At 47.5% G+C, this 42,514-nt stretch carries 41 protein-coding genes and 1 pseudogene; 24 read left to right on the top strand and 18 right to left on the bottom strand.

What is annotated here, in order from left to right; all coding sequences use genetic code 11:
* Window positions 1-89: 89 nt before the first annotated feature.
* On the bottom strand, window positions 90-1,487 hold the full coding sequence (locus ADIS_RS01235; RefSeq protein WP_010852436.1) for a UDP-glucose 6-dehydrogenase: 1,398 nt from the start codon (window positions 1,485-1,487) through the stop codon (window positions 90-92).
* A 472-nt stretch (window positions 1,488-1,959) separates the two neighbouring features.
* Between ADIS_RS01235 and ADIS_RS01240 the strand changes: the two genes are divergently transcribed.
* The gene (locus ADIS_RS01240) at window positions 1,960-2,655 is read left to right on the top strand and encodes a sugar transferase (RefSeq protein WP_010852437.1); all 696 of its coding nucleotides are present in this window, start codon (window positions 1,960-1,962) and stop codon (window positions 2,653-2,655) included.
* 38 nt (window positions 2,656-2,693) lie between these two features.
* Here ADIS_RS01240 and cysQ read toward each other — a convergent pair whose 3' ends face one another.
* The 5 genes from cysQ to ADIS_RS01265 all read right to left on the bottom strand — a co-directional run bounded on the left by cysQ (window position 2,694) and on the right by ADIS_RS01265 (window position 8,147).
* The gene (gene cysQ, locus ADIS_RS01245) at window positions 2,694-3,473 is read right to left on the bottom strand and encodes a 3'(2'),5'-bisphosphate nucleotidase CysQ (RefSeq protein WP_010852438.1); all 780 of its coding nucleotides are present in this window, start codon (window positions 3,471-3,473) and stop codon (window positions 2,694-2,696) included.
* A 13-nt stretch (window positions 3,474-3,486) separates the two neighbouring features.
* Window positions 3,487-4,746, bottom strand: coding sequence for a sulfate adenylyltransferase subunit CysN (gene cysN, locus ADIS_RS01250; RefSeq protein WP_010852439.1), 1,260 nt, complete (start codon window positions 4,744-4,746; stop codon window positions 3,487-3,489).
* 98 nt (window positions 4,747-4,844) lie between these two features.
* Window positions 4,845-5,750 carry a sulfate adenylyltransferase subunit CysD gene (gene cysD / locus ADIS_RS01255; protein WP_010852440.1) on the bottom strand — a complete coding sequence of 302 codons (906 nt, stop codon included), beginning with the start codon at window positions 5,748-5,750 and terminating at the stop codon, window positions 4,845-4,847.
* A 1-nt stretch (window position 5,751) separates the two neighbouring features.
* Window positions 5,752-6,345 carry an adenylyl-sulfate kinase gene (cysC, locus tag ADIS_RS01260; RefSeq protein ID WP_010852441.1) on the bottom strand — a complete coding sequence of 198 codons (594 nt, stop codon included), beginning with the start codon at window positions 6,343-6,345 and terminating at the stop codon, window positions 5,752-5,754.
* Window positions 6,346-6,383: 38 nt separating this feature from the next.
* Window positions 6,384-8,147, bottom strand: coding sequence for an SLC13 family permease (locus ADIS_RS01265; RefSeq protein ID WP_010852442.1), 1,764 nt, complete (start codon window positions 8,145-8,147; stop codon window positions 6,384-6,386).
* A gap of 241 nt (window positions 8,148-8,388) precedes the next feature.
* On the opposite strand from ADIS_RS01265, the gene ADIS_RS01270 reads away from it, so the two are divergent.
* The 3 genes from ADIS_RS01270 to ADIS_RS01280 all read left to right on the top strand — a co-directional run bounded on the left by ADIS_RS01270 (window position 8,389) and on the right by ADIS_RS01280 (window position 11,334).
* Window positions 8,389-9,330 carry a metallophosphoesterase family protein gene (locus ADIS_RS01270; RefSeq protein ID WP_010852444.1) on the top strand — a complete coding sequence of 314 codons (942 nt, stop codon included), beginning with the start codon at window positions 8,389-8,391 and terminating at the stop codon, window positions 9,328-9,330.
* Window positions 9,331-9,478: 148 nt separating this feature from the next.
* Window positions 9,479-10,441, top strand: coding sequence for an AraD1 family protein (gene araD1, locus ADIS_RS01275; RefSeq protein WP_010852445.1), 963 nt, complete (start codon window positions 9,479-9,481; stop codon window positions 10,439-10,441).
* Between the two features lie 137 nt (window positions 10,442-10,578).
* A complete protein-coding gene (locus ADIS_RS01280; protein ID WP_010852446.1) occupies window positions 10,579-11,334 on the top strand; it encodes a polyprenol monophosphomannose synthase in 756 nt (251 codons plus the stop codon).
* Window positions 11,335-11,358: 24 nt separating this feature from the next.
* Here ADIS_RS01280 and ADIS_RS01285 read toward each other — a convergent pair whose 3' ends face one another.
* Complete coding sequence (locus tag ADIS_RS01285) at window positions 11,359-12,579, bottom strand: ABC transporter permease (protein WP_010852447.1); 1,221 nt, start codon at window positions 12,577-12,579, stop codon at window positions 11,359-11,361.
* 38 nt (window positions 12,580-12,617) lie between these two features.
* Here ADIS_RS01285 and ADIS_RS01290 point away from each other — a divergent pair, with 38 nt between their 5' ends.
* From ADIS_RS01290 to ADIS_RS01360, 15 genes are all read left to right on the top strand, one after another.
* On the top strand, window positions 12,618-13,832 hold the full coding sequence (locus ADIS_RS01290; protein WP_010852448.1) for an exo-beta-N-acetylmuramidase NamZ family protein: 1,215 nt from the start codon (window positions 12,618-12,620) through the stop codon (window positions 13,830-13,832).
* Window positions 13,833-13,836: 4 nt separating this feature from the next.
* The gene (fmt, locus tag ADIS_RS01295) at window positions 13,837-14,760 is read left to right on the top strand and encodes a methionyl-tRNA formyltransferase (RefSeq protein ID WP_010852449.1); all 924 of its coding nucleotides are present in this window, start codon (window positions 13,837-13,839) and stop codon (window positions 14,758-14,760) included.
* Window positions 14,761-14,843: 83 nt separating this feature from the next.
* Window positions 14,844-15,401 carry an RNA polymerase sigma factor gene (locus tag ADIS_RS01300; RefSeq protein ID WP_010852450.1) on the top strand — a complete coding sequence of 186 codons (558 nt, stop codon included), beginning with the start codon at window positions 14,844-14,846 and terminating at the stop codon, window positions 15,399-15,401.
* A gap of 24 nt (window positions 15,402-15,425) precedes the next feature.
* Entirely contained in the window at window positions 15,426-15,806 is a 381-nt protein-coding gene (locus ADIS_RS01305; RefSeq protein WP_010852451.1) for a hypothetical protein, read from the top strand.
* Window positions 15,807-16,256, top strand: coding sequence for a hypothetical protein (locus ADIS_RS01310; RefSeq protein WP_035804246.1), 450 nt, complete (start codon window positions 15,807-15,809; stop codon window positions 16,254-16,256). It begins immediately after the preceding gene.
* Between the two features lie 108 nt (window positions 16,257-16,364).
* Complete coding sequence (gene xseA / locus ADIS_RS01315; RefSeq protein WP_010852453.1) at window positions 16,365-17,693, top strand: exodeoxyribonuclease VII large subunit; 1,329 nt, start codon at window positions 16,365-16,367, stop codon at window positions 17,691-17,693.
* Window positions 17,671-17,868, top strand: coding sequence for an exodeoxyribonuclease VII small subunit (gene xseB / locus ADIS_RS01320; RefSeq protein WP_010852454.1), 198 nt, complete (start codon window positions 17,671-17,673; stop codon window positions 17,866-17,868). The genes xseA and xseB overlap by 23 nt, the downstream gene beginning before the upstream one ends.
* A 50-nt stretch (window positions 17,869-17,918) precedes the next feature.
* On the top strand, window positions 17,919-20,396 hold the full coding sequence (gene ligA / locus ADIS_RS01325; protein ID WP_010852455.1) for an NAD-dependent DNA ligase LigA: 2,478 nt from the start codon (window positions 17,919-17,921) through the stop codon (window positions 20,394-20,396).
* A 114-nt stretch (window positions 20,397-20,510) separates the two neighbouring features.
* Entirely contained in the window at window positions 20,511-21,002 is a 492-nt protein-coding gene (locus ADIS_RS01330) for a DUF6913 domain-containing protein (protein ID WP_010852456.1), read from the top strand.
* A gap of 4 nt (window positions 21,003-21,006) precedes the next feature.
* Window positions 21,007-21,906 (top strand): 4-hydroxy-tetrahydrodipicolinate synthase, encoded by a 900-nt coding sequence (gene dapA, locus ADIS_RS01335; protein ID WP_010852457.1) that lies wholly within the window; start codon window positions 21,007-21,009, stop codon window positions 21,904-21,906.
* 139 nt (window positions 21,907-22,045) lie between these two features.
* Window positions 22,046-22,240 carry a hypothetical protein gene (locus tag ADIS_RS01340; RefSeq protein WP_010852458.1) on the top strand — a complete coding sequence of 65 codons (195 nt, stop codon included), beginning with the start codon at window positions 22,046-22,048 and terminating at the stop codon, window positions 22,238-22,240.
* A 136-nt stretch (window positions 22,241-22,376) separates the two neighbouring features.
* Window positions 22,377-23,624, top strand: coding sequence for an NRAMP family divalent metal transporter (locus ADIS_RS01345; protein ID WP_010852459.1), 1,248 nt, complete (start codon window positions 22,377-22,379; stop codon window positions 23,622-23,624).
* A gap of 84 nt (window positions 23,625-23,708) precedes the next feature.
* Window positions 23,709-24,176 (top strand): GbsR/MarR family transcriptional regulator, encoded by a 468-nt coding sequence (locus ADIS_RS01350; protein ID WP_035804248.1) that lies wholly within the window; start codon window positions 23,709-23,711, stop codon window positions 24,174-24,176.
* Window positions 24,177-24,328: 152 nt separating this feature from the next.
* Window positions 24,329-24,565, top strand: coding sequence for a hypothetical protein (locus tag ADIS_RS01355; RefSeq protein WP_010852461.1), 237 nt, complete (start codon window positions 24,329-24,331; stop codon window positions 24,563-24,565).
* A gap of 131 nt (window positions 24,566-24,696) precedes the next feature.
* Window positions 24,697-25,833 carry a BamA/TamA family outer membrane protein gene (locus tag ADIS_RS01360; protein WP_010852462.1) on the top strand — a complete coding sequence of 379 codons (1,137 nt, stop codon included), beginning with the start codon at window positions 24,697-24,699 and terminating at the stop codon, window positions 25,831-25,833.
* Window positions 25,834-26,215: 382 nt separating this feature from the next.
* Here ADIS_RS01360 and ADIS_RS01365 read toward each other — a convergent pair whose 3' ends face one another.
* The 3 genes from ADIS_RS01365 to ADIS_RS01380 all read right to left on the bottom strand — a co-directional run bounded on the left by ADIS_RS01365 (window position 26,216) and on the right by ADIS_RS01380 (window position 28,520).
* Entirely contained in the window at window positions 26,216-26,905 is a 690-nt protein-coding gene (locus tag ADIS_RS01365; protein WP_010852464.1) for an ATP-binding cassette domain-containing protein, read from the bottom strand.
* 19 nt (window positions 26,906-26,924) lie between these two features.
* Window positions 26,925-27,521 (bottom strand): hypothetical protein, encoded by a 597-nt coding sequence (locus tag ADIS_RS23095; RefSeq protein ID WP_010852465.1) that lies wholly within the window; start codon window positions 27,519-27,521, stop codon window positions 26,925-26,927.
* 783 nt (window positions 27,522-28,304) lie between these two features.
* Window positions 28,305-28,520, bottom strand: a complete 216-nt coding sequence (locus ADIS_RS01380) for a hypothetical protein (RefSeq protein ID WP_035804250.1) — start codon at window positions 28,518-28,520, stop codon at window positions 28,305-28,307.
* Window positions 28,521-28,952: 432 nt separating this feature from the next.
* Between ADIS_RS01380 and ADIS_RS01385 the strand changes: the two genes are divergently transcribed.
* Window positions 28,953-29,513, top strand: coding sequence for a YdeI/OmpD-associated family protein (locus ADIS_RS01385; RefSeq protein ID WP_010852468.1), 561 nt, complete (start codon window positions 28,953-28,955; stop codon window positions 29,511-29,513).
* Window positions 29,514-29,737: 224 nt separating this feature from the next.
* Here the strand turns inward: ADIS_RS01385 and ADIS_RS01390 are convergent, their stop codons facing one another.
* The 4 genes from ADIS_RS01390 to ADIS_RS01405 form a co-directional block, all read right to left on the bottom strand.
* On the bottom strand, window positions 29,738-30,208 hold the full coding sequence (locus ADIS_RS01390; protein ID WP_010852469.1) for a hypothetical protein: 471 nt from the start codon (window positions 30,206-30,208) through the stop codon (window positions 29,738-29,740).
* A gap of 13 nt (window positions 30,209-30,221) precedes the next feature.
* Complete coding sequence (locus ADIS_RS01395; RefSeq protein WP_010852470.1) at window positions 30,222-31,337, bottom strand: lipase family protein; 1,116 nt, start codon at window positions 31,335-31,337, stop codon at window positions 30,222-30,224.
* A gap of 6 nt (window positions 31,338-31,343) precedes the next feature.
* Entirely contained in the window at window positions 31,344-31,628 is a 285-nt protein-coding gene (locus ADIS_RS01400; RefSeq protein WP_010852471.1) for a GNAT family N-acetyltransferase, read from the bottom strand.
* Window positions 31,629-31,823: 195 nt separating this feature from the next.
* Window positions 31,824-32,261: a hypothetical protein gene (locus ADIS_RS01405; protein WP_010852472.1), complete on the bottom strand. Its 438-nt coding sequence runs from the start codon at window positions 32,259-32,261 to the stop codon at window positions 31,824-31,826.
* A 166-nt stretch (window positions 32,262-32,427) separates the two neighbouring features.
* Between ADIS_RS01405 and ADIS_RS01410 the strand changes: the two genes are divergently transcribed.
* The 4 genes from ADIS_RS01410 (at window position 32,428) to ADIS_RS01425 (ending at window position 37,808) form a co-directional block, all read left to right on the top strand.
* Window positions 32,428-33,696: a dipeptidase gene (locus ADIS_RS01410; protein ID WP_010852473.1), complete on the top strand. Its 1,269-nt coding sequence runs from the start codon at window positions 32,428-32,430 to the stop codon at window positions 33,694-33,696.
* A 351-nt stretch (window positions 33,697-34,047) separates the two neighbouring features.
* Window positions 34,048-35,031, top strand: coding sequence for a glycosyltransferase family 2 protein (locus tag ADIS_RS01415; RefSeq protein WP_010852474.1), 984 nt, complete (start codon window positions 34,048-34,050; stop codon window positions 35,029-35,031).
* A gap of 15 nt (window positions 35,032-35,046) precedes the next feature.
* The gene (locus tag ADIS_RS01420) at window positions 35,047-36,867 is read left to right on the top strand and encodes an ABC transporter ATP-binding protein (protein ID WP_010852475.1); all 1,821 of its coding nucleotides are present in this window, start codon (window positions 35,047-35,049) and stop codon (window positions 36,865-36,867) included.
* Window positions 36,864-37,808 (top strand): glycosyltransferase family 2 protein, encoded by a 945-nt coding sequence (locus ADIS_RS01425; protein ID WP_010852476.1) that lies wholly within the window; start codon window positions 36,864-36,866, stop codon window positions 37,806-37,808. Before ADIS_RS01420 ends, ADIS_RS01425 begins: the two co-directional genes overlap by 4 nt.
* On the opposite strand, the gene ADIS_RS01430 is transcribed toward ADIS_RS01425, so the two are convergent.
* The 4 genes and pseudogenes from ADIS_RS01430 to ADIS_RS23100 all read right to left on the bottom strand — a co-directional run.
* A complete protein-coding gene (locus ADIS_RS01430) occupies window positions 37,795-38,682 on the bottom strand; it encodes a glycosyltransferase (protein WP_010852477.1) in 888 nt (295 codons plus the stop codon). The genes ADIS_RS01425 and ADIS_RS01430 overlap by 14 nt on opposite strands.
* A gap of 387 nt (window positions 38,683-39,069) precedes the next feature.
* Window positions 39,070-40,791 carry a hypothetical protein gene (locus ADIS_RS01435; RefSeq protein ID WP_035804253.1) on the bottom strand — a complete coding sequence of 574 codons (1,722 nt, stop codon included), beginning with the start codon at window positions 40,789-40,791 and terminating at the stop codon, window positions 39,070-39,072.
* A 154-nt stretch (window positions 40,792-40,945) separates the two neighbouring features.
* On the bottom strand, window positions 40,946-42,175 hold the full coding sequence (locus ADIS_RS01440; RefSeq protein ID WP_010852480.1) for an aminotransferase class V-fold PLP-dependent enzyme: 1,230 nt from the start codon (window positions 42,173-42,175) through the stop codon (window positions 40,946-40,948).
* A gap of 103 nt (window positions 42,176-42,278) precedes the next feature.
* A pseudogene (locus ADIS_RS23100) lies at window positions 42,279-42,514 on the bottom strand (arylsulfatase); the annotation flags it as partial.

The following is a 42,514-nucleotide window of genomic DNA, read 5'->3' on the forward strand; positions in this document are numbered from 1 at the left end:
CACCACCTAGTTAGTTAACATGCACGGCACACCAAAAAAAGCTGCCCCAAACGAGGCAGCTTCTTCTATTCACAGATCGAATCCAATTATCAACTCGGTGTCCCGATCGAATACACCTGAAAGCCTATTTTCCGTAGCTTTTCGGCATCAAGCACGTTCCTTCCGTCGAATACATGCGCCGGCTTCAGCATATTGTCATATATTTTGGACCAATCATATTGCTTAAACACATCCCATTCCGTCAATACGGCGATTGCATGCGCTCCCTTGCATGCTTCATAGGGATCCTCTACCACATCGATGTATTTTCGGTTCTCCTCGGATGACCTTGTGTTCAGGTAGTCCATATCAACAAAAACCTGCTCTTCCTTTACCTTTGGATCGTAAACGGCTACATGTGCCTGCTCGAACAACAGATGATCCGCCACGTAGATCGCTGCAGACTCGCGGGTATCGTTCGTGTCCTTTTTGAACGCCCAGCCCAAAAACGCAATCTTCTTACCGTTTACCGTATTGTACAAGCTGCGGATGATTTTTTTGGCAAATCTTCTTTTTTGGTGATCATTCATCTGAATGACCTGCTCCCAATAGTCGGCCACTTCGTTCAAACCATAAGATCGGGAAATGTACACGAGGTTTAGAATATCCTTTTGAAAGCAGGAACCACCAAAGCCGACCGATGCTTTAAGGAACTTAGGCCCGATACGGCTATCGGAGCCAATCGCCCTTGCCACCTCATTGATATCCGCCTCGGTGTGCTCACAAAGCTCCGAGAGTGAGTTGATGGAAGAAACCCGCTGTGCAAGAAACGCATTTGCCGTCAACTTCGAGAGCTCTGAAGACCATACGTTGGTGGTCAGGATACGCTCCCTAGGTACCCACTGTGCGTAGACGTCGACCAGTGCCTGAATGGCCTTCAATCCTTCTTCGGTTTGGTCGCCCCCTATCAGCACGCGGTCTGGATCCATCAAATCCTCTACGGCCGTTCCTTCTGCCAGAAACTCTGGATTCGAAAGAATCTGAAAGCTCACCCCGCTTCCCGTATGATCCAAAATTGATTTGATCGTACTTGCCGTACGAACCGGCAAGGTGGATTTCTCCACAACAATCTTATCACTTTTCGCTACCCTTGCAATCTGCCGGGCACACAGTTCTATCCATTTCAGGTCCGCAGCCAAGCCCTTCCCCTCCCCATAGGTTTTGGTAGGCGTGTTTACGGAGATGAATATCATATCCGACTCGTCAATAGCCCCATCCACGTCTGTGGAAAAAAACAAATTCCTGCCTCTCGACTCAGCCACCACTTCACCCAACCCCGGTTCATAAACAGGAATATTATTTACGTCCGGATCATTCCAGGCCGCAATCCTGGCCTCGTTGATATCTACAACCGTAACTTTGATACCTGGGCATTTCTTCGCGATGACAGCCATAGTAGGCCCGCCAACGTACCCTGCGCCAATACAACAAATTGATTTTACTTTCATTCCCTCTGCCTTATTCTGATTAAAATATATGTAGCTGTAGTTAAACTCATCAAGGACAAAAAACGCTTAATTGAAAAGCATGCTGCTGTTTACTCGATGTAAAATTAATTTTTTTACTCAGTATAAAAAACACTTTTTTTCAAGCAACCTATTATTTTTAAAAACGTTTTAACTGAAAAATACACAAATCCGGGCTATTCCAAAATTTGCTTTTACCACTCTGGCCTTGTGAGTTAACCAACGATCAAAGGAGAGACATTGAATTTATTTTGAAAACCTTCGCTTAAACGAACACATATACCACCCCATGAACATCTCTTTAATCAGTATCCTAGGTATTTTAGAAACAAAATTTTCAGAAATCCCAAAAATCCACGTATCTTTAAATTCAGTTTTAGAAAAGTCAAAAAAACACCGCATAATTTAACAATTTTGAATCTTTAGGGGTTTAACTAGGAAATTTTAACGTTTTATGCAGAAAGTCTTTGCCAGGGTAGAAGAGGTAGAATATTGTAGAGACCTAGAGGACCAATTTTTCAGCGACAACACAGCTTTACTGTTATCCCCACGAGTCAGTGAAAGCCTCTCAAAACGGGTAATGGACGTATCCATTTCCATTACATTGTTGGTCGGTGTGCTTTCGTGGCTATATCCCATTGTATGGCTGTTGATCAGGGGAACTTCCAGGGGGCCCGTCATCTATAAACAGCTACGACACGGTAAAGACAACATCCCGTTTTATTGCTATAAGTTCAGAACCCTTCGGGAAGTGCCCGATTCGGACTTCCGGCAGACATCGATCAACGATCCACGAATCACCACGATAGGTAAAATCCTTCGAAGGACAAGTATCGACGAGCTCCCCCAAATTTTTAATGTATTGAAGGGAGAAATGTCAATCGTTGGGCCCAGGCCCCATCCCATCTTTCTAAATGACGTGTTCTCCAAAGAACACAGGAACCTGATGAGAAGGCATGTGGTAAAACCTGGAATTACGGGGTTGGCACAGGCGAAGGGATACCGTGGTGCCATCCGCGAAAGCCGCCAGATGGCATCCAGGCTCAAGCTCGACTTTTTTTATATTCGAAAAGGTACGGTTTGGATGGATTTGATCATTATCTTCTGGACCGCAAAGCTTATCTTGCTGAAAAATGAAAATGCCTGCTAAGCAGGCATTTTCATTTAATGAACCGGCCCGGCATTCACTCAGAATGGCAGATCTGTGGTATTGTAACAGATAAAATGGGGGTTCAACAGATTCTGCTTGTTGTAGGTCAATGGCCTGCTTCCGTCCACCAATACTACCTCTGCACCCAACGCGCGTAGCACCCCATGGGCAGCAGCGGTATCCCACTCCATCGTCGGCGCAAAGCGAGGATAGACTTGTGCCTTGTTTTCTGCCACAAGCATAAACTTAAGTGACGAGCCCATACTCACAATTTCTGCCTCTGAATACTTATCCAGAAATGCCTGCGTTTCCTCGTTCAAATGAGACCTGCTGGCCACAATGGTCTTAACCTGCCTCTCAGATGGTAACTGAAGGCGTTGCGGAGCATAGGAACTCACCTGTTTCCAAGCTCCCCCCTCCTCAAAACCCCAGTACATCCAATCCAGCACCGGCGCATAAACAACGCCTAAAACCGGCACTCCCTGATGAATCAGGGCTATATTGACGGTAAACTCCCCGTTCTTACGAATAAATTCCTTTGTGCCATCGAGTGGATCAACCATCCAGAAATAATCCCATTCCGACCGCTCTCCATAGGGGGTTTCCATGCCCTCTTCAGAAAGTACTGGGATTTTTGTTTCAGCAAGATACCCCGCAATCACTTGATGTGCAGCCCGATCTGCCAGCGTAAGGGGAGAACTGTCCTGCTTATATTCCACGCCAAATTCCGCGGTATCATAAATCTTCAATATTTCCTGGCCGGCATCTCTCGCCGCTTTTTTTGCCACTTCCGTGAGTGATGAAAGAACGATTTCCATATACTATCTAGTCTTAAATGATCATGCCGGCAGCTACTGTTTCATTTGTGTTGGGATCAACCAGTATCAGGCTGCCTGTCTGTCTGTTCCGCCTGTAAGCGTCGAAGAAAAGAGGATTGGCCGCACGAATGCTGACCCGACCGATTTCGTTAAGCCCCAACTCTACAATCTGATCTTCCCTATGAAGGGTGTTCACATTAACCCGGTACTGGATCTCCTTCACCATTGCCTGGCACTCCTGAGTGGTATGTCTAAGCATGAATTTCGTTCTAGCTTGCAGGGGACGTTGGTTCATCCAGCACAGCATAACTTCGAGATCCTGGCCGACTTGGGGCACATTATTGGGTCGGACGATCATATCCCCTCGACTGATATCAATCTCGTCGGCCAAGGTAATGGTAACGGACATAGGCGCAAAGGCCTCCTGAACCTGCTCCCCATTCAATTCGATGGTTTTGATGGTAGAGGTAAATCCAGACGGCAACACCTTTACTTCATCACCTGGCTTAAATATCCCGCCTTCAATCCTCCCCGCATAACCACGAAAATCCTGGTGCTCCAACGTATGCGGTCGAATGACCATCTGCACCGGAAAACGACAGTCTATATGATTGAGATCCGATGCGATATGAACGTGTTCAAGTAAGTATAACAGGGTGGACCCTTCGTACCACGGCATGTTCTTAGACCGTTCGACTACGTTGTCACCATTTAGGGCCGAAATCGGCACAAACTGGATATCCTTAATGTCCATCTTACTTGAAAAAGCCTTGTAATCCTTTACGATGTTTTCATAGACTTCCTCACTATAATCCACCAAATCCATCTTGTTGATACACACAATCACGTGGGGTATTTTTAAAAGAGACGCTATAAAGGAATGCCGGTAGGTCTGCTCCAACAATCCCTTTCTTGCATCGACCAAAATGATCGCCAGATTGGCCGTGGACGCACCTGTTACCATGTTACGGGTATATTGGATATGCCCCGGGGTATCGGCGATGATGAATTTACGCCTGGGAGTAGCGAAATATCGATAGGCAACATCGATCGTGATGCCCTGTTCCCGTTCGGATTTCAAGCCATCGGTCAGAAGGGACAAATCCACGTAGTCAAATCCCTTTTTCTGACTGGAGGTTTTTACGGCTTCGATTTGATCCTCAAAAATGGACTTTGAATCATATAGTAAACGCCCGATCAGTGTGCTTTTCCCGTCGTCTACCGAACCGGCTGTAGTGAATCGTAATATCTGATTATTGTCTTGTATGGCCATTGTGTTATATCATTGTTTATAGAAATACCTGTCGAATTTTCCGAAGGGCCTAGATGACTTGGCTCAACGCGCTGAATACTGACCCTTCTGAATGTCCGCTAAAAATATCCACTCTTCTTGCGGTCTTCCATCGCCGTTTCACCTCGTTTGTCGTCTGCCCGGGTACCTCGTTCGGTGGTCCGGGTAGTAGCTACCTCCTCGATGATTTTATCCAGGCTATCCGCTGTAGATTCCACCGCGCCTGTTATGGGCATATCTCCGCAGGTTCGGTAACGAACCGTAAGTGTCTTTACTTCCTCGTGAGGCTGGAGCTTAATAAATTCGGACTTGGCCAAAATCACGCCATCCCGAACGACACACTCCCGCTGATGGGAAAAGTAAAGCGAAGGAAGGGGTATGTTTTCGTATTGGATATATTGCCACACATCCATTTCCGTCCAGTTGGAAATCGGAAACACCCTGAAGTGTTCGCCTATGTGTTTACGTCCGTTGAAAAGATTCCACAACTCAGGCCGCTGATTTTTTGGATCCCACTGTCCAAACTCGTCCCTATGGGAGAAGAAACGTTCCTTTGCCCGAGCCTTTTCCTCGTCCCTTCGGGCTCCTCCCATCGCAGCATCTATTTTGTAGGCTTCCAGGGTATCCAATAGGGTCACGGTCTGTAATGCATTTCTACTTGCATTGACACCGGTTTCTTCACGAACCCTCCCCTTGTCTATGCTTTCCTGTACGGATCCTACTATCAGCTGTACACCCAAACGGCTGACCAATTCATCGCGAAACTCGATTGTCTCCGGGAAGTTATGGCCCGTATCGATGTGTATCAACGGAAAGGGAATCCTGGAGGGATAAAATGCCTTCTTTGATAAATGGGCCAAAACGATACTGTCCTTTCCTCCGGAAAACAGCAAGGCGGGCTTCTCAAACTGGGAAACAACTTCCCGGATGACAAAAATGGCCTCAGCTTCCAGTTCCTTCAAATGCGATAAATAATATTGTCCCATATTAACGTTTAATTTTTGGTTGTATAGCCTGTATAATCGATTCAATAGCGTGTTCCAATTTCACCTCAGCGGTCTTGATGACCATAAACGGGTCTGTAGGCGCTTCATAGGGCGACCCAATTCCCGTAAAATCCTTGATCAATCCCATGCGGGCTTTTTGATAAAGTCCCTTCACGTCTCTCCGTTCGCACTCCTCCAATGGACAGTCTACAAAAACCTCCAGAAAATTTTCCTCTCCTACAAGTTCACGGATGATTTCCCGATCGGAAATAAATGGGGAGATAAATGCGGAAAGAACGATCAAACCCGCATCGAGCATCAACCGGCTCACCTCTCCGATACGTCGGATATTCTCAACCCTGTCCTGTTCGGAAAACGTAAGATCCTTGTTTAACCCCGTACGCACGTTGTCCCCATCGAGCAAATAGGTATGGAACCCCTGCTGATGAAGCGCAAACTCAACCCCATTGGCCAAGGTAGATTTTCCCGATCCCGAAAGACCCGTAAACCACAACAGCCGGGGACGTTGCCCCAGCGATTGAATCCTCAGTTCCTGGGAAACCTTAAACTGGGTTGGATGTATATCTTCACGCATAATTGGATTCAATTTTCATCTTCATTTAACTTCATTCTTCAATCCAGCCCATAAAACCATTTGACAAACATCAGTACCGTTATCGTATACACAACTGTCAAGGGTAACCCGACCTTGAAATAATCCCTGAATTTATAATTGCCCGGCCCCATTACCATCAGATTGGTCTGGTAACCGATCGGGGTCATGAAATCTCCGGAAGCGGCAAAAGCGATCGTTACAAAAAATGGCGTCAATGGCTGGCCAAGCTGCGTGCCCATCTCCAAGGCAAGCGGAAACATAATCGAAACCGCGGCAGCATTCGTAATTAAACTCGTAAGTAACAAGGTAATGGCAAACAGCACCACAAGCGACAACATTTCCCCTGAGCCATTGGTGAGAAACAAGATCCCTTCCACCATCAAGTTTGCAGCACCAGAATTCTTCAAGGCCACCCCTATTGCCAATGAACTCACCAAAATCAACAACAGATCGAGATCTACCGATTTCCGTAGGGTCGCCAAATTTAATACTTTAAAAACATATAAAATAATGATACCGGTAAATGCCGCCATGAATAAGTCCATAACACCCGAAATACCAAGAACAAGTACCGCAATCGCCAGGAGACTGGGTAGTTTTTTCCCGTGCTTCCGTTCAGGCTGAATCTCCCCCTGCAAGGTCACGATGATCAGATCTTTGGGCTGATCACTTTGGAGTGTGTTTTTTCCCGTCAACATAAGTAACAAATCTCCGGCCTGCAGGCGGGTTTCCCCTATATTTCCTTTGATTATTTCTCCATTTCTGTGAATGGAAATAATCGATGCCTGATATCGCTTCCTAAAGTCACTGTTTTTGACCTTTTCTCCAATAAGCGAAGAAGATGCCGGCACTACCGCTTCGGTCAGCTGGAAAAAAGCATTTTGGTTCACATGGCTCTCTTCGGGAAGGCTCAATCCATTTTCCTCCTGAATGAGAGAAAGAATTGCCTTGGTATTCCCGGTAAAAAAGAGCTTGTCTCCCACCCGCAACACTTCCTTGGGTGACACCGGTGATATCTCTTGTCCATCGCGGGAAATCTCCGCCAAAAAGATTTCCTTTAGGTTTCGCAGACCCGCCTCTTTGATGGTTTTACCCACCATTTTGGATCCAGAGGGAACATACGTCTCCACGAGGTATTCATTGAGGTGCTGTATGACCTCCTGCCTATTTTCCTCCCTATTCGGTAGCAGTAAGTGTGAGAAAAAACCCAGGTAAATAATACCCAATACCGTGACCAACAGGCCCAAAAAGAAAAAGTCCTGGAACCCTAAAAGGGGCAAACCATACTGGCTGATTAGACCATTCAGCACGAGGTTCGTGGAAGTACCGATAACAGTGATCATCCCCCCCAAAATGGTAGAATAAGACAGGGGTATCAAAAACCTGGAAGCGGGATACTTGTTGACCGCCGCCCACTCCTTTACATAAGGAATCATAAATGCCACCACCGGTGTATTGTTAAGTACGGCGGAAAGGCTGCTTACCAGCATCATCATTCTAAAACGGAAGGCTGTAGGCCCCAATTTTTGGCTGAACAGCCGAAAGAAAAAACCGGTGCCGATGTTCTTCTGTATGCCGGCTGTCAATGCGATTAGCAGGAAAATCACAATAATCTGCTTGTTCGCCAACCCCGCCAAAAACTCCTCCGGTTTGATGATCTGCAGAATCAAAAACAAAAATGCAGTAATCAGAAAGGCAAAAGCCGCCCGCAGATAATCCTTGTACAAGACAACCACCAACCCGATAACCACCAGAATGGTAATGATTTCAGAAAAATACATAGGTGCAATAAACGGTACGAACTTAAGCAATCGCTGAAACTAATGCTACTAAAACGGGAATAAACTCCACATTTTCTAAAACTCTACAAACCTAACAGTTTTTATAGGGTTTTAAAAATCCCGATCAACAATTTTTTTTCAGACGACTTCTCAAACCGGCCAAACCACTTTCCCAACCCTTTCTTCGCCAAAAAACGCAAAAATCCATTAATTTTACCCAACACTACGTACCAAACGACCGATGATCACACGCTTCCATTACCTTTTGGCCCTATGCCTGTTTTTTTATGCCTGCGCTCCCACCACGGATGACACGTTCGACTTCATGGTAATAGGGGATGTGCCCTACCACCTACCGGAGGATTTCCCAAGGTTTGAAAATATGATCCAAGCTATCAATGCACATAAACCGGCTTTTACCATCCATGTGGGCGATATAAAATCGGGCAGCACTCCGTGCAGTGACGAGTACTACGAAAGGATTCAGGCCTATTTCGGGCAATTTGAACAACCGCTTGTGTACACCCCAGGGGATAATGAATGGACCGATTGCCACCGTCCGGCCTGTGGAGCATACGATCCGGAAGAACGGCTGGACAAACTGCGGCAGCTCTTCTTCTCCCAGGCCCAAAGCCAGGGTAAAAACCCGCTATACCTCCACACCCAAAACAGCTACGAAGGCTTTGAGAAGTTTGTGGAAAATGCCCTATGGGAGGCAAATAACGTTTCCTTTGCCACCATCCATGTGGTAGGCTCAAACAACAACCTCAAACTGGACAGCCTCGCTTTGAACGATGAATTTTATGAACGGGAAATGGCCTCCTTGTTTTGGTTAAACCGGGTTTTCGACGCGGCCATCGAGAAAAACCACCAAGGAATCGTCATCGCCCTACATGCAGGCCTAAACTACCGCAGCCAAGAAAGCAGCAACGGTCACCTCTCCTTCGTAAAACTGCTGAACGAACGCGTCGCCGCCTTTGATAAGCCGATTTTATTGCTTTACGGTGATTTTCACAAATTCGCGGTAGATAAACCGTTGGTGGACGAAAAACGAAAGGTACGGACAAATTTTACGCAGGTACAGACCTTCGGCGACAGGGACATGCACGCGGTCCGCATTCGTGTGAACCCCCAAAATCCAACTCTTTTTGAAGTTTACCAACATTTTATCCCCGGCAACTGACGCCATTTAACCGAAAAACAACATGAAATCGAGCATGACGTATCCGTCACACACTGGGATGCCCCGATAGCTATCCGGGGCAACCATGCGAAATTCCATCCCAATAAACCGGGACAAGTTGTGACCTCTAAAAAACAATTATAACCACATGAAATTAGTACAATTCAAAAAACCAAACGGCAAACTTCAAACCGGGATGGTACAGGGAGACCGCATCCAACTGCTACGGGGAGAGCCCTCCCTATACGAGCTGGTCATGGCTCATTTCAAATCCGACAGGACGTTAGAGCAGGAGGTACATGAACTGATTGAGGAAAAATGGGAGGATTATGGAACACTCATCGCCAACAACTGGCTGGAGGCCCCCATTAGCCATCCGGATCCCTATCGTACCTGGGTCACGGGTACCGGACTTACCCACTTGGGCAGTGCAACCTCACGGGACACGATGCACCAAAAACTTAAACAGTCCGACCCGGACGAGCTAACCGACTCCATGAAGATGTTTCAGATGGGACTAAAGGGAGGTAAAATGGTAGATGACACGCCGGGCGTACAACCGGAATGGTTTTACAAGGGCAACGGGCTGATGGTAGTGGCACCGGGCAGACCACTGATTTCTCCCTCCTTTGCACTTGACGGGGGCGAAGAACCCGAAATAGCAGGCATCTATGTAAACCGACCCGACGGAACACCATTTCGGGTTGGCTTTGCGATAGGTAACGAATTCTCCGACCACAAAATGGAGAAAATCAACTACCTCTACCTGGCACACTCCAAGCTAAGACAGTCCTCCTTCGGCCCTGAAATCCTTTTGGGAGAACTACCCAAACATTTGGTAGGGACCAGCAGGGTTAAAGAGGGAAGCAATGTAATCTGGGAAAAAGAGTTTCTCACGGGTGAGGCAAACATGAGCCATTCAATACGCAACCTGGAATATCACCATTTTAAGTACGACCTTTTCCGACAGGCAGGCGACGTGCATGTGCATTATTTTGGCACTTCGGTAGTAAGTTTTGCCGATGGAATCGAGGTACGAAATGGGCAGCTCTTCGAGATTGATATTCCCGAACTGGGCAGGCCACTGGTTAATCCCTTTCAGCAGGTGTGATAAAACGTCCAGGTTCGTTTTTTCCATAGCATCCGTTTGGCCCGTCCAGGAAACCGCTGAGCAACTTTTGGGAGAAATTCACCAAATTTTGTTCAGAAACGAAAGGGAATCCTTCTACTTTTGTCGTTTGCTTCCAAATGAAAAACGACAAACTGGTCATCATTCCCACCTATAACGAGATAGAAAACATCTCAGACATGGTTCGTGCCGTTATGGGCTTGGACGGGAATTATCACCTTTTGGTAATCGATGACCAATCTCCCGATGGCACTGCTGGGCAGGTTAATGAGCTCGTGAAAAATTATCCTGAAAGGCTGTTTCTACTGGAGCGACGGGGAAAATTGGGTCTGGGAACCGCCTACATAGAGGGTTTTCACTATGCCATCGCCAATGGCTATGAGTATATTTTTGAGATGGATGCCGATTTCTCCCACAACCCTGCCGACATTCCCAGACTCTATGAGGCCTGCGCCCACAACGATTGGGACATGGTCATTGGATCCAGGTACATTACGGGGGTAAACGTGGTAAACTGGCCGATGGGCAGGGTACTGATGTCCTTTTTTGCGAGTAAGTACGTTCAGTTCATCACGGGAATCCCGATTAGGGATACAACTGCCGGGTTTGTTTGCTATCGAAAAAGAGTGCTGGAGGCCATTGATCTGGATAGGATAAAATTCATCGGATATGCTTTCCAGATCGAGATGAAGTTTACTGCTTGGAAGCTTGGATTCAGCATCAAGGAAATACCCATCATATTTACAGACCGTACCAAAGGAACCTCCAAAATGTCTAAACACATTTTCAAGGAAGCGATTTTCGGGGTAATCTACATGAAGGTTAAAAGTATTTTTAGAGGGTATAAGCCTTTGAAACGCCCCGAAACCCTTTGACCCGGATCAAGGCCCAATCCGGAATCAGTCAAAGCGGATGGATTTGATCGGGTTTACATTTGCAATGATCATGGAGGGGATAAACAAGACCGCAGTAGTGATCACCAAAATAAGAAGATTCAGGGCTATGAACACGGGCCAATCCCAAAACACGGGAACAAAGGACATGTAATAGCTCTCCGGCTCCAAGGTTATAAAACGCGTCTTGTCCTGAAGGAACCCAAAACCGAACCCTACCAAGTTGCCAATCAGCATCCCCCTTCCTATGATGCGCAGCCCGTTCCACACAAATATGCGTCGGATCTGTCGGTTTTTCGCCCCCAGTGCCTTTAGTATGCCGATCATTTGTGTCCGCTCCATGATCAGGATAAAAAGAATGGAAACCATGTTAAACGCCGCGACAAACAAAATCAGGCCCAAAAAGACATACACGTTGTTATTTAAAAGCTCCAGCCAATCAAATATCTGAATGTATTTGTCGGTTGCCTTTACCAGCTTGAGGTCGTAATCCATTAGGTCGTAAATTCTACTGGCATATCGATCAATGTAAGCCGTATTGTCGACAAACACCTCGAAACCACCCACTTCATCATCTTCCCAATCATTCAGCACACGGATCGTCTGGATATCACCCAAAATGACCTTATCGTCAAAATCCTCCAAAAAAGTCTCGTAAAGACCGACAATATCAAAACGCCGAAAACGCGGCGGATCCTGCACAAAGTACATGGTGATCCGCTCACCCACATCCAACATCAGCTTCTTGGCTATCTTGGTGCTCAAGATGACCTCGTTGGATGCCGAACCTGATTCGGAAAACTGAATGAACCGTCCCTTTACAAGGGACGCAGAAAAGGTAAGGCTGTCAAAATCGGGGCCTACCCCTTTCAGGATTACTCCCTCTACTTCTTCGTCCCCTTTGAGCAGCCCTGGCTTTGTCGCATAGCCCTGCACATGCCGTATATACGAATGTTTGGGGTATTCGCTAAAAAAATAGCTGTCCTTACTGGTAGGCGACTCCTCCAGTGATTTTGACATCACAAACCTATGTATTTGATAATGACCGGTAAAGGAAAATACTTTTTCCGAAATCACCGACTGAAATCCTCCCAAAATCATGAAGGAAATGATCATGATGGCAAGTCCTATCGCTATGCTGGCAACGGCTATACGGTGGATGGTACCCGTAAAACCACCGGTGCGCTTAAAACTAATTCTTTTAGCAATGAAGTAGGAAAGGTTCAATGAGATCGTTTATTTTGTTAGAAGAAACGCAAATTACGATGAAGCAACTAAAGATAATATTTCTAACGGCAATTTTGTTTGGCAACTTCCTTCAGTGCGCCGGCAAAAGCGGTTCTGAAAGGATATCGGACGATTCAGATTTCCAAGCAGTCTCAGCTCCAGTGTTGCCTGCAGCGGATAGGCCTGAGCTGTACCTTCCGATATTGGAAGGAAAGCGGGTGGCCTTGGCCGTAAACCAAACCAGCGTCCTAACTTCAAGAAACAACCTGCACCTAGTGGATTTTTTGCTACAGGAAGGTGTTAAGGTGCAAAAGGTTTTTGTCCCGGAACACGGCTTTAGAGGGGATGCGGATGCAGGCGAAATCGTCCAAAACGAAATTGACAAAAAAACAGGACTTCCCCTTGTTTCCCTGTATGGTGCCTCCAAAAAACCCTCCCGCGAAGCATTGTATGATGTAGATGTGGTGATTTTTGACATACAGGACGTGGGGATACGGTTTTACACCTATATCAGCACGTTGCATTACCTGATGGAGGCCTGCGCCGAACAAGGAAAACCCCTATTGATTATGGATCGCCCCAACCCCAACGGCGATTACGTGGATGGCCCTATCCTCAAACCAGGATACACCAGCTTCGTGGGGATGCACCCCATACCCATCGTGCACGGACTTACCGTCGGAGAACTGGCGCAGATGATAAATGGCGAAGGCTGGCTGGAAAACAAGGTAAAAGCATCTATACAAGTGATAGAGGTGGCCAACTGGACCCACGCCACTCCGTACTCTCTCCCTGTAAAACCCTCTCCGAACCTGCCCAACGATGTATCGATCCGCCTTTACCCATCGCTTTGTTTTTTTGAAGGCACCGATGTAAGCCTCGGTAGAGGTACCCACTTCCCCTTTCAGGTGTTTGGGTATCCGGATCCGGCTTTTGGGGAATTTACGTTTACGCCGGTAAGCATTCCCGGCATGTCCAAAAATCCTCCACAACAGGACAAGAAGTGTTATGGCAAAGACCTGAGAAACGAACCGCTTTCCCATCGCTTTACGCTCTCCCATTTGTTATATGCCTACGACAAATCGGGGAAAAAAGAAAAATTCTTCAATTCCTTTTTTGACAAGCTGGCCGGCTCGGATCAGTTACGGAAAGATATACTGGCGGGCAAGAACGAATCGGAAATCAGAAAATCCTGGCAGGAAGGACTGGACAACTACCTTAGTATCCGAAAAAAATACCTGATTTATTCCTGACACAATGAATAAAAACCTCCGTATCATTTATATGGGCACCCCCGAATTTGCCGTTCCTGCCCTGGAACTATTGGTAAAGGAAGGTTGGAATGTAGTGGCCGTCATTTCCGCACCCGATAAACCTCAAGGTAGGGGGAAGAAAATGGGGTCGTCTCCCGTAAAAGTGGCTGCGGATGCTTTGGGTATACCCGTACTGCAACCAACCAACCTAAAATCACCCCTTTTTCAGGAACAATTGAAAAGTTATCAGGCAGATCTTCAGGTTGTGGTTGCATTTCGGATGCTTCCCGAATCAGTTTGGAGCATGCCGCCACAGGGCACATTCAACCTGCACGCATCCCTACTGCCCAACTACCGAGGAGCGGCACCGATCAATTGGGTCCTCATAAATGGTGAGAAGGAAACAGGGGTTACCACCTTTTTTCTAAAGCATGCAATAGATACCGGAAATATCATCCACCAAGAAAAAGAGCCCATTTACGAAGACGATGATGCGGGAAAGCTCTATGAGCGATTGATGCGAAAGGGAGCTGAGCTGGTTTTGAAAACCGTCGAGGACATTGCAAGCGGAACGGTAGTGCCACAGGCCCAAGACGATACCCAGGTGAAACACCATGCACCGAAGATCTTTAAGGAAACCTGTAAGATCGACTGGAATCGCTCGGCAGTAGAAATCCACAACCTGATACGCGGATTATCCCCTTATCCCGCTGCTTGGACGGAAGTAAACGGAAAATCATGTAAACTGACTGGTTCGAAACCCATAAACGCGGATAAAAAGGACTTGATACCGGGAATGTACGCAACTGACAACAAGAGCTTTCTCCATTTCCAGACGGGCGATGGGATGCTGGCAATTACCTCGCTTCAGGCCGAAGGCAAGCGACGGATGGAAATCGAAGAATACCTGAGGGGAAACACCCTCTAAATACTACTTGGCGAAGGCCCATTTTTCTGCCCATCGTTCGCCGAAGATTAAACCTTTTGCGTCACTGCCAGTCTAACTGCCACATGGTTCCAAAAAGCGATGATGAAATTTTAACCTTGATCAAAAACCCCAAAACCAGGGATCAGGGGTTTCGTCTTTTGGTTGAAACCTACCAACGAAGGGTGTATGGATTGATACGGAAAATGGTCATCATTCACGAAGATGCGGACGACGTAGCACAAAACACCTTCATCAAAGCATTCAAGAATATTGAGCGATTCGGAGGGAATTCTTCCCTTTTTACGTGGATCTACCGGATCGCTGTAAATGAAAGCCTCAGCTTCTTGGAAAGAAAGAAAAAACGCTTTTTCTTTCCCATTGAAGATCACCATGAAGTGATGGAAAACTACCTTGACGGGTCTTCACTCCTTGGAGGAGATGAAATTCAACGAATTCTGCAAAAAGCCATCCTTACCTTACCTGAAAAGCAACGGCTGATATTCAATATGCGGTATTACGAAGACCTTAGCTATGAGGAAATCAGCAAGATCACAGACACCTCTGTCGGTGCGCTAAAGGCCAGTTATCACCACGCTGCAAAAAAAATCGAAGAACAATTGAAGAACCGAATAAACCTTTAGTCATTTTAGAAGTCTAACAGGCATATGATCGAAAACATCCCCAAACAAGACATCTTCCAGACTCCCGAAGGATACTTCGACCGTCTACCGCAAGCTACGGTACGAAGGTACAAATCCGAAAAAACCAAGCAAATTTGGTTATCCGGCCTGTCGGCGGCTGCCATCTTGGCGGTTGGCTTGATTTTGGCTGTCTTCAATCCTATCAACGAAGAAGAGGCGAAATACCAAAGCAACCTCGATGAAACGATGAACCTCTACATTGATGCAGGCTACTGGACCGAAGACGACATCCTATCCCTCAGCGAAAACCCAAATGAACTGCTGGATTTGATGCTTGCAGAAGAGTGGGGATTCATGGATCTGAGTGACGGAGATGAGCTGTTTGAAAACGAAATTTACTATTAAATGCTACACAACAGGCTATTTATAATTGTACTTCTGGTGCTTATAAGTCTACAGACTATGGCCCAGCGACCCGAAAGACGACCGGATCGGGAAAAACTGGAAGCGGCGCGGGTGGCCTTTATCACCAATCGACTAAGCATCAGTCCAGATCAGGCGGAAAAATTCTGGCCGCTTTACAACCAATATAATGACAACCGAATGGATCTGATGAAAAAGATCCATGAAATCAACAAATCGGCTGAGGGCAATCTATCCGATACCAAGGCACGGGAACTGATAGCAGAACGCTTCAAAATTCAGGAAGAATTAATGGCACTCGAAAAATCTTTTCTGGGAAGCATCACCTCGGTCATTAGTCCGGCACAGGCGTTCAAGCTTAGCGAAGCGAACAGAGACTTTACCAGGCAGTTGTACCAAATGCAACAGCGCAGAGGAGGCAGAGACAATTAGACCCCTCCATTTTTTCTTCCCCTTACCAATTGAAGGGCAGGGTAGGGCCTAGCGTTTTTTTATATAAAACATGAACTTTCTCTCCTTCATTTTTTATTACTTTGCCGTATGCAACCGGCCATTTCTCTTTATAGACTGAATGCGATCATCAAGTCAACCCTAGATGCCCACCTGGATCCAGCTTACTGGGTTACCGCAGAAATCGGTGAATTTAGGGACTCGGTTCGAGGACATGTCTATTTGGATTTGATCGAAAAAGAAGAAGAACAGATTACGGCCAAGCTTCGAGCAAATATCTGGTCATATACCTATCAGGGAATTCGCCAAAAATTTACCAGCCAAACCGGAGAAAACCTCCGGGGCGGACTGAAAATTTTAGCACTGGTCAGCGTGCAGTTCCATGAGCTTTATGGTCTAAGCCTAAACGTAAAGGACATCGATCCCTCCTACACCATCGGTGAGCGGGCGCGCAAACGCCAGGAAGTGATCGATCGGCTTACAAAAGAAGGGCTTATCGACCTAAACAAACAATTCGAGCTTCCATTGGTGCCCCAGCGCATCGCCGTCATCAGCTCAAAAACGGCTGCCGGATACGGAGATTTTGTCAACCAGCTGGAAAGCAACCCAGACGGATATAGGATAAATTTCACGCTGTTTCCGGCGATCATGCAGGGAAAGGAGTCCACTCCTTCGATCGTCGAGGCCCTACGGCAAATAGAACAAACGCTTCCCGAGACACGGTTTGACGTTATCGTGGTCATCCGTGGCGGAGGGGCGCAGGCAGATCTCGACAGTTTTGACGATTACGACCTCGCAAAAGCCATCGCGGAATGCATGCTGCCTGTGGTAACCGGTATTGGGCATGAGCGGGATGAAAGCATTGCTGATTTGGTGGCCCACACTCGGCTAAAAACCCCCACGGCGGTTGCCTCATTTTTACTTGTGGGATTTAAAGGCTTCGAAGAAAGGCTAAATACCGCACTTACCCGTATGGACAGGGCATGCAGAAACTCCATACGGCAGGAAGAACGGATCCATAAAGACTTTGACCACAGGCTTCGTATGGTTGCCTCCAACAAGCTCACTCGCCAAAGCGAAACCTTGGCCCGACGGGTCAGCCACATCACAACCCATGCAAAACACGTCGTCCAAGTACAAAAACTTGCTCTACAGATGATCGGAAAGCGATCCAAACAGCTTGCATTTGGCGGCTTGGAAAAAAACAACCTTAAGCTGGGTCATTTGGAAAGGCACCTTGTGCAACTGAATCCAAATACCTTGCTTGGTAAAGGGTATACCCGAACCGAAAAAGCGGGAAAACCGATTGAATCACAGCAAATCCATCAGGGTGATCAGATCACGACCATCTCCCTTACCAAACGGATTACCTCTACTATCAACGAAATACATACCTATGGAAAACCTGGAGCAATTTAGCTACGATCAAGCAATGAAGCGTATCGAGGAAATCGTTGCCATGCTGGAGCAGGACGACCGGGGCATTGACGAACTCGCTGCTTTGGTAAAAGAGGCAAGTACCCTTGTCAAAACCTGCAAACGGAAACTAAAAACTACGGAAGAGGATATTGCCCGGGCGTTTGAGGAGGAGTAACATCAAAAGTCCGACCGACCGTCTGATATAACCCGGCAAAACCAAAGACCATGAACCGAAACCTTTCCAAAGACGCCGCAAAAGCAAGAATAGACGCGCTAACCGAACAAATCAACCATTACAACGACCTTTATTACCAGGAAGACACCAGCGCGATTTCCGATTTTGAGTTTGACCAGCTGATGGAAGAACTCATTTTGTTGGAAAAGACCTATCCCGAGTTTTTGAGTGAGGACAGTCCAAGCCAACGGGTAGGCGGCACCATAACTAAGCAATTTGAAACCGCCGAACATGCCGTCCGCATGCTTTCGCTGGGTAACACCTACTCTGAAACCGAGCTTAGGGCGTTCGATGAACGAGTAGCCAAGGGACTTGGACATCGGCATTATGCCTATTTTTGCGAATTAAAGTTTGACGGTGTCGCCATAAGCCTAGTATACGAAAATGGAAAACTGGTAAGGGCAGTAACCCGCGGGGACGGCTACCGGGGAGACGTGGTCACCGAAAACGTGAAAACGATCCGCAATATCCCTCTCTTCATACATGGCCATGAGGTACCCGATCGGTTTGAGGTCCGTGGTGAGATATTTCTGCCGAGGAAGGAATTTGATAAAATCAATGCTGAAAGAGAGGCCAACGGCGAGGCGCTGTTGGCCAACCCCCGAAATGCCGCATCTGGAACCCTCAAGATGCAGGACTCTGCTGTGGTGGCAAAGCGCCGCCTGAACTGCTACCTTTACCAGCTAATCGGCGAGAACCTAGGTGTCGAAAAGCATGACCAAGCAATGGAACGTTTGGTCAACTGGGGTTTCAGCGTATCTCCTACCCACCAAAGCTGCGCATCCATAGAAGAAGTCCTATCGTTCATAGCCGATTGGAAAGACAAGCGCCACTCGCTTCCCGTTGACACCGATGGAGTGGTCATAAAGGTCAACGATTACCAACAACGGGAGGAACTGGGTTTTACGGCCAAAATTCCTCGGTGGGCCATTGCCTTTAAATACCAGGCTGAATCGGCCCAGTCCACCCTGCTTTCCATCACCTATCAAGTTGGACGGACGGGTGCCATTACCCCCGTAGCCAATCTGGCGCCGGTTTCTTTGGCCGGCACCACCGTAAAAAGAGCTTCTCTTCACAATGCCAACGAAATTATCCGACTCGGTCTGCATGAGGGAGACCGAGTATGGGTGGAGAAAGGCGGGGAAATAATACCGAAAATCACCCGCGTAGCAGAAGAGTTCAGAAAAAACAACTCCCTTCCCATCCGGTATGTGACCCACTGCCCGGAATGCGGAACAGAGCTCATTCGGAAAGAGGGCGAGGCTAAGCATTTCTGCCCCAACGTCCATAGTTGCCCGCCCCAAGTGCTGGGGAGAATTGAGCATTTTGTTTCCAAACGTGCCATGGACGTTGATTCCTTGGGAACGGAGCGGCTAAAGGCCCTAATCAACCAAGGGTACGTTTCAAACGCAGCGGATCTCTACGACCTACCGGCAAGACAGCACCAATTGCTTGGCTTGGAAGTATCTGAAGAACAATACACCTCCAACGGCAGCGGGTCCCTGTACATCTCCTTAAAAAAAGCCCTTTTTGCCGTAACAGAGGGGATACCCCTTTCTTCCATAGAAGCTTTTTTGGAACAAACAGAGACGGAGGACACCCCCAGAAAACTGGAACTGTTTCGGACGTACTTGTCATCAATCGGAAAAAAAGTAACGGAAAACCTCCATTCATTTAAGCGCCTGACCACTGAATTGGCCGACAGGCCATTCGAATGGATCGAGGATTTTGTGCCTGTCTACGCAGTACTCAGAGCACTGGGCAACTTGCCCCCACAAGTTGAGGCGGAATTGGGAGCGCGTTGTGTCGAGAAAAAAACCGTACACGACATCTTGTTGCCCTATCAAGAGTCGCTTCACCCCGATTACCTGGAGCGCGTAAGGAAGCTAAAGGGCACTACCTTTCAGGAGGGAGTGATATCGAATATGCTGGAGGGCATCAAGAAAAGTAAAGACCAGCCCTACGAAAAAGTATTGTTTGCCCTGGGAATCAGAAATATCGGAGAGAATACCGCAATGCTGCTAGCTCAGCACTTTCCTACTATCGAAATGCTGGAAGCTGCATCCGAAGAAGCCCTGTTGGCAATCAATGGCGTTGGAGAAACGTTGGTAAGGAGCTTGAGGGACTTTTTTAGGGAGGAAGTTAATCAAGAGATCATCGGACGCCTAAAAAGTCAGGGACTTAAATTTGAATCCGACAGAGAACAGCCTATATTAGTAAGCTCGAAGCTTGCGGGCAAAAAAATCCTCGCATCTGGAAAGCTAGATCACTTCAAACGGGATGAAATCGTCGAATTCATTGAATCACATGGGGGAACCTACGTCAAATCCGTTTCTAAAGCACTGGATTTTATCATCGAAGGCGCAGATATGGGGCCAAGTAAGAAAGAAAAAGCTATAAAGCTAGGAGTCAAACTTATGTCTGAGGAGGAATTCCTGCTATTGGTGGGGACAGCTGACAAGTCATAATGGACAAACCAACGCTCTCCAGGTGGAGTGCCAGGATCATGGAATCAAGAACCCAGAATGCCTTGCCCAAACGAATACGAATCCTCACCTTAACTTTATGTCAAAAGAGTTTTTATGAAATGGATTAGGGAGCACTTCATCAAAAAGGCATTGGCCAAACCGACCAAAACACCGGTCAAAAAAAACATTCCCAACTACCAAGAAATTCGTTCCGTTTGTCTGATCGGCCAAAGCAGAGAAGAACTGGATCGTATGACCTCCCAACTTTTGGATCTTCTTGGTGACCACCTAGCTATTAAGGGTTTCTTTTACGAAGAAAAATCAGATGACCCCGGTAGCTTTTCGTACAAGGATTTTAGCTTATTTGCCAAACCCGAACAAAAATTGGCGGAATTTCTGACACTTCGCCCGGATTTGATTATTTTTACACCCGAAAAGGAAAATTTCTTTTCCACCTATCTACTGCACCTAAAGCCGTCTCCGTATGCAATCGGCTTTTACAGTGAACCACTCAAACCCTACCTGGATCTGATGCTGGATAAAGAGGGGAAAGATATCCAATCCGCCACCGAACAACTTATCAAGTACCTGAAGCAGATTAACTGAGTTGATGAAAAATTTAAAAGGCTCCGGAGTAGCATTAGTGACCCCTTTTAAGGCGGATCAATCCATCGATTTTGATTCGTTGGAGCGGTTACTATTCCATGTGACACAGGGAGGCATTGACTATTTGGTAATACTGGGCACTACAGGAGAATCCGCTACCCTGACCAGGGAAGAGAAGCAGGAGGTATTCGCATTCTGCAAAAAAACCAACAATGGCAGACTCCCTTTGGTATTCGGCATTGGGGGAAACTCCACCCAACAAGTCATCGACGAAATACACCGTACCGATCTGACGGACGTGGACGCGATCCTTTCCGTTAGCCCTTACTATAACAAACCTTCTCAGGCAGGAATCATACGACATTACCAGGCAATTGCCGATGCCAGCCCTCTCCCCATCATCCTGTACAATGTACCTGGCAGGACCATGTCCAATCTGAGTGCAGAAACCACGCTGGAACTTTCCAAGCATCCAAATATCATTGGTGTAAAAGAAGCCAGTGGTAACCTGGAGCAATGCATGAAAATAGCTGCCGGCAAGGATCCTGATTTCCTGCTTATTTCCGGCGACGACTTAATGACTACCGCACTACGAAGTGTGGGAGCAGAAGGATTGATATCGGTATTGGGCAATGCCTATCCAGAAATCATCGCAACCATTGCTGCTGGCAGCATGGAAGCTTCCAAAAACGCCACGTTCAGCTTATTGGACATCAACCCATTGATGTACGAAGAAAGCAATCCGGTAGGAGTAAAAGCACTTATGCACCGACTCGGCATTTGTAGTGATGTCGTACGCCTTCCGTTGGTCTCTGCCAGTGCCGGCCTCACCAAACGGATCACTGAAGCTGCAGGTCGTCTGAATATTGCTCAAATGGAAGGAGCCCCCGTTAAGTCCATTTGATCTAGCTACCTTTTCTTTGAATATTATTTCCCCCACTGAAATATTTTTTTAGTGTGTTGGTGTTATTTTTAGCAGGAGATACCCTTTCCATTTTGCGATGCACCTACCTAACGTATCGTAACCGTCTAAACGGTGCTATATGAAAAAGAGAAGGATTTTCATACTCTATTCCGTGCTTTTCGGATGTGCTTTCGGAATATTGGTTGCCCACTTAATCAATGCCGGATGGGATGCCAAACGGGATACACTCCTGCTATTTGCTTTTGGTTCACTTACCGTAGGATTAGCCTCTGCGGGAATAGCATTATTTTTCCAGGAAGCAGGTAAGGAGTAAATTGCTTTTCGCTTCCTTTGATTCGATCTGGCTTTTCCAGACACCTCAAAAAGTCTTGGTTATGCCCTGTAGGACAATCCCGGATTTTTAGATATTTTCGCTCTGCCGTATTTTCCACCAACCAAGTAGCGAACCATTGTTTACAAAAAATTTCTTCAAAACCCTGGGGCCAGGGATATTGTTTGCCAGCACAGCTATTGGCGTATCCCACTTGGTGCAGAGTACCCGGGCAGGGGCAGAATATGGATTTGCGTTGGTAGGCTTTATCTTGGCGGCCAATCTCTTCAAATGGCCGAGCTTCGAGTTTGGAACACGGTATGCGGCAGCCACAGGTCGCTCCTTGATAGACGGCTATCAAAAACTGCACCCAGCCTTTTCTGTCCTATACCTGTTGATTAACCTGCTTTCCATGTTTTTTGTGAACGCGGCGGTTACCTTTGTAGCTGCCGGTTTTTTGCAAAACCTCTTGGGAATATCCGTGGCACCTGCCTATTACTACCTGCCTACCCTGGTACTGTTCCTGTTTTCGTTTTCGTTTCTTGCCTTGGGACGCTACTCGTTGCTCGATAGCGGCATTAAGGTAATCGGGACATTTATGCTGTTTACAACGTTGGCCGCCTTTTTTATCGCATTGGCAAACGGCCCGGAGGCCCCCTTGGTGTACCAGCCTCTTCAACAGCTGATTACCATTGAGTCAGTACCTTTTATCATTGCCCTGATGGGATGGATGCCATCAGCTATCGACTCCTCTACGTGGAACAGCCTATGGACAATCGAGCGAGCGCGACAAACGGGCTACAAACCTAGTATACGGGAGGCGGTGACTGAGTTTAATCTGGGATTTTGGACATCCGCGGCCCTGTCGCTTTGCTTTGTGGTACTGGGAGCCTATCTGCTTTATGGCACGGGGAATAGCCTGCCAAACAACAATGTGGGATTCGCCACCGGTATCGTTACCCTTTATTCCGCCAATCTTGGCAGCTGGACTTTCCCGATCATTGCGGGCGCCGGCTTTACCATCATGTTGGGTACCTGTATCGGTGTTTTGGACGGATACGCCCGATCCACCGCCAGGGTCATCGCTGTGATCAGAAACCGCCCGGAAAGCAAACGTGCCTATTTGCTGTGGATCAGTACGATCACTTTGGGAGGGTTCAGTATCATCGCCTTTTTTCTCCCATCGTTCAATACGTTAATCGAGCTGGCCACTACCATATCATTTATGATTGCACCTTTTATAGCCTTCTTGAATTACCGGTTGGTGTTTAGTACCCATTTGAGTAGGGAACAGCAGCCCAGCCGGGCAATGAGAATCCTATCGGTCCTAGGCGTATTGTTTTTGACCCTGTTTTGTGCCGTCATGATCTGGTTTTGGAATGTATAAAAGTAGAAAAAAATGGTTCTCTATTTTATAAACAAAGTAAACCTTTCTTACCTTTGCACTGTTGAAACGTGAAAGCTATTAAGCATGCCAGAAATCCTATCTGAAAAGAAAAAAGAACTCATCGAACGAATCGGAGTATTCCATGAACAAAGAGGAATGCAACCGCTGATGGGACGGATATTTGGTTTGCTGATGGTATTGGATGAGGCAGAAGCCACCTTTGAGGAAATTGTGGACTACCTTAGCGTGAGCAAAAGTGCTGTCAGCAACGCGCTAAATTTTATGCAGGCTCAAAATAAGGTCAGATACAAGACAAAGCCGGGAAAACGAAAGCGATATTTCTACCTGAAGATCGATGACTGGGAAAATGACATGCAGCAGCAGATTGAGGAAATCACCAAAGGGGCCCACTTCTTAAATGAAGTGATTGCCGCTAGAAAGAATGAAAAGCCGGAATTTACGCGTCAATTGCAGGAACTCTGCGAATTCCTTGAATACGTAAAAACCAAGATACCCAATCTCTTTGAAGGGTTTAGAAAACAAAAGCGATAAAAAAATTTCGCAATTTAGTTCTTTTATTACAGAACATATTTAACAAACTACCCAAAACCCAATTAACCGAAAACAAAGCTCCCACGAGTCTTGCCTACATATAGCAAAGGACCGCAGGAAAGGTAATCCAATGGCATTAAAAACACATTAAGATGACACAGGTAACTACTTACCGCAGAATTATCGAGGTATTTCGGCTTTACGGGATCAATCTGGCCGGCAAGCGAAAATTTGACCACTTTTACCGAGATCTCAAGATGGATCAGGTATTCGTCAATGGACTGGTGTTTGACTTGGAACTTGCAACGCAACGGCAATTAAATGACGAGGAGGTGATCCGCTTGGAAGCACCTGCCCAAGTGATTCGGAAGCTCGTGGAAGCCGCATAAAAAAAACCCGGGGGGGTAAGGAGAAATAAGGTTAATTTGGTTGCTCCTATCTTTTTTCCTTGGCCCCCGGCCAACACATAAGGTCTCCCAACGATCCAACTTTACACGACCACTAAACCAGCTATCCCTCCATGCGATTATTTCTCTCGCTCAGTATTCTTATGCTGTGTGTCGTGGAACCTTCCCAAGCTCAGCAGTTGCGGGGGGTAAAAAACTACCTGAACTCTTTCATCAGGGATACTGCCGATATTTCCAAGCCACAGTTTTTGGTCTACCCTACCTTGGGCTACAGTCCGGAAACCAACACAGAAATAGGTCTTAGCGGGCTGCTTTTGTACTATCATGACAGGGATACCACCAACCGGCTCAGCGAAATTACCGCCAGAACTTTCTACACTCTGGAAAAACAATATGGTGCCTTCTTGGAACATGCGCTGTACAGCGACCGCAACCAATGGTTTCTCTTAGGCAATATCCGGTACCAAAGCTTCCCAGTTTCATTTTATGGGGTAGGGATATCAACCAGCCTCTCCGACGAGCAGACAGTCAGTGCCCAACAACTGTTGATCAGAGAGCGCATACTCCGAAAGGTTAAGGGCAACTTCTACGCAGGGATCAACCTCGACTATAACCTGACCACAGATGTGGGCTTCTCCAATCCTCAGCCTCAGCCCGAACCACCCCGCCTATATGGAAAGGATGGGTTTCAAAATTTAGGCCTTGGGCTAGGGCTAGTACTGGACACTCGCCACAATGTGTTGAATGTACGGGACGGCTACTTTGCAGAGCTTGCACTCATCAACTCCACCGCTGCGCTGCTCAGCGACTACGACTTCCAATATATCAACGTAGATACGCGGTATTTCGAAACGGTCAGAAAAAACCAAGTATTGGCCTTGCAGCTGGTAGGTCAATTTAGCTGGGGAGAGGTTGCCTTCAACCAACTGCCCCAAATCGGAGGTCCATTTCTGATGCGTGGCTACTATCAGGGGCGATTTAGAGACCGTCACCTACTGGCGACACAGATGGAGTACCGATTTCTTCCGCTACCAATTGGATTTACCGACCGCATAGGAACCGTGGCCTTCGCGTCGGCGGGCACGGTTTACAGTGATATTTCCGCCGTGGAGTTTCGGCACCTCAAGGGGGCAGCCGGCGCCGGCCTGCGGTTTTTACTGTTCCCGAAAAAAGACATCTACCTACGGGCAGATTACGCCATCACCCGGGAGGGAAATGGGTTTTATGTATATATTGGAGAGGCTTTTTAGGGGTAGCTTTATTCCAATCGATGAAAGCCGGGCATTGGAATTGCATCAACCTATGCTTTTCGACAGAATCCCATCCCCGTTAGGCCGTCGATCCAGCCAAAACCAAATTAATTGTAATTTAGTCTCTGGAGTATCCATTTCCGTCCCAGCATCCACTACCTTTATACGCCTCATCAAGGGAATACAAAGCAAACTGATGACAATCGCCCCATAGCCTGCATCCCGGCCAAAGTCGAAGGTCCGAGGCAAACCTAGCTTCTTATAACGAACCCAATATTTCGCCGAAGGCGTATGTAGGAGATAGTATACGTTACACATAAAACGTAAGAAAAACGGCAAGTACCCTGAAAAATAGAGGTTAGGCCGTGTCAATAAAAAACGTTCATATCCTCATCGATGCTTCTAGAAATGATTTTACACCGTTACTTTCGGATAAAGACGGAAACATCTTCCGAGCCTTAGCAGCCAGTTCTTCCTTGCCCAATGTGAGGGATATTTTTCCACTGTTTAAAACTGAAAAAACAGTCGCTGTTTCCCAGATAAAATCAAACTGATGCGAGGCAATTAATATGCCTACTCCCTCCGATTTTAATCGCTGAAGATCCCGAACCAATTGGCCGGCCGACACAAAGTCCAAACCATCCGTAGGTTCATCCAATATCAAAAAGCCGGGTCTCCCCATAATGGCCATAGCAAGGTAGAGCCTTTCCTTCATCCCTTTTGAAAGGTTTCGGACAATGCCACTACCCACAGGGATTCCAAAATCTTCCATCAACCGCCCAATCCTAGGCTTAAAATCAGCCATTTTCAATCCCTGCATCATTGCTACAAAGGCCAGGTTGTCGTACGCCGATAAATAGGGAAGGTAAATGGGCTGTTCGAAGACGTAGCCGATTTTGGCATCCTTTAGCCTACCGGATCGACCGTCGTTCCGGTAATAAACCAAGTTTCCGCTATCCGCGTTAATTAGGCCTGCAATAATATTTATCAACGTGGATTTTCCTCCTCCATTAATCCCCAAAAGCACATGGATTTCTCCTTGATGAATATCAAGGTTCAGTCCTTTCAGCACGGGTTTTTTGCCGTAGCTTTTAGAAATATCTCGTAGGCAAATTCTCTCCATAGGACACCAACCACAATGAGCAAAACCAAACGAACCCGACCGCCCCATTCGCTAAGATCAAAACATTCAGGTTAGGCGAAGCAATAATCCACAACGTGAAAAACGCTATGGATACGGTAACGAAATACAAAATCACAAGCACCGGCTTTAAAGTTAAGCCAACTCGCTGATTCAAGATCGTGTAATAAAAATTTAAATTACCCACCAGCATAGCCAGAAAAACAAGAAAGCTAAAGATTAGGGGTTGATGGATTTCCGTCCCGTTCCGAAACTCACTCCTTGTTGTAACTAAACTGAGTAGGTTGGCAGCATGCAACAATACCATCAAAATACAATTACTGGCTATCAAAAAGGAGGTTTGGTATCCATATATTTTAACTAGGTGGATTATATGCTCACTTGGCAAAAAAGACGACACAAACTCCCTTCCCAAGAGCAACATTAAAAAGTAAGCCCCATAATAATGCCAGTCGAAGAGGTGAAAAGGAAGCACCATCAGACTGCCCAGAAGTACTTTCGCCAATACCCCTTCATGCCATAGGATTTTCAACGCGAAATAAACCATCACAGCAGCTTTTTGGGGAAAGAATGTGGATCCACAAATGGATGGCATTTGTAACTTCTGCGCGCTAGAGCAAATCCAAAAAACAGAAAAACGATACAGCTCAATTTAAGGAGATTTACTATCTGATCGAAATTTCTCGAGAAGAATCGATCTAAGATCTTTGTAATCTCGTACGTCTCATTATGCAGCAATCCGGACATACCCCCCGAGATTGACCCAGAAACAATCAATATCCAGAGATAAACCACCGTAAAATGCAAATAACGGCTAGAAAGCACGCCGACTGCTAGCTTTACAAAAACAAACACCAAATACAGACAAACAAAAAACGCCAAAAACTGGGTTTCGAGTTCTATATGCAACACAAGAAAAGCCATCAAAACAAAGAAGGCAGGGCCAAATACCTCAATCAGCGCCAGTAAAAGATATTTTTGGAAAAATCGGACATTCAGATAAAATAGATGAACAGGGTCAATACCACAACGGTTGCTTATGCGATAAAACTCCAATATTAGAAACAAAAAAGAAAATGCAAATACCTTTTCCAACAGGTATTGTTGAGTGACACTAGCCCATGAAACCCACCATGCTACTGAAAAAAACAGCCACAGCCTACTAATCGAAACCCTTAAAACGGGGATATCCCATTTCACCTCATAGAACATTTTCCAGTAATAAACAACAAGATACATCCAGCGGGCTACCATACCTAACCTACCCTTTAAAGTAAAGTCTCAATCCCAAATTGATAAAGGGAGCTTTTAACAGCTCCCCTATTCGAACCTAACTGATATATGAGCACTCAACAAGACCGATAACTACACCAGCTACCCATCCGCCCAGTACTCCGGGAGCAAAGGCGAAGCCTACTGCAAATGCCCCCATAACTCCCCCTGCTACAGCCATTTTAAGACCAGTAGAAATTACACATCGAGGGTCTGGCTCTCGAAACCCTCCTCCTTGGATTTCCGCCATTCTTTCAATTGATAGTTCTTTCATCGTTACTTAAAGGTTTAAGTTATTTAAAATTTTATGAATATTTGCCAAAATTAGGTGTGCTCACTGAAAAAATATTTCAGTCAACGATTTTTATATAGATGTGAGACATTTGATAGGAGTAGTTAGATGGTTGTACTTGAAAACTACAGCTCTACATTGTACAATTTACGACCCCACATCCTATCCCAAACCACGAATCAGGAGCAAAACTAACCTCCCAAACGTAACCCAATATTTCGCCGAAGGCTTACCCACCTGCGGGCAGGTATCACGAAGTGTATATCGCAAAGCATATATCGGTTAACTATAAGCTTTTCTATCTCGCATTGCCAAAAAAACCTTCGAGGTTTAAAGAAACCTCTAAGGTTGAAACGACACCAATTTCCATTACGTTTCTATTATATTTAAACCCTATTTAGACCTTAAAAACAAATGAACAAACCAGCAATCTGGCAAGAAGAAATCAATCTGCTGAACGAAATCATCCGAAAGACCCCGTTGGAACACCGTATCAAATGGGGCATGGATGTGTATACCTTTGAAGGAAAAAACGTCGTTGGGGTATCGGGATTCAAATCCTACTTCGGGCTTTGGTTTTACAACGGGGTATTCCTATCAGACCCCAAAGGCGTACTGGTCAGTGCCCAAGAGGGCAAAACCAAAGCCATGCGGCAATGGCGGTTTCAGTCAGCCACGGAAATCGATGAAGCAGCTATCCTGAATTATCTCCAGGAAGCAATACAATTGGAAAAAGAGGGAAAACGATGGACGCCGGAGAAAGCAGGGGATTTGGAACTGCCCCAAATCCTCGCTTTCGCACTGGAAGAGGATGCAGTACTTCGGGATAATTTTGACGGCCTCAGCCCCTATAAACGCAAAGAATATTGCGAGTTTATTGGTTCTGCAAAACAGGAAAAAACCCAAATCGCCCGCTTAGAAAAATGCCGGCAGCTTATCCTCGCCGGATTAGGCCTAAACGATAAATACAAGTAATGGACGGCTATTGACCATGCAAATGTCATTTCATTTAACAAAGTCGAGAGCTTTTGGGGGACATGACCTTTGACTAAGCATCTGTTGGGAAAGCGATATAAGTAATCTCTATCAATACCCAAAGATACCGTGACGCATGCCTAGGCCTCACGGTCACAATTCACCAGACCAATTGCTCCCTCGTAGCGGGCAACGTACCAAGTAAGCCGAATCCCCCATCAAATCTAAAACGCAGTACCGGAACATGGGACAGAAGAAAACTCCAACCCATTTTCAAATTGCAATGCCGCGGGATCGGAAAAAACCACCCCATTTTCTACCACGTCGACCGGTCCATACCCTTCCACCCAGGATTGTCCATCGGTACGAAAGACGATTTCCCTTGTCGAGGTCATCCCCTCCGATTCAAACGTGTAAACTGCCACAATGCTATTATCAACCAATTTCCCTATATAGGTTCCCCGATTGGAGTCCTTCCCTTCCAGCAAATAGGTCAACCTCCCCTGTACTACCTCTCCGGTGAACTTCACCTCCAGAAAGGCGCGACTTTCACCGGACAGGAACGCAAAACATCCCTGAGGCTGGTAGGGCTCGGTATAAGTTACCATTTCTTCGGTCTGCATGCGGTTCGAACCACATCCCAGAGAAACCATCATTAAACATCCAACAAGCAAGTAAAGCGAGGCTTTTTCCATGATCAGTTTTTGGTTAGGGCGTAGGCAACTGCAATGCCAGCCGAATATAGGGAATATGGTAGTGGTGCATAAAGGGCTGCTTCGGGTCATCTGGATAGTCATTGACATAGGCATCGTCAGGAAGGAGTACGATGATCTCGCCAGTTCGTACGTAGTGATTGCTCATAAAATATACTGGTACCTCCAATTCCGGCAACTGTTTGGCCACCGCCTTTGACGCAAAATCGCCGAGGTACTTCCGATAATTCCTCCGGGCCGTTTTGGCCGGTTTATCCAATTGATTGTAAACACGCCGAAGCGCAATGTTTTTAGGGAACCGCTGCTTGCTAATGACCTGTTTTGCATTTGCAAATGGATTGAGGGTGTTGAAATCATCGGTGGTCTGAATTGACATCGGTACTTCCGGAACCCAGTCCTTTGCATTGACCACATTGTAAGCCCAACCTTTGAAGCGAGGATCCTCGTAAGAATACGCAAAATAGAGGTTGCCTGGCTTTGGAGCCGCACTGCAATACGTCTTAAACCGAATATCTCCCGGAAGTTTTCCGGCAGCCTGCAGACTCCGCAGATGGGCTGTCAGCAGGTAGGCTATTCCTCCCCCCTGACTATGACCAACAATCAAAAAATCGTTGATACCATTTTTATGTGCCTCCGAAATCTTAGGCTCGATGTCCCGGTACAAATAGGCCATCCCAATCAGCCAACCCACGTGGATGGCAGCCTTGGGATTTGATGAAAGGTCATAGGCAAACGTAAATTCCCTTTCCAAATGAAGTTCTCCCTGTGCCGGAACCATGGCAGCGTAGAGGTTTTCAAGCCAACTGACTGCGTTTATTGTGGTGCCACGTATGCTGATAAGCGCAATGGGATCATCTTTGTGCTCCCACATCTCCCAAACATTGTCCAACCCGACGGTACCGGATCGATATGATTTCGAGAATACTTCTGGAGGGGGGATTTTGGAGGTGTAGGCAGAATCCTCCACAATATAGGCGGACACCTTTAATGCCTCCAGGTATTCCGATTGATCAAATCCCAGACGCAACTGTTGCGCCGAAAGGCCCCAAGGAACTAGGAAAAAGTACCCAAAAAGGCCTATTAACGTCAAATTTTCTAGATATCGCCTCATCCGGTACTATCGCTTTAACACATCTCCCAGCTCGGGGTTTCGATCAAAGACAGACTTGGCAAAAGGGCATAGGGGCATAATCTGCAGGCCGTTATCCCTGGCCCACGCCACCGCCGACAGCACCAGCTTCTTCCCCGCTCCCGTACCCCGCAAGGCATCGCCAACTTCGGTATGATCGATGATGACCAACTTCTCCCCAGCACGGCTGTAGGTCATTTCCCCCACTACCTGCTGATCTTGCTCTATGAAAAAGCTCCCTTTATTGTTATTTTCCTTATGTTGGATTCCCATTTAGTTACGTGTTTAAAGTTGGTTAAGAAGTCTTCTGAAAAACAGCCTGCTGATTCAATTCGGATCAAGGTGTTACTACCTAATCGCACAGCTATGGATTTAAGTCAACTTCTTTCATGTGTCTATAATTGTTTTTCAAAGGCCACAACTTGTCCCGGTTTATCGGGATGGAATCTCGCATGGCTGATAGTCATTCTAGTGTGCGTCGCTTGCGTCATGCTCGATTTCATCTTGTTCTTTCGCTCGCTGCTGCTGAATCAACTCCTGGCCGAAAGTCAATTTCTTGGCAGTGGGCGAACCGGGAGCTATGGCACGCCAAAAAGGTGTTATTTCCTCAAGCGGCTTCCCCGAAAGCATTTCCTCGAACGCAGCTTCCGCCACTATGCGTAGAAAAATCCCCGTGGTCACCGGACAGGTATGATCGGCTCCATGCGTCAAAGCCAGATCCCTACGGATGGTCGGCGTATCCACGAAGGTTCCCGGAGGAATCTCCCGGATATAATCGGCAACCAACTGAGGCGTAGCGATCAGCATCAGGCTATTTTCCGGTATATCCGCAAATGGCTTTTCCGTACGCTTCACCTCCGGCTGCCTATCCACCCGAAATTTCTCTATCCAAGTCTTTCTTGCCATGGTATATTTTTTGTCACCCTAAAGCTAAGATACATAAATCTCTCCAACTTTCAGCACAAGCCCACTTACAGAAACCCGATCGGTAATCGGCCTTTTTTTTAAAAACACTACAAAAAAAGATTTCAACCCGTAAATTAGCAGCGTAAATCAATTCACTAACCTTATTATGAACACGCTTAAACCACTAACACCTATCTGCAAAAAGCTGATTTTGCCCGCACTGGCATTGGCAGCCGGCACCTTACTTCTTTCGTGTAAAAAAGAGCCCGACTTGATGGAAATCGCCGACCGCATCCACAGCAACGTACTTAAAATCGACACCCACGCAGACACTCCCCTGCAGATGGCCCGCCCCGGGTTTGACCTTCGGGACGAGCATGACCCTTGGAAAACCGGCTCTCAGGTCGATATTCCACGAATGGAAAAGGGAGAATTAAATGGCCTCTTTATGGTGGCTTATTTAGGTCAGGGGCCTAGGGACAGTGCTTCCCACGTGGCCGCAGACGAAAAAATGACAGAGTATTTTAAGTTGATCCACCAAGCTGTCGCGGACAACGGAGATAAACTGGCATTTGCCCAAGAACCCAAAGACCTGAAAGCCATTGCGGATGATGGCAAGATTGCCATTTTTATCGGCATGGAAAACGGCTATCCGCTGGGAACAGATATCTCCAAAGTCCGTAAGTTTTACGACCTAGGAGCTCGCTATATTACCCTCAGCCATGGTGGCAACAACGAAATATGCGACTCCTCCACCGACCCGAACGGCCCCGAGCACGGTGGCCTAAGCGAATTTGGCAAGGAAGTGGTCAAGGAAATGAACCGCCTCGGGATGATGATCGACGTATCCCATATCTCGGACGATGCATTTTACGATGTGCTGGAAATCAGTACAGCACCCATCGTGGCCACCCATTCCTCAGCGAGGGCACTGTGTGACCATCCGCGAAACCTGACCGATGATATGATCATCAAGCTTGCCAAAAACGGGGGCGTGGTGCAGGTAAATGCCCTGAGTGCCTATGTAAAAACGCCCGTGCCAAATCCGGACAGAGAAGCCGACATGGCCGCCCTACGGGAATCATTCGGCCCCATGCAGGAGCTCACTGACGAGCGACGGGATGAATACCGGGCAGAGATGATGAAGATCCGTGAAAAATACAAAGCCGATCTCGCCACCGTAGCCGACTACGTAGACCATATAGACCATATCGTGAATTTGGTGGGCATTGACCACGTGGGCATTGGCATGGACTTGGACGGTGGCGGCGGGCTTGCCGACTGCTACGATATCAGCGAGATCAAAAACATCACCATCGAGTTGGTAAAGCGTGGCTATACCGAGGAGGCTATCGCAAAAATATGGAGCGGCAATTTTATGCGCGTATTTGAAGAAATCATGCAGTCGGGCAGCACCTCGGTGCGACCGCTTTGATGCTGCGCTCAACTCTTTTATAAAAAAAGCCTTCCCTGTGCGATACGGGAAGGCTTTTTTTTTGGGGTGGTAGGAAATACGAGCATTTAGCATCGGGGATTTTCTAACCACTGCGAAATACCTATCGGAAATAAAAAAAACCTTTTAATCCTCTGGCACCCATTTTGACAATCTAAAATCGGAAAAGGCCCTTCCAACCCAAAACATCCGCGTTTTACCTCCTACGCTGGTCTATATCGACTAGGACAAGACAAAGCGATCCCATTCCAAAAAATTTTGCCTGCCTTGTAGCGTTTCCGTGCCAAGGTACGTCTCGGGAAAAACCAACGTTATTTACTAACCCATTTTGTGATGAAGAAGTCTGTTTCTGTCATTATCCCCAATTTTAACGGGAAAGCCCTGCTCGAAGAATACCTGCCGTATACCCTAAGCGCCATGGAAAACGCCGACACCCCCTACGAAATCATCGTAGTGGACGACGCCTCCACCGATGACTCCGTGGACTTTCTCCGCGCCCGCTACCCGTGGATAATCGTGGTACAAAACGAAAAAAACAGCGGGTTTTCCTATTCCTGCAACCAAGGACTGCATGCCGCCCGACATGAGCTGGTGTTATTTCTCAACTCAGATGTAAAGCTTACACCCGATTATTTCACGCATCAGTGGAAGTACTTCGAGCAGGGAGATACCTTTGGCGTGATGGGGAAAATCCTGGAAATGGATTCCCAAAAAATCGAGGTTGCCGCTCGTTCGCTGAAAAACGTCGGCTTGAAATTTAAAACCAATAAACTTTTCTACCAGCGGGGCGATAATGGCCAAACCCCCACTGCCTTTCTTTCCGGTGCGAATGCACTGATCGACGCGGAAAAGATGCGGACATTGGGTGGGTTTGACGAAATCTTCTCCCCCTACTACAGCGAAGACCTGGACCTGGGGCTACGGGCCTGGCGACTGGGATGGAAGTGCTACTACGAGCACCAATCCACCTGCTACCATCGAGGATCCTTTACCACCAAGACCCAATGCCTTAAAAAGCAGGTGAAACAGATCTACTTCCGAAACCGCTTCATGGTACACGCCATCCACCTCGAAACCCACATGCTGCCGTTTTGGTTTGTGCAGGTGGTGTTTTTGGAACTCCTGCCCAAATTGCTGATGGGACAGTTTTGGTACCTGAAAAGCTACATGTCATTCATCGGCCAATTGGACGCCATACACTCCTCCAAGGAAAAATTTAGCCATTTGATGAAGGCCCGCAACCGCCAAATGTCTATTTTTGACATTCAAAAACAAGTAAAAAAGAACCTGCCGAAGAAAAAACTGGTATGGTTGTAACCGCAGGCTTTTATCATGCACACCTATTTTAGGCTACTTTCCTTCGCCAAACCGATTGAGAAATACGCCATCCCCTATTTGATCATGACCCTCTTGGCGGTGGTGTTCAATACGCTAAACCTTGCCCTGCTGGCACCGCTGCTCAATACCCTATTCAAAGAGGGGGGGAATGTAGCGGTCGAAAAACCGACGTCCCTGACGGATATCATGGGTCAGTTCGACTATTACACCTATTCTATCCACCACGAGTTCGGATCCTTTCGAGCCCTTCAGGTGGTCTGCCTGGTGATCGTGCTTTCGGTATTCCTGAGTAATTTCTTCCGGTACTTTTCACAGCGGGTGATGGAAAATCTCCGTATACACACCCTGCTCAACCTCCGAAAACGGGTGTTTGACAATGTCATGGACCTACAGGTGGAGTACTTCAACAATCAGCGAAAGGGAAATATCATCTCCAAGATTTCCTCCGATGTGCAGGTGGTACAGTTCAGCGTGACCAGCACCTTGCAGGTACTGTTCAAGGAACCTCTTCAGCTGCTTGCCTACCTCTTTATCCTTTTTGCCATCTCTATGAAGCTGACCCTCTTCGCCATGCTGGTGATACCGGTGTCGGGATTTATCATCTCCCGGATCGTCAAACGGCTGAAGGAACAAGCGACAGATGCACAGCAGCGTTACGGCATGATGATCAGCCTGCTGGACGAAGCTCTTTCCGGCATCAAGATCATCAAAGCGTTCAATGCTACCAGTCGGATCAAGGAGAAATTTCACAGCGAAAACGTAGCCTATTCCAACTTGGGACGAAAAATGGCCTACCGACAGCAACTGGCCTCGCCTGTTTCCGAAACACTGGGTGTGACCATGGTGGCCATCATCGTGCTCTACGGTGGTTCCCTGGTAATGACCAATCAATCTGAGCTTTCCGCAGCGGAATTTATCACCTATATCGCTATTTTTTCCCAGATCATGCGGCCGGCGAAAGCCATCACCGAATCCTTCAGCACCATCCACTCGGGTATTGCCGCCGGGGAGCGCGTACTGCAACTGATCGACGAAAAACCGACCATCAACGACGATACCGAGGCGGTTATCCTGGAAAGGTTTACCAAAAACATCCAATTACAGGGCGTTGGGTTTCATTATGGCGACAAAGCTATCTTAAAGGACATCAACCTGACGGTACCCAAAGGGAAAACCGTGGCCTTGGTGGGGCCATCTGGAGGGGGAAAATCCACCCTTATGGACCTGATTCCCCGTTTCTTGGAAGTCACAGAAGGCGTCATCACGATTGATGACATACCCATCAGGAAAATAAATACCCACTCCCTCCGCTCCCACATTGGCATCGTCAACCAGGAATCCATCCTGTTCAACGACAGCATCCGCAATAACATCGCCTTTGGTAAACCGGATGCGAGTATAGAGGATATCATCCACGCAGCCAAAATCGCCAATGCACACGAGTTTGTGACCAAAACACCCAACGGATACGACACCAACATGGGCGATCGGGGTGTCAAATTATCGGGAGGACAGAAACAACGGATTTGTATTGCGAGGGCAGTACTTCAGAATCCCTCCATTCTCCTGCTGGACGAAGCCACCTCCGCACTGGATACTGCCTCCGAAAAGCTAGTGCAGGAAGCCCTGAACAACCTCATGCAAAACCGAACCTCGCTGGTGATTGCGCACCGGCTTTCTACCATCCAAAATGCTGACTGGATCGTGGTTTTGGATGAGGGAAAGATCGTTGAGGAAGGCACTCATGCAGAGCTGTTGTTCAAAGAGGGCCTCTACGCCCGGTTGATCGATATGCAGCAATTTGCCCAGTCATGAGCGAGCAAGCCCCGCTGGTTTCCATAGCGATCTGCACCTACAACGGGGAAAAGTACCTCGCAGAACAGTTGGATTCCCTGCTTCGACAAACGTATTCGCCGTTGGAAATTGTGCTAGTTGATGACCGATCCACCGATGGCACCTGGGCGTTGGCCAAACACTATGCGGCTCGATTCCCACAGCTTCGGGTGCTTCAAAACACAGAAAACCTAGGGTATCAAAAAAACTTTGAGAAGGCATTGGCCCTTTGCCGAGGCACCTACGTTTGCGCTTCCGACCAAGACGATATCTGGGCTCCCACCAAGGTGGAAAAGCTGGTCTCCAACATAGGGGACAACCTGCTGATCTATCACGACTCCGAGTTTGTCGATGCGGACGGACAAAGCCTGGGAAGGTACATGTCGGACGAGTTTACCATGATCGCAGGTTCCAATCCGTATGCCTTTTTGTTTTTCAACTGCGTGTCGGGACATGCCCTGATGGTGCGGAAATCACTGCTGGAAACGGTTTCCCCATTTCCCTCGCTCGGAATGTATGACCACTACCTAGCCTTTATGGCCAGCACACAAGGGCATATTGCCTATCTTCCGGAAACTTTGGTCAAGCACCGACGCCACTCAGCGAATGCCACGGACGTCTTGGGATCCCGAAAACCAGCAAGCCGGTACAAAATAACGCAAACCCGGATGATGCGGGAAAACGAGTGGCTACGCCTTTGTGCCCAGATATCCACCCACGAAGCCTCGCAGCTGGCCACCCAACTTTGGAAAGCAGCGAAAAACCGCACACACAACCTGGTAAACCCTGCGTTTGGATACTTGGTATGGAAGCATCAGCACCGGCTGGTGCAGATACCCAAAAAGAAATCCTACCACGGATTTGGGTTCGTATTTCGGCAAATTTGGGGATTGAAAGCCAAGTCCCTCTTTAAGTTCTCCTGAACAAACCCAAGTAGCCCTTTGCATAGCTATAATACATCTTCAGGTAGGTCAGCTTATTCAATTGCATGAGCTCCCCCCTGTGCAATACCTTCCAGGCAAGACCATAGGCACCGTTTTCCTTCAGAATCCGAATGATGTGGCGGTAGGTTCGTTTTTCGCAATTGATGCGCTCTCGCTTGGTAATGGGCATTACGCTTTTCGGCAGCTTATGGGCCCACTTTTTGTGAACCTTCCAGGAATTGGCTACCCAGTCAGCATCCAGACTGCCCTCCGAAAAATGCTCCAAACGGATATCCAATATCACCGCAACCTGGTATTTCTCCCCAATTGCCAGCGAAATATCGATGTCGTACCCGTGGAACCCCCGCAGCACCTGTTCGTCAAAGGGTATCTCAAGGATTACGGATTTGCGGGCGGCCAAAAACACCCCATCCACAACCACTACCTGTGCCAGTGATTCCCCTTCTGAATTGAAGTATTGATGGATGGGATCGCGCTGATCCCGTTTGAAATGCTGCACCAAATTGATTTTTACAAACCGCTCCCGCAAGCCCTCGGCACCCCATCCAGACATGATTTTTGGCTTGTGCGCTGCTCCGGCAATTCCCACCAGGCCAATTTCCGGCCTGCGCAATGCCTCCATCAGCTTGCCCCCCCAGTTTGGGGTGGCAAACTTCACGTCCTCGTGCACAAAGCAAAGGTAGTCATACTTGGATTTGGCCGCCGCCCGGTTATAGACTTCACATATCCCTTTGGGCTCAAAGCGGTTATCCACGGCCACAATCTCATAGGGGATTCCGACGGTCTTAGCGATATTCTCGCTTACCTGGCACAGCAAGTCCGGCTTTGCCGAACAAATAATAATACTCAACATGAAAAAAGGCAGTTAGTACAGTTGGCTTTTTAGTCAGGACGCAACAGCGTTACTTCCTGTCTCAAAGAAGGCAAAAAATATTCCAAAAACTTCGCTTATATGCGACCTCTTCCCACCATCCAAGCACAGAACCAAAAAGTGGCCGCAGAAACAAGGTAAGCGTAATAACCACTTAGAAAAAACAGGATCAGGGATATCAACCCCACCACAGCCATAATACCAACGTAAACGGAAAAAGCCATTACTTAACGTAAATTACTCCGAAAATTACACCCAAAATCAAGGAAGGAAACCACTGAACAAATTCTTCCCCTCCAGTTTTAACTCCAAATATCGATGGTTTCACTGAAAAAAAATTTCAGTGAAACCATTTTCTTAAGGGACTAACTACCTAATCAGAAGCCTTTCCCGAAAGGGTGTCGTACCGGTCAGGTAGACCGTGGGCGAACCCGTACGGGGCAGTCCGCCGCGAATGTCCACCCACTGATGGGTATGGTGTCCGGGGCCGAAGACGATGGTATCGGCACCGGCCTTGTACTCACCCATTCCGCTTTTCAGGAAATAAACATCCGGCAGTGAATCGTGCGCCTCCACGCCGCTGAACGTACCGCCCGGGCGGAAAATAAATTCCAGCGCAAAAGGTACATGGTCTGTCCCTCCGATACTTACGTCCAGTGCAAATCCTCCTTCTACCTCACTGACTACCACTTCGGCTTCGTATTGCTGAACCTCCGATTGGGGGCGCAGTGCCCGGGGCATCTTTTCCCAGTCTCCGTCGTCAGGTAAATGCTCCACGGGAAGCGGCTGATAATAAGGCCCCTTCAATTTGCTCGACAGAATGAATTTCCCGTCTATGTAATCAATCGATTCACTTATAAATTGGCCTTTGCCAAAAAACGCGCTGGCAAATCGAATGCCTTGAAGGACCGCCTCTTTCTTGTGAAAATTGAAAAAGGAAGCAGATCCCCCCAATATAGAAGCATCGTAATTCCCCCTCCGCACACGCCCCAGTCGGGAATGGGGAAACAGTTTTGAATAAGACACCGGCAAGGGTGCTGGCCCGGGAAGTTCCTGCCAAAGGGAAGGATCTTCCAGAAAATAATGGAGAAACCCGGTTACCTTTGAAAACGCCGTTTGCTCGATCAACCTACAGGCCGCGGCAAATTGTGGGTTCTGATCTTTGATCGCCAGGTATCGGTACGGATAGTAGTAGTTTTCCAAAAACCCGATGATGGAATTGTCCTGTCTTCCGGATGCCTCGGTAACGATCTCCCCATTTGGGTGGATATAGTAGAAGGTCATTTCCAGGTTTTTCCTAACATACTCCAACAATTCGGGCCTATCGAATCCCCTCGCTGTACTGATCAGCACTCGGTTGCTGAGCGATGAATAGATATAGCTGCTCCGCTCGTTGTATTGACCATCCGAGTCCAGATCGATGCGCTCGGCCAGCCACTCTTCCGCGCGGGTGCGGTACCCTTGGTCGGGGGATATCATATACAGCTCTGCCAAAGCCGAGCATACCACCCAGCGGTGGTTTGGTGTGTGTATACCCCCAACCTTTAGTGCCTCACCGGCACGCTCCAAAAACGTCCAAAGTGGCTTGGTAATCTGTTCCTTGTTCGGGATTTGGCTTTCTTTCAACAAACGATAACCAGGTGCCATCCACTTGACGATAAATCCGGTATCGGGCGTAGAGTGAAAGTTTGTGGTCACCAAATCGATGGTACCATCCGCATGCTGCAACTCCAGCAGCACCCCTACGGCCGCACCGACAACTTCAATCAGGTGTTGGTCCCCAAAATAGGCCGACGGCTCGCTTATTAATGCGTTTAGCGCGGTCTTTATAAGCGAAGTAACCGAGTGGGCATTCACCATGCCCACTCCGTCCACCACCGAGCCAAACTTGGGTGATGTTGGATCGGACTCCGTTCGCTCCAAAATGGATTTCAGGCTTTGATCGTTTTGCCTGACCAGTTGCACTATCCATTCGGGCATATTGGGATAATCTAGCTGCCCCTCGGGCGATCCATTGCCGAACCATGCAGGCATAAAAGGGGCCATTACAGCCACCTTGGTGTTATTTATCAAAAACGCTCTTCGATTCATTGGTTTAGTTTTGGCTTCAATAGACAGACCCCTAGGTAAGGAATTACCGAGGTTTTCCAAAAAAAGTAATCCATCAACAAGCAGAAATGCCCATAGCATGGCAGCCCATAGCAGGAAATGTAACCTCCGCCTCTACCTTCTCCCTCCTAAAAGGTTAGGATACGGCAGCAAGCAGTTCTTCTCCTAGTCGCTTGGCCACTACCTTTTCTTCACCCTGATTGAGGGTAAAAACCGCTACCCGTATATAATCTTCCCCTTCCCAGGATATTGTTTCGATGGAAGGTGATCCTTTTCGCAATTTTTCACCCAATTGGGCACCGGTCAGTGCGACCTTGCTCTTATCCCACGAGACCTTTAACGTTGGGTTTTCATTGGCAATTTCAGGAACAAAAGTTTCAGACCTGAAACCTGGTACCCCCGAGATCTCACCTGCTATAAAAGCCACTTTTCGCTCCCATTCCTTCCAATACGCCTCATGGTCCCGGTTGATAAACGTCTCCAAAGCCACCAACATGCCGATGATTTCTTCCTTGTTTACCTTGTTGCCCCGACCGATGTTTCCGCCCCTCGGTGGCGCATTGAGTCTTGCTGCGGCTATCAGGTCCTTTTTTCCCATCAAGATCCCGGCACTTTGGGGGCCGCATAGGGCCTTTCCACCCGAAATGGCTACGAGATCAAAGCCCATATCATTGTATTTCCATAGGTTCTCCACGGGCGGCACATCCGCGGCAATGTCATTCATGGTGGGGATTCCATGCTTCCGGGCAATGGCTATCCACTCCTCGTGCTTGATTTGCCCTACCGGGGTTTCCCGGTTGAGGTACCACATCATGGCGGTGTTTTCGTTGATCGCCGCATCCAACTCCTCTCGGGTTTCAATCAGGATGAGTTTGGCGCCGGTATTCGTCAGGGCATGGTGGTATCCGTTGGCGTGGGATTTTTGAAGAATAATTTCAGACTTCATCCCAGTGCCCGCTAAAAACGGCAATTGTGCTATCTTTTTGGTATCTGTACCCGTAAGCACACCGGCGGTTCCCAATACCAATGCCGACCAACAGCCCGCAGTGACCATCGCTGCTTCGGCGTGGCAAAGTTCGGCAATTCTGGCACCAACTGCATCCTGTAGGTCGTCCAACATAACATAATGTCTTGAAGCTTCTTGGATGGCTCCCATCACTTCCGGAGGCATCAGCGAGGCCGTCATGGAGGTGTAATTTCCCGCGGCGTTGATAAAGGTGCGGAGTCCCATTTCTTGTATGACATTCCTGGCCGGCAGGGCCTCTGCTGACATGGCAGATTTACCGAACGCCCAATGGGTACCAAACAATCCGCCCATCAATGGCAGGGCAGAAAGCCGTTTTAAGAGATTTCTTCTAGTGATCATAAATTCTTACAGATGCTAGCTATACGTTGGGTTAAATCTACGAAAAAAAACGGCGGCATGTACACCAAAGATATCCGCTGGCAACCGCTCGTAACGGATAGTGTCAATCCTCTATCCATTCCAACTGCTGCCAGACCGGCAGACCGTCGTTGGTAACTTCAGGTCCTGGCGTACTTCTGCCCTTTTTGATGAGTTCGGTCAACTCTCGCTTTAATTCGTTTGCCCGATTGGGCTCACTCGCTATTAGATTCTCCTGCTCGCCGGGATCCTCACCCAGGTGATACAACTGCATGGGAGGCAACCCGGTCAGCTCATTGGAACGCGGAGCGCTCCAGCCAC

The organism is Lunatimonas lonarensis, assembly GCF_000390185.1.
In the GTDB taxonomy this organism is placed as follows: Bacteria; Bacteroidota; Bacteroidia; order Cytophagales; family Cyclobacteriaceae; genus Lunatimonas; species Lunatimonas lonarensis.

What these genes read in the sequence shown, in the direction of transcription:
- ADIS_RS01380 (WP_035804250.1), bottom strand. Translation starts at nt 28,520, where the DNA reads ATGAAAGAACTATCAATTGAAAGAATGGCGGAAATCCAAGGAGGAGGG.
- ADIS_RS01280 (WP_010852446.1), top strand. Translation starts at nt 10,579, where the DNA reads ATGAAAAACGACAAACTGGTCATCATTCCCACCTATAACGAGATAGAA.
- ADIS_RS01305 (WP_010852451.1), top strand. Translation starts at nt 15,426, where the DNA reads ATGATCGAAAACATCCCCAAACAAGACATCTTCCAGACTCCCGAAGGA.
- cysD (WP_010852440.1), bottom strand. Translation starts at nt 5,750, where the DNA reads ATGGGACAATATTATTTATCGCATTTGAAGGAACTGGAAGCTGAGGCC.
- ADIS_RS01310 (WP_035804246.1), top strand. Translation starts at nt 15,807, where the DNA reads ATGCTACACAACAGGCTATTTATAATTGTACTTCTGGTGCTTATAAGT.
- ADIS_RS01235 (WP_010852436.1), bottom strand. Translation starts at nt 1,487, where the DNA reads ATGAAAGTAAAATCAATTTGTTGTATTGGCGCAGGGTACGTTGGCGGG.
- ADIS_RS01290 (WP_010852448.1), top strand. Translation starts at nt 12,618, where the DNA reads ATGAAGCAACTAAAGATAATATTTCTAACGGCAATTTTGTTTGGCAAC.
- ADIS_RS01360 (WP_010852462.1), top strand. Translation starts at nt 24,697, where the DNA reads ATGCGATTATTTCTCTCGCTCAGTATTCTTATGCTGTGTGTCGTGGAA.
- ADIS_RS01330 (WP_010852456.1), top strand. Translation starts at nt 20,511, where the DNA reads ATGAAATGGATTAGGGAGCACTTCATCAAAAAGGCATTGGCCAAACCG.
- xseB (WP_010852454.1), top strand. Translation starts at nt 17,671, where the DNA reads ATGGAAAACCTGGAGCAATTTAGCTACGATCAAGCAATGAAGCGTATC.
- cysC (WP_010852441.1), bottom strand. Translation starts at nt 6,345, where the DNA reads ATGCGTGAAGATATACATCCAACCCAGTTTAAGGTTTCCCAGGAACTG.
- ADIS_RS01240 (WP_010852437.1), top strand. Translation starts at nt 1,960, where the DNA reads ATGCAGAAAGTCTTTGCCAGGGTAGAAGAGGTAGAATATTGTAGAGAC.
- ADIS_RS01405 (WP_010852472.1), bottom strand. Translation starts at nt 32,261, where the DNA reads ATGGCAAGAAAGACTTGGATAGAGAAATTTCGGGTGGATAGGCAGCCG.
- ADIS_RS01420 (WP_010852475.1), top strand. Translation starts at nt 35,047, where the DNA reads ATGCACACCTATTTTAGGCTACTTTCCTTCGCCAAACCGATTGAGAAA.
- ADIS_RS01385 (WP_010852468.1), top strand. Translation starts at nt 28,953, where the DNA reads ATGAACAAACCAGCAATCTGGCAAGAAGAAATCAATCTGCTGAACGAA.
- ADIS_RS01300 (WP_010852450.1), top strand. Translation starts at nt 14,844, where the DNA reads ATGGTTCCAAAAAGCGATGATGAAATTTTAACCTTGATCAAAAACCCC.
- ADIS_RS01395 (WP_010852470.1), bottom strand. Translation starts at nt 31,337, where the DNA reads ATGAGGCGATATCTAGAAAATTTGACGTTAATAGGCCTTTTTGGGTAC.
- ADIS_RS01350 (WP_035804248.1), top strand. Translation starts at nt 23,709, where the DNA reads ATGCCAGAAATCCTATCTGAAAAGAAAAAAGAACTCATCGAACGAATC.
- ADIS_RS01400 (WP_010852471.1), bottom strand. Translation starts at nt 31,628, where the DNA reads ATGGGAATCCAACATAAGGAAAATAACAATAAAGGGAGCTTTTTCATA.
- ADIS_RS01390 (WP_010852469.1), bottom strand. Translation starts at nt 30,208, where the DNA reads ATGGAAAAAGCCTCGCTTTACTTGCTTGTTGGATGTTTAATGATGGTT.
- araD1 (WP_010852445.1), top strand. Translation starts at nt 9,479, where the DNA reads ATGAAATTAGTACAATTCAAAAAACCAAACGGCAAACTTCAAACCGGG.
- ADIS_RS01340 (WP_010852458.1), top strand. Translation starts at nt 22,046, where the DNA reads ATGAAAAAGAGAAGGATTTTCATACTCTATTCCGTGCTTTTCGGATGT.
- dapA (WP_010852457.1), top strand. Translation starts at nt 21,007, where the DNA reads ATGAAAAATTTAAAAGGCTCCGGAGTAGCATTAGTGACCCCTTTTAAG.
- ADIS_RS01430 (WP_010852477.1), bottom strand. Translation starts at nt 38,682, where the DNA reads ATGTTGAGTATTATTATTTGTTCGGCAAAGCCGGACTTGCTGTGCCAG.
- ADIS_RS01415 (WP_010852474.1), top strand. Translation starts at nt 34,048, where the DNA reads ATGAAGAAGTCTGTTTCTGTCATTATCCCCAATTTTAACGGGAAAGCC.
- ADIS_RS01355 (WP_010852461.1), top strand. Translation starts at nt 24,329, where the DNA reads ATGACACAGGTAACTACTTACCGCAGAATTATCGAGGTATTTCGGCTT.
- xseA (WP_010852453.1), top strand. Translation starts at nt 16,365, where the DNA reads ATGCAACCGGCCATTTCTCTTTATAGACTGAATGCGATCATCAAGTCA.
- ADIS_RS01435 (WP_035804253.1), bottom strand. Translation starts at nt 40,791, where the DNA reads ATGAATCGAAGAGCGTTTTTGATAAATAACACCAAGGTGGCTGTAATG.
- ADIS_RS01440 (WP_010852480.1), bottom strand. Translation starts at nt 42,175, where the DNA reads ATGATCACTAGAAGAAATCTCTTAAAACGGCTTTCTGCCCTGCCATTG.
- cysQ (WP_010852438.1), bottom strand. Translation starts at nt 3,473, where the DNA reads ATGGAAATCGTTCTTTCATCACTCACGGAAGTGGCAAAAAAAGCGGCG.
- ADIS_RS01270 (WP_010852444.1), top strand. Translation starts at nt 8,389, where the DNA reads ATGATCACACGCTTCCATTACCTTTTGGCCCTATGCCTGTTTTTTTAT.
- ADIS_RS23095 (WP_010852465.1), bottom strand. Translation starts at nt 27,521, where the DNA reads ATGGTTTATTTCGCGTTGAAAATCCTATGGCATGAAGGGGTATTGGCG.
- ADIS_RS01425 (WP_010852476.1), top strand. Translation starts at nt 36,864, where the DNA reads ATGAGCGAGCAAGCCCCGCTGGTTTCCATAGCGATCTGCACCTACAAC.
- fmt (WP_010852449.1), top strand. Translation starts at nt 13,837, where the DNA reads ATGAATAAAAACCTCCGTATCATTTATATGGGCACCCCCGAATTTGCC.
- cysN (WP_010852439.1), bottom strand. Translation starts at nt 4,746, where the DNA reads ATGGCCATACAAGACAATAATCAGATATTACGATTCACTACAGCCGGT.
- ADIS_RS01265 (WP_010852442.1), bottom strand. Translation starts at nt 8,147, where the DNA reads ATGTATTTTTCTGAAATCATTACCATTCTGGTGGTTATCGGGTTGGTG.
- ADIS_RS01410 (WP_010852473.1), top strand. Translation starts at nt 32,428, where the DNA reads ATGAACACGCTTAAACCACTAACACCTATCTGCAAAAAGCTGATTTTG.
- ligA (WP_010852455.1), top strand. Translation starts at nt 17,919, where the DNA reads ATGAACCGAAACCTTTCCAAAGACGCCGCAAAAGCAAGAATAGACGCG.